The organism is Streptomyces sp. CG 926, from assembly GCF_003148825.1.
In the GTDB taxonomy this organism is placed as follows: Bacteria; Actinomycetota; Actinomycetes; order Streptomycetales; family Streptomycetaceae; genus Streptomyces.
Window position 1 is genome coordinate 170,006 of sequence record NZ_QGGZ01000013.1, and the last position, 57,671, is coordinate 227,676.

The window sequence follows — 57,671 nt, forward strand, 5'->3', positions numbered from 1 at the left end:
GACGCCGCGGCGGAAGAGGAACATCCGTCTTCCTTTCGGTGGTCGGGTGGCGGAAGGGAGGGGATGGCGGAGGGGGCGGGTGGCGGCGGTTCAGCTGCCGGTGGTGAGGGGCAGGCCGGCATCGGTTGCGGCGGCGAAGGAGTCGTCGACGGCGACGACGTCGCGGCCTACGGCGTCGAGCAGGGAGGCGGCGATGCCCGCGCGCATCCCGCCCGCGCAGTGCACCCAAACCGTCCCGGCCGGTACCTCGGCCAGGCGGCGGTGCAGGTGGTGGATCGGGATGTGCACGGAGCCTTCGATCCAGCCTGTGGCGCGTTCGGAGTCCCGGCGCACGTCGAGGACCACGCCCGGACCGGGGTCCTGGGCGGCGAGGTCGGCGAAGGTGGCGCGGGGGAAGGAGCGCGGGGTGTGGCCTTCGGGTATCCAGTCACCGGGGGTGCCGGTGGCGGCTGCGGCCGGGCGGTCGATGCCGACTCGGACCAGTTCGCGCTGGGCCGCGGCGAGCTGGGCGGGTGACTCGGCGAGGAGGGTGACGGGCTTGCCCGAGGGGATCATCCAGGCGAGGTAGGTGGCGATCTTGCCGTCCGCCTCGAAGTTGAAGGATCCCGCTACGTGGCCTTCGGCGAAGGCGATCCGGTTGCGCAGGTCCACCACCCACTCCCCGGCGGCCAGGCGCTCGGCGATGTCGGCCGCGGTCGCGACCGGGGGTGCGGTCAGGTCCACGGGCGAGGGGCCGGCGGAGTTGATCGGGCCCATGCGGGCGTAGTAGGCGGGCACATCCTCCAGTCCGGCCAGCAGGACGGCGACGAAGGAGTCGACGTCCTTGACCAGGGCGTCGTTGCCGGCCTTCTCCTTGCCGATGGTCGTGGCGTCGCCCTCGGACCGGGAGGAGGAGCAGAAGCTTCCGAAGCCGTGGGTGGGCAGCACCGGCGTCTCGTCCGGAAGCTCGGCGGCGAGGCGGTGGGCGGAGGCGTGCTGGGCGCGGGCCAGTTGTTCGGTCAGCCGCGGTTCGACCAGGTCGGGGCGGCCCACCGAGCCGATCAGCAGCGAACCGCCGGTGAAGACCGCTGCCACCAGCCCGTGCTCTTCCAGGACGTAGGAGGTGTGGTGCGGTGTGTGTCCGGGGGTGGCCATCGCCCGCAGGGCGACCCCCTCGTCCACGGTGATCGTGTCGCCGTCGGCCACCGGCGTGCGGGCGAAGGCCACGCGGGCTCCGGCGGGCACCAGGTAGGTAGCGCCTGTCAGGCGGGCCAGGTCCGGGCCGCCGGTCACGTAGTCGTTGTGGACGTGGGTCTCCATCACATGTGAGATGCGCACTCCCCGCACGGCGGCCGCCGCGAGGACCCGGTCGACGTCGCGGGGCGGGTCCACGACCGACGCGGTGCGGGCGCCGCCCACCAGGTAGCTGCGGTTGCCGAGACCCTCGGTCTCGATGGTGTCGATGAAGAACACGCGGTTGCTCCTTTCGGCCGGGATTTACCCCCGGGGGTATATTTCGAGCGTAGCACGGGTACCCCGGGGGGTATTTGCGCGGAGCTTCGGACACCCATGAACAGCTGCGGTGGCCCCAGCCGCTCGGACGGGATGCGGCCGCCTCCCCGCGGGCAGCACCCGGCGATGGAGGAGGAATCGCCCGTGGGAACCATCTCGGGTCTCGCAGGGACGAAGCTCCCCGGCCCCCCCCCGGGTCCGAGCCTTGCCGCGGACGGTTCGGGACCTCGAAGCAGTCGGTGACGCGCGGACTTCCCCTCATCGGCACCGGTCGATCGGCAAGAGCACTCACACGTCGCCGGGCCGCCGACTCCGTGCCGATGGTGTCGCCCCCGGCCCAGGGCGCACCCCTGGCCGCGATGCGGTCTTCACGGCACCGCACCGGAAGGCTGGGCCGACGCGCGGATGCCGAAATGGCTGTGTACGTTGGCGGCAGGGGCGTGCCTGGGTGAGGAGCCACTGGTCGTGGGGCCGGAGATCGACTTCAGGGCGTTGTTCGCCGCGACACCGAGCCCGTATTTGGTGCTGGCGCCGGATCTGGTGATCGTGGCTGTCAACGATGCGTATCTGCGGGCGACCGGCCGCAGTCGGCAGGACCTGGTGGGTCGGCATGTGTTCGAGGCGTTCCCCGACAACCCCGCCGATCCGCACGCGGACGGGGTGAGCAACCTAGGGGCGTCGCTGGGGCGGGTGCTGGCCACGGGCCAGGCTGACACCATGCCGGTGCAGAAGTACGACATTCCCGTGGTCTCGCAGCCAGGGGTGTTCGAGGAGCGGTGGTGGTCCCCGGTGAACACACCCGTGAAGGGCCCGGACGGCCGGGTGGCGTGGATCATCCACCGGGTGGAGGACGTGACCGGATTCATGCGGTCCCGCCGCTTCGACCGCCAGGACGAGGGCGGGCAGCGGACCGAACGCAAGGAGGGGATGGAGGCCGAGCTGTACGCCCGGGCGCGGGAACTGCAGCGGCTGAACGAGGAGCTGCGGGCGGCGCACGCCCGGGAGCGGGAGGTTGCCCTCACGCTGCAGGAAGCGATGCTGCACTCCCCGGACCTGGCCCGCCACACCGACGTCGCGGTGCGCTACCTGCCCGCGACCGGTTCGCTGAACGTGTGCGGCGACTGGTACGACACCGTCGACCTGACCCAGGACAGGTACACCGTCACCGTGGGCGACGTGGTCGGCCACGGTCTGGAAGCCGCCACCGTCATGGGCATGCTCCGCAGCGCCCTGTCCGCCGCCAGCCGGGCGGTCGCCGGACCGGCCCAGGCCCTGGAGGTGCTTGGTATGTACGCCCGCTCCGTCGACGGGGCACTCGCGGCGACTGCGGTCACCGTACTCGTGGACACCCGCTCCAAGCTGCTCATCTACTCCAGCGCCGGGCATCCGCCGCCGGTACTGCTGCACACGGACAGCACCTGCGAGCTGCTGGACCAGGCCACCGACCCGCCGCTGGGAGCCAGGCCCGAGCACGTTCCCCGGCCCCAGTCCGGCACGGCCTTCCACCGCGGAGATACCCTCGTGCTCTACACGGACGGGCTGATCGAACGCCGCGATGAGGACATCGACGCCGGCCTGAACCGCCTCACCACGGCCCTCGGTGACCTCCCCGGCCTGGGCCCGGAGCGGCTCGCCGACGCGCTGCTGGCGCAGCTCGGCGTCGCCGGCGGCGCCCGCGACGACATCGCCCTCGTCGTCGTACGCCTCTGACACGAACTGGCCACAGGCGAGGTCATCCGGCCGCCGGCACGCCGCGTGCCTCGGCCGGCCGGTCCCCCTCCCCTCGGGCAGGGAGTCCGGCGCAGCCATCATCGTGGCGTCCCCCACAGCGATCAGATCGCGCGGCAGCAGGACCGTGGCCTGACGCACCGGGTCGGCCCTCAGCACCTGACCTGGCAGATGATCGTGTAGGTACTGATCAGCTTGACCGTGGTTCCGGAGGCTGATGGTCGCAACAGCCATGGCCCGCACCTGGTCGCGGTCGGCCGGCCGCCGAGCGACCGCAGTCGGCGGAAGGCGTGCGTCATGGGCAGGCGGTGGTGGGATCGTCGTGGACGAGCGCGCAGACCATCTGTGCGCCGCGCCGGTGGTCGGGGTAGGCCGCGAGGAGCTCGGCCTTGAAGTCGTTCCACTGGCGGCTGATCTCGTCGGCGGCTCCGGCCGTGGCGCGCCCGAAGTTGTCGTCCGTCTGCGAGCGGGCGGATACAGCGGTGTCCTTGTTCAGCACACGGTTGTGGGGGATGCGGCCGTCGCAGTCGGCGGGTTCGACGCCGGTGGAGTCGAAGTCGGTGTAGCAGCCGGTGGCGAGGTCCGTTGGGGTACGGGCGCGGGCTTCCCGGGTCCACTCGGCGTCCTCCATCGTGCTGTAGTGGCGGATGTCCAAGAAGGGTGCGACGTCCGTACGTGCCAGCCCGGGCGGGTTGTCGACCGAGATGGGGCCGGGGGCGCGGCGGTCGGCCCAGTTGGAGTGCGAGTAGAAGTCCTCGATCGTGTGCCAGCCGCGGCCGAGCTGTTCGAGGACGGCGCATTTGGATCGGTCGGGTTTCTCGTCCCACGTGCAGGGGGAGGACAGGTCGTTCTGGTCGGGGCGCACCGTGCCGTCGGCGTCGACGAGCCCGTCGGCCGCCCGGACCGCGTTCCCGAAGCGGCCGACGGAGGCGCGGATGCAGGCGAGGAGCTCGTTGGTGGCCTCGTCCCTGGTGCGGGTGTAGTCGGGGGCGTGACGGGGGGCGAGGTAGTCGGCGTTGTCGCAGTGCAGGGGGCCGATGTCGAAGTACGGAGGGCGGTCGTCGGCGTTGATCGCCCCGTCGCGGGCGTCGGCCATCAAGGTCAGCGTGACGGGCTCCCAGGGCAGTGCGGCCCGGGTGATCTTTTCGTGGTTGTCGCCGGTGAAGGCGTTGGCCTGACCGCCCGACAGGGTGGCCAGGGCGGTCACCAGGATGGCCGCGACGGCCACCGAGGCTGCTCGGGGTGTGCCGCGTTGTCGCCCGTGCACTTCGATGGGGGACCGGGTGCATGATCGCGGCGCAGTGCGTGCGAGCACCTGCGTTCGGCTCATCGTCGGCGGGAGGACAGCCATGACTCCATGCTGCGCGCCAGGCCCGGGCCCTGCATGCGCGTTGCCGGATCTCCCGTGCCCGCAGGAGGCTCTGCGATCCGGTTCAGCACGGTGTGGTCGAAAAGCGCACTTGGAAGGCAGGCCTGCTACTGGGGAAAGCGCCGGCTGCGGCCCGGCTCGTGCACTGCGCAGCCGGGCCCCGGAAAACGATCCCGAGAAAGAACGGGATACGGAATCCGCGCCGGGAGCTGGCGGGTACGAGACGCACGCGGGCGCGGGACCACACCCGTCCTACGGGCCTTCCCGGCAAACTCCGGCCGGGTACCCCACCAGCTTCCCGCCCCGGCTGCGGCGGGGTGAGGGGCCAACAGGGCCAGACAGCCACCCGAAGGACCGACGCCCGAGGCGGATGAATCGCCCACAGTGGCAGCAGCACATGGAAGGCGGAGGTACCGCCATGACACCACTGGTGTCCGCTTGGCGCTCGGCTGGTTCTGCCGGTCGGACGGAGTCGGGGTCGCAGGGTGCGAAGACGGAGGGTGGCGGAGCGGCGCCCCTCAGCCACCGGTGATGCGCACCATCGGGCGCAGGGACCGTGCCACCTCCACGTCGAAGGGCTCGGTGCTGGGGGTGAGCATCGCGGCGGCGGCTGTGGCCACTCCCGAGGCGCAGGCGCTGACGGGATCCTCTCCGGCGGCCAGCTCCATGGTGAGGGCGGCGACCATGCTGTCTCCTGCCCCGGCATCGCTCAACGGCGTGCCGGGCAGCGGCGGCGCGTGGAGTTCGGTGTGGCCGTGGGCGGTCGAGCACAGTGCGCCCAGCGCGCCGAGGGTGGTGACGGCGATCTCGGCGGCCCCGGTGGTGAGCAGGCGTTCGTTGAGGGCTCGTGCGTCGTCGAAGCCGGTAACGGGGCGGCCGGTCAGGCTCTCGGCTTCCGTCCGGTTGCACCTGAACAGGAACACGCCCTCCGCGAGCGCTGCCCGCAGTGCGGGCCCGGACGTGTCCAGGACGAGCCGGGATCCTGCTTCTTTGGCGTGGCGTGCGACGGTCGCGAAGTAGTGGTCAGGCAGGCCGCCGGGCAGGCTGCCGCTGGCCACGACGTACGGGGAACTGCCGGCGAACCGCCCCAGAACTTCCAGGCACCGCTGTCCCTCCCCTTCGTTCAGTCGAGGGCCAGGCGGCACGATGTGGTAACTGCGGTGCGTTCCGGCCTCGAACAGCACGAGTGCCTCGCGCGTGTCGTCGCCGATGTCGACGGCGACATGGTCGATGCCCTCCTCGTCCAGCAGCCGATTGAGACGCAGGCCGACCTCGCCTCCTGCGGTATGGACGGCAGTGGCCCTCCCCCCGAACCGCGCGATGTGGCGGGCGACGTTGATGCCCCCTCCGCCGACGGCCACCGACCTCACCCGTGCACGGTTCTTACCGATACCCGCCAGATGTTCGACCTCCCAGCAGAGGTCGATGGTCGGATTCATCGTCAGCGTGACTGTCGCCGGTCCGGCCGTGTTCTCCGGACCCGACTCGACCCGGGGGGTCTCGGCGGTGACGGGGTCCGTCGACGCAGCCGCGCTCATCGCGTTGCCCCGTGGGCGCCGAGGAACGGGCACATGCGACCACAGGACGCGACCGGCACCGCCGGCCCACCGATCTGGCCCCGCGACGGCCACGTCATCGTCTTACCTCCTCGGACAGTGACACAGCTGCCCTGATTTCCATACTCGAACAGCCTGACCCCGCATGCATGCCCGACGTGCAGCCGGCCGGCGGCAAGGCCCGACGCTCAGGGTTCGGTGTGCTCCTCCAGTCGGCAATGGACGTCGACGACGCCTTCGACGGAGTGGGCGAGACGCTCGGCCATGGGGATCAGGTCGTGGTCCCTGACCTGCCCGGTGAGAGTGGCGATACCGTGGGAGACGGTGACCTCGACGGCTTCATGGGAGAGCGGGAAGAGGCGCTCGACGACGTTCTGGCGGATGTCCGCGGTGAGTTCGTCATCAGAGCGGAGGAAGACCTTGAGGAGGTCGGCCCGGCTGACGATGCCCTTGAGGGTGCCGTTCGCGTCCACGACCGGGAGGCGCTTGATGTGCCGGTCGGCCATGAGATGGGCGGCTTGGGGGAGGGTGGCGTCAGGGCGGATCGTGACCGCAGGGGTGGTCATGAGGTTCTCGGCGCGGGTGGACCCTGCCTTGGCGGTGTCGCCGAGACGACGCATTTGCTCGATCAGGCCTGGACCGTGGTCGTGGAACTCCTCCTTGGGCAGGAGGTCGGCTTCCGAGACCACACCGACGACGCGGCCCTCCCCTTCGACGACGGGGAGGGCTGTCACCTTCCACCGCTCGATGGCGGCGGCGATGTCCTTGAAGCCGGTGTCCGGGGTGACGGCGACGACCTGAGTGGTCATGACGTCGGCGACGGTGTACGGGGTGGAGGTCATGAGGGAGTCCTCAGCGTGCGTGGGCGAGCGGGGCTCCGCTTGCCGTACGGGGCGAAAAGGTCGAGGAGTCGGGTGCGGGCGGAATCGTGCCGGTCGGCGATGACCGCGGCCACCGTTGTGGAGACGGCCCAGTGGCCTCGAATTCGAGGGCGCGTGCGTCCCGGAGGCGGTGGTTCCGAGGTGCCAGGTGTAGTCAGGGCGGGTGCCGGCTTGTGATGTCACCTGGTGGGCACGGGCGAGCGGGGCTTCGCGAGCTTCCGGAGCCGGTGCGTCGGGGACGCTGTGCATCGTGCTCATGGGGTGCCTCTCTTCCACCGGTGTCTCCACCTTCCCCGACCGCTCTCGTGAGCGGGAGGACCGTCCGGTGCAGGCCGCAGGGCCGACCGGCCCGGGTCAGCGGACCAGAACGGCCTCGCCCGACCTGGGGACGACCGCGGTCCAGCCCAGCTCGTCCGAGATCCGGTCTCGGAGGGTTTCGGCAGCGGTCTCCTCGCCGTGGACGAGGTAGGTGGTGTGCGGGGCCGGGGCGGCGCCCAGCCAGTCCAGAATCTGGTCCGCGTCGGCGTGTGCGGAGAAGTGCGGTACATCGGCCACCTCGGCGCGTACGGGTACGTACTCGCCGAACATCTTCAGGTTCCGCGCGCCGTCCACGAGGTCGCGGGATCGGGTTCCCGCTGCCGCGAACCCCACGATGACGACCGCGTTGCGCGGATCGGGCAGAATCCGGTGCAGGTGGTGGAGGACACGGCCACCGGTGGCCATGCCTGCGGACGAGACGATGATCGCCGGGCCCGCGGTGTTGTTGATGTCGATGGACTCCTGGACGGTGCGGGCGGCCAGGAATGGATCCGGGCTGATCACGGCCTCGCCGACGGCGAGGACCTCGGGGCGCAGTTCGGGGGAGTGCGACCGTATGGCGTCGCGGTAGACGTCGAGGGCGGCCAGGGCCATGGGGCTGTCGACGTAGACGGGTACGTGGCGAGGCAGGCTGCCGTCGCCGCGCATTGTCGCGAGTTCGTGCAGGACGACCTCGGTGCGGTCGATCGCGAACGCGGGGATGACGACCGTGCCACCGCGGGACAGTGTTCGGGTGATCACCGAGGCGAATTCGCGCTGTGCGCTCTCGTGGTCGTGGCGGCGGTTGCCGTAGGTGGATTCCACGAGCAGGACGTCGGCGCCGGTGAAGGGCTCGGGTGGCAGCAGGAGCGGGTGGCCGGGGCGGCCCAGATCGCCGCTGACAACGAGAGTGTGGCCGTCTTCCAGGGTCAGCCGGACCCAGGCGGAGCCGAGGATGTGGCCGCCGTGGTGCAGCCTGAGACCGGTGCCTGCCATGATCTCGATGTCGCTGCCCACGGGCACGGGGTCGAAGAACGACACCGTGTGGTCGACGTCGTCATCGTCGTAGAGCGGCTTGGCGGGTCGGTGCTTGGACCATCCGTGCCGGTTGGCGTGCTCGGCGGCCTCCATCTGGAGGCGGGCACTGTCTCGCAGGACGATCTCGGCGAGTCGGGCGGTGGCCGCGCCGGCCAGGATCGGGCCGCGGAATCCGTGCCGGACCAGACGTGGCAGGTAGCCGCAGTGATCCAGGTGGGCGTGGGTGATGACGACCGCATGGATGTCGCGGGCGTCGCAGGGCAGCTTGTCCCAGTTGCGACGGCGCAGGTCCGCGACACCCTGGAAGAGCCCGCAGTCGACGAGAATCCGGGCGTGGTCGCTCTCCACGAGGAACTTGCTCCCCGTGACGGTGCGCACGCCGCCGAGGAACCGGAGCAGGGCCGGGCGGGAGGCGGCGGACGGGGCCGGCTGGGACATGGCAACAGCCCTCCTTCCGGGACGGACGCCGGCCTCCACCGTCTCACTCTCCCGACCCGGTGGGAGGGACCCGACCGGTCCCCGGTAAGGGCCGACCGGCCCAAGCGCAGCCGACGGACGCGGGCACAGCCTGACGGTGACCCCTTCCGCACCACGCAGAGAGAAGGCCGGACGATGAAGGCACTCGTCTTCCACGGGCCCGGACAGACCAGCTGGCAGGACGTGCCCGATCCCTCGATCCAGGACGCCACCGACGCGATCGTACGAGTCGACGCCGTGACGATTTGTGGCACCGACCTGCACATCATCAAAGGTGACGTCCCCGAAGTGACGCCCGGCCGGATCCTGGGCCACGAAGCCGTGGGCACCGTGGTCGAGACCGGAGGCGACGTGCGCACCGTCCGCCCCGGTGACCGGGTCCTGATCTCCTGCATCTCCGCCTGCGGCCGCTGCCGCTTCTGCCGGGAAGCCCGCTACGGCCAATGCCGCGGGGGTGGCGGCTGGGTGCTCGGGCACCTCATCGACGGCACCCAGGCCGAGTACGTACGCGTTCCCTTCGCCGACCTGTCCGTCCATCCGCTGCCCAGCGCATTGGCGAGCCACGAGGCGGTCCTGCTCGCCGACATCTTCCCCACTTCGTACGAGGTGGGAGTCCTCAACGGCAACGTGCGCCCGGGCGACACGGTCGTCGTGGTCGGCGCCGGCCCCATCGGTCTGGCCGCCATCGCCACCGCAGGGCTCTACAGCCCCAGCCGGATCATCGCGGTCGACCTCGCGGCCTCCCGTCTCGCGGCAGCCCGCGACCTCGGCGCCGACGCCACGGCCGGCGCGCGGGAGCAGCCCGAACGACTGGTGGAGGACCTGACCGACGGGCTCGGCGCAGATGTGGCCATCGAGGCCGTGGGTGTGCCGGAGGCGTTCGAGATGTGCACGCGCATGGTCCGGCCGGGCGGCCGGGTGGCCAACATCGGCGTCCACGGCAAGCCGGCCGTACTCCACCTCGAAGACCTGTGGATCAAGGACGTCACCATCACCACCGGCCTCGTCGACACCCACTCCACCCCGATGCTGCTGCGCATGATGGCCGCCGGCCGGCTGCCGGGCGCCGCCATGGTCACCCACCGCTTCGAACTGGACCAGATGGAAGAGGCATACGACGTCTTCTCCCGCGCCGGCGACACCGGCGCTCTCAAGGTCGTGCTCGGCGGACCGCAGCACGACACGGTCGCCGTGCCGTCCCCAGGGACGTGATCAGCATGAACAGCATCCATCGCACCAAGCCGCAGCCGTCCGGCGGGACGGCCGGGCGGACCGACCTGGGCCGCCGTCTCGCCGCCCGTCGCGAGGCCCTCGGACTCACGCGGGAGGACCTGGGCCGACGGTGCGGAGCAGACGGTCATTACATCGCCTATCTGGAGGAGCACGCGGCTGCTCCAGCCATCGGAACCCTGGTACGCCTGGCCGATGTACTCGGCGTCACCGTCGACGACCTCACAGGAGCGAGCACCGGCCGAGTCCGAGGGCGCTCCAGCGCCCGTCTCGACACCGCGCTGACGCCCCTGGACGCGGACGAATGCCGGACGCTGCTGGGCACCCACGGTGTGGGACGCATCGCCGTGTTCACTCCCGAAGGCCCGGCCATCCTCCCGGTGAACTACGTGACCGCAGGATCTGACATCGCGTTCCGTACCGCAGCGGAAGCCCTCGCGGCCAGAGCCGCAGGCACAGAGGTCGCCTTCGAGATCGACAACATCGACGACGTCACGGCCGGCGGCTGGAGCGTGCTTGCCGTCGGTGAACTGGAAGCCGTCACGAACACGGACGAGGTCCAGCACCTGACGGCGACGGCCCGGTCCCAGCCGTGGGCCGGCGGCCCGCGTACCCATTGGATGAAACTCACCCCGCTCCGGCTCACCGGGCGTCGCGTGTCCCACGCGTCATGAGCGAAGTGGGCGCGGTCGTCTTCGACACCGACGGCGTACTCCTCGCCACGGCCGAGCGCCACGCTGCCGCATGGAAGGAGGCCTTCGACGGCTGTCTCGCCGACTGGGCCGTGCGCACCGGCGCGAGGCCACGCGTGTTCGACACCGTCCGCGACTATCGCGATCTGGTGGACGGCCGGTCCCGGATCGACGGCGCGAAGGCCTTCCTCACCGCACGCCGTATCGATCTGCCCGTCGGAACGCCCGAGGATCCACCTGGGTGCGGCACCGCGCACGCCGTCGCTGCTCGCAAGGAGCGGATCTTCGCCGAAATGCTGCGGGCCGAGGACGCCACGGTTTTCGACGACGTCCGGCCCGCGCTCCTACGGTTGCGCGAGATGCAGGTTCGGTGCGCCGCAGTTTCTGCCTCGCGACATGCTCGTTCGCTTCTTCGAGCCGCGAACCTCCTGGTTCTGTTCGAGGCCGTGGTGGACGGCCGCGACGCGGACACGCTCGCTCTGCCGGGCAAGCCCGCCCCCGACCTCTTCCTCGCGGCGACCGAACGGCTGGGAACCGGTCCGGACCGTACGGCCGTGGTGGAGGACGCGGTCGTCGGCGTCGAGGCTGGACGGCGCGGCCGCTTCCGGTTGGTCGTAGGGCTGGACCGCGACGCGGTGCCCCAAGTGGCTGACGCCCTGCGCGCGCACGGAGCTCACGCCGTTCTTCCCGACCTCGGCCCACTGCCCGCGTTGCTCGCCGCTCTCGAAAGCAGCAGACCGTGAACACGCTGTGGCGCTGGGAGTACCCTCGCTACGACCCCAAGAGCGAGCGGCTGGTCGAGGCCATGTGCACCTTGGGCAACGGCCGGTTCGCGACCCGAGGCGCGGCCCCCGAAACCGTGGCCGACGACATCCACTACCCGGCGACCTACCTGGCCGGCTGCTACGACCGTCTCACCTCCACGGTCGCCGGACGCGCCGTCTCCAACGAGGACATGGTCCGGCTGCCGGACTGGACCGCCCTGCGCTACCGCTGCCTCCCCGACGGCGCCCAGCCCGGAGCATGGCTCACCCCGGACCATCCCACCCAGCGGCACCACAGAGTCTCGCTCGACCTGCGCACCGGGACGCTCACCCGCCGCATGCTGTTCCATGACTCCGACGGCCGCCGACTGGGCGTCACGCACACTCGCCTGGTCCACATGGCCGATCCCCACCTGGCCGCCCAGCGCACGGTGCTCCGTGCGTACGGCTGGAAGGGCCGGATCGAGATCGCCTCCGTGCTCGACGGCGACGTGGTCAATGCGGGCGTGGACCGCTACCGCGACCTCGCGGGACGCCATCTCATCAACCACCGGGCCGGGGTGGAGGCCGAAGGCACGGCCTGGTTGTCCTGCACGACATCGACCTCGCACATCCGCATCGGCCTCGCGATACGAACCTCGGCCCTCTCTCTGGCGCCGGTCAGCAGTGCGTGCACCGACACCACCAGCACGCAGACCTCCGTCCTGCCGATCAAGCCGGGCAGGCCGGTCGTGTTCGTCAAGACCGCCGCCCTGTTCAGCTCCCTCGACCGTCCGGTCGCCGATCCCCTGGACCGGAGTATCAGGTACGCGGCAAACGCCCCGGATTTTTCGTCCCTGTGTGCCTCCCACCGAGCCGCCTGGCAACGGTTGTGGAGCGAAGGTGAATTGAGGGTGGCGGGCGAACCCGGCCGGATCCTGAGGCTGCACGCCTTCCACGTCCTGCAGACCCTCTCACCGCACACCGCCGAGCTCGACGCCGGCGTGCCCGCCAGAGGCCTGCACGGAGAGGCGTATCGGGGCCACGTCTTCTGGGACGAGCTGTTCGTGCTGCCCTACCTCTCCCTGCACTTCCCGGAAACCGCGCGTGCTCTGCTGATGTACCGGCACCGGCGGCTGCCCGCCGCTCGGGAAGCGGGGCGCCTGGCAGGCACCGGGGGCGCGATGTTCCCCTGGCAGAGTGGCAGTTCGGGCGCCGAGGAGACACAGCGGCTGCACCTGAATCCGCGGTCCGGTCGTTGGCTGCCCGACCACTCCCACCTCCAACACCACGTGAACTCGGCCATCGCCTGGAACGTATGGCAGTACGGCCTGGCCACCGGTGATGCCGGCTTCATGCACGGCCCCGGCGCCGAACTCCTCCTGCACATAGCCCGGTTCTGGTCCAGCGCCGCTACCTGGGACGCGGGCCTGGGCCGCTACCGGATCCGCGGGGTCGTCGGGCCGGACGAATATCACGACGCCTACCCGGGAGCCACCGCTCCTGGCATCGACGACAACGCGTACACCAACGTCGCGGCAGCCTGGGTACTTGCCCGCGCCCTCGACCTGTACGGGGACCTTTCAGCCGCTCGGCGTGCCGACCTCCTTGCGCAGCTCGACCTCGGGGCGAACGATCTCGGCGGCTGGGCGGACATCTCGCACCGGATCTACGTCCCCTTCCACGACGACGTCATCAGCCAGTTCCACGGCTACGGCGACCTCGTCGAGCTCGACTGGAACGAGTACCGCGCCCGCTACCACGACATCCGCCGCCTGGACCGCATCCTGGAGGCCGAAGGGGACACCCCCAACCTGTACCAGGCGTCCAAGCAGGCCGACACCCTCATGCTCGGGTACCTCTTCCGGCCCGCTGAGCTGACCCGACTGTTCGCGCGACTGGGATACGCATTCGACGACCGACTCTGGGCGAGGACGGTGGCGTACTACCTGGACCGGACGTGCCACGGTTCGACGCTCAGCAGCCTCGTCCACGGCTGGGTGCTCGCCCGACAGCACGGGGCCCAAGCCTGGCGCTACTGCCAGGAGGCACTCCTGAACGACATCACCGACGTCCAGGGCGGCACCACCGGCGAAGGTATCCATCTAGGTGCCATGGCAGGCACCCTCGACCTGGTGGAACGCGGCGTCGTGGGACTCGATCCCGGAACCGACGGCCTGCACGTCGACCCGGTACCACTCACCGAGATTCCCGGATCCGCGTTCTCCGTGTGCTACCTCGGGCACCGGAACCTCCGCATTTCGTTCCGACCGGGCCGGTTCGGCATCAGTGCTCCGCCGTCGCTCTGCGGCCCACTGCCCCTGGTGTTGCCGGGCGACCGGCACGTGCATGTCGCTCCGGGCCAGGAACGGTGGTTCCGTACGACCGGACCCCGACCACCGTCCGATCCCGTCTGAGCAGCACAAACGCCTCGGTCACGGTCTTCTCGCGTGGCGGTGAACACCCGCCGCGCACACGCTGTAGGTAGATGCTCGAAAGGGGTGAAGCGCATGGACACGCAGCAAGGGGCTCCGCGCATCGTGGTGGGAGTCGACGGGTCGCCTTCTTCCCGGGCCGCGCTGCGCTGGGCGGTCCGCTACGCGGGCCTCGTGGCCGGCCGGGTGGAGGCGGTGACGGCTTGGGAGATTCCCGGCGAAGCCTCGTGGTCGGCCCCCGCGGTGGACGCCACGTTCGACGAGGAGGACGCAGAGCGCCTGCTTGTCGAGGAAGTCAGTAGCGTGCTCGGCGATGACGGGGCGTCGCTGGTGCACGAGCGCCTGGTACACGGCCACCCCGTCGAGGTGCTCGTGGACACCGCCGAGGGCGCCGACATGCTGGTGGTCGGCAGCCGCGGGCGGGGTGGTTTCCGAAGGGCCATGCTCGGCTCGGTGAGCCAGCAGGTGGCGTTGCACGCGCCCTGCCCGGTGACCATCGTTCGGCCGGACGTGCCGGTCGACTGAGTCACGACCGCAGCGTTTCGACGCTTCGCTCCCGAGAGCCGGGCGATGCTTCTCTCACCTGCTCTTCGGGGTTCCAGTAGGGGGCGCGTGACCAGGGCGAACGAGTTCATGCGCGGGTGCCGGACACCATTCGAGGACGCGAACGTCCTCCGGGCCGACCGGCACCCGACCGACCGGACCACTCGGCCCTGGGAAGGTGGCCCCCTCGGCCCTGCGAAAGGCGGGGTGCGCGGAGTGATCGTGGAACCCGGACGCCAGGGCGGCGCCGCTCACCCGAGAGGTGACCACGATGCAGCGCATACAGATCCGACCCCGGCCGAAGCAGCCGCAGAGGCCCGCGCCCTTGGACCTGCGCACGCCGTCGGGCCGTCCCCTGCCGTACTGACATCTGCCGGCCGCTGCCTCGGGGAACGTCATGGAACCCAAGCGACGCGTCATTTCGCGTCGGCATCGACTCCCTCTCCGTGGCACCCGACAGCTTCGCCGCCGTCAAGCACCACGTCGCCGCCGCCGAGGAGCGGCGATACGGGGAGGGCCGAATGGTCCCCGTCGGGAACCGTCCGACTCAAGCGGAGCCGCAGTCGGCCGCGTGACAGTGGCATCAGCCCCTACGGATGAGCCAAGGAAGTCCGCCATGACCACCAAGAAAGTCCTGGTCGCGTACGGCACCAAGCACGGAGCCACCGCAGGCATCGCCGAACAGATCGGCAACACCCTTCGTGAGGACGGCCTCGACGCGGTGGTTCTGCCGGCCGACCACATCGACGACGTTCGAGGCTACGACGCGGTAGTCCTCGGCGGTGCCGTCTACGCCGGACGTTGGAGCAGCAAGGCCCGGCGCTGTGCCGAACGCAACGCCGACTCGCTGCGGCACCGTCCCGTCTGGCTTTTCAGCAGCGGCCCGCTCGACCGCTCCGCCGAGGAGCACGACATTCCCCCCACCCCAGCTGTGGCCCGGCAGATGCAACTCATCGGCGCCCGTGAGCACCAGACGTTCGGAGGCAGTGTCACAGCCCGAACCTCAGGTCTTGTCGCCCGCTCGATACTCCGGCAGGGCAAGGGAGGGGACTACCGCAACCCCGAACGCATCCGGACCTGGGCGCACCACATCAGCGCCGAGCTGGCCGCTGCCTGAACGCGACGAGCGGCTCGGTCCGGCCGGCAGGGCAGAGCGGAGGTGACTCATGAACGGTGCAACCGGCGGACCGGAAGGCAACCCGCTCCGGCGCAGGGCCGACCGCACCCGCACCTTCCTGCGCGCCGCTTACGCCATCGCCTGCGTGATCGCCGTGGTCTTCGCCGTAGCCGTCGGCCGTACGGTCTGGGCGGACGGCAGCCGCGAGGCCGATACGATCGCGCGCCACCGGCACGCCGTTACGGCCACCACGGTCGGCGCGACCGCTTACCGGGCCGGAGACCGACAAGGTCAGAGAACAATCACCGTCGCTCCGGCCACGTGGCACTACCCGGCCCACCGCGCTCACACGGACGCGGTTCCCGTCCCAGCACAGACCCGCAAAGGTGACGACGTGCGGCTGTGGGTCGATGATCAGGGCAATGCCGCCACCGCGCCGCTGGGCGCAGCTGACATCGCCCTGGAGGCGTTCGCGTTCGGCACGACAGTGCTCACCGCGATCCTGCTGGTCTCGAGTGCTCTCGTCCGCGTCGGCCTGCGGATCGTGGACGCGCGTAGCGCCCGCGCGTGGGAAGCGGAGTGGGCGGACGTCGAACCCGTCTGGACCGGCCGTCTTCGCCCCGGTCAGGGAGCGGACGATGGCTGACCCTGCCTCCGGGCCGGACCTCGCGCCGGATGTCACGCCGGATCCGCTCGAGCCCCTCGCCCTGCTCCGTCGTGAGCTCCACACGGGTCCGCTGGGCCTGTCCAGCCGGGAGGCGGCCCGACGACTGGCGGTCTACGGGCCGAACGAGGTGCGCCGCACCGCGCGGCCGAGTGTCCTGCGGGACCTCCTGCGGCAGTTGCTGCATCCCCTTGCCCTCCTGCTGTGGGCGGCCGCCGCGCTCGCCTTCATCGCCGCCATCGACGTGCTCGGATGGGCGATCATCGCGGTCGTCCTGGTCAACGCGGGCTTCGCTCTCGTCCAGGAACGACAGGCGGAGAGGGCCGTCGAGACCTTGGCCGGCTACCTCCCCGCGCTGGCCAAGGTGATCCGCGACGGAAAGCCGCAACACCTGCCCGCCCGAGAGCTGGTCCCCGGCGACCTCATCATCCTCGAGGAAGGTGATCGGATCCCCGCGGACGCCCGGCTGAGCGAGGGAGGCATCGAAGCCGACCTGTCCATGTTGACCGGGGAGTCCACCCCCGTCGAGCGCTTGGCCGGCCCCGGTCTCGAGTCGGTGCCGGTGCTCCAGGAACCCAACCTCGTGTTCAGTGGTACCAGTGCCGTCGAGGGACAGGCCCAGGCCGTCGTGTTCGCCACCGGCGACCACACCGAGCTGGGCCGGATCGCTGCCCTCAGCCGGCGCACCCCCCGCGAGCCGAGTCCGCTGGAGAAGCAGGTCAAGAGAGTTGCCTGGCTGATCGCGGCGGTGGCTGTCGCCATGGGTGCGGTGTTCCTCGCGACCGGTGTGGCGGTGGGCCTGCCGGTAACGGACTCGCTGATGTTCGCGATCGGGCTGCTGGTCGCCAACGTTCCGGAAGGGCTTCTCCCTACGATCACCCTGGCGCTGGCGGTGGGCGTCCGTGTCCTCGCCAAGCAGGGCGCGGTGATCAAACGGCTGAGCGCGGTGGAGACCCTGGGTTCCACCAACGTGATCTGCACCGACAAGACAGGCACGCTCACCAGGAACGAGATGCGGCTGCACGGTCTGTGGACGCCTGAACAGCGCACCGAGTCAGGACCCCGCAGCGCGGAACTCATCCACGAGGCCGCCCTGTGCACGACCGTAGGCCGCGAGAGTGACGGCCGACTGCACGGCGACCCGACCGAACTCGCGCTCGTCGAGGGGGCGGCGGAGCACGCCGTGCCCATCGACCCGGGGGACCGGGACGCCTGCCGCCGAGCCTGCTTCCGTTTCGACCCCCGCCTGCGCCTGATGTCGGTTGTCCAGACTTCGGATCGTGCCCACCTCCGCGTCATCGTCAAGGGCGCCCCGGAGGCCGTCCTGTCCGTGCTGGGTGACGGGGAGCCGGTACGGCCGGCCCAGGAGGCGGCCGGTGCCTTGGCCGCCGACGGGATGCGGGTGCTGGCCGTCGCCGTCCGCGATCTGCCGGCGGGAGCCGCAGTTCCGGTGCGGCGACAGCAGGCCGAGCAGAACCTGCACCTTCTCGGACTGGTCGGCCTCTATGATCCTCCGCGTCCAGAAGTCGCGGCCGCGGTCGCACGGTGCCATGAGGCCGGCCTCACCGTGCACATCGTCACCGGCGACAACGGCGCCACGGCCGCCGCGGTGGCCCGGTCCGTAGGAATCGGCGTCCCCAACCTGTTGGTGGTCGACCAGTCCGAGGCCGTTGAGGACCACGAACTCGATCATCTCTTGCAGCAGCGTGAAACGGAGATCGTTTTCGCACGGTCCTCGCCCGAGACCAAGCTGAAGGTCGCAGATGCCCTGCGGGTCCACGGGCAGATCGTGGCCATGACGGGCGACGGGGTGAACGACGCCCCCGCCCTGCACCGCGCCCACATCGGCGTGGCCATGGGCCGCTCGGGCACCGACGTCGCCCGCGAGGCGTCCACGATGGTCCTGACCGACGACAATTTCGCCACCATCGTCACGGCCATCGAGTCCGGGCGCCGCGTCTACGACAACGTCCGCAAATTCATCGTCTACATCTTCGCCCACCTCACTCCCGAGGTGGTTCCCTTCCTCGTTTTCGCCCTCTCTGGCGGCGCGGTACCGCTACCCCTGACCGTGCTCCAGATCCTCGCCATCGACCTCGGCACCGAGACCCTCCCCGCCCTGGCCCTCGGCCGCGAACGCGCCGAACCGGGCGTGATGAGCCGGCCTCCCCGGCCCCGGACCCAGGGCGTGATCAACAAGGACATGCTGATCCGCAGCTGGGGCTGGCTCGGCACCGTTTCAGCGGTGCTCGTGATGACCGCGTACTTCTACGTCCTGTGGCGTGCCGGATGGGCCCCCGGCGATCCGACCGGGTCCGGCACCCCCCTGCACCACGCCTACCTGACCGCCACCACGGCCACCTTCGCCGGCATCGTCACCTGCCAGGTCGGAACCGCCATCGCCGCACGCACCGACCACGCCGCCCTGAGCAAGATCGGCTTCTTCACCAACCCGCTGCTCCTCGCAGGTATCGCCTTCGAACTCGTCTTCACCGCTGCACTCGTCTACGTGCCCCCGTTGCAGCAGCTCTTCGGCACCGAGGCACTCCCACTCGACGTCGTCCTCCTGATCGCGGCCTTCCCACCGCTGGTCTGGGGAACCGACGAAGCCCGCCGCTGGGCTCGTCGACGACGCCATTCCTGACTACCCCCTGGAGGAACGATGTGGAATCGGGGACGGTGGAATTGGTGATGGTGCGCCCCGTCAGCCGTACCAGGCTGTTGGTGGAGCGGACCGGGGCACTGGTCGTCGCCGTGTTGGTCCTGAACACGGCCGCGACGCTCACGGTCGCGGTGGAGGTGTCGCTGTCACCGGACATCCACCGCACCGTGCCGCTCAGCGGGATCTTCGCGGCAGGATTCATGGGTGTGGGATTCGCCTTCTGCCTGCTCGGCCTGGCCGTCGCGGTGTCGGCCGCCAGTCGGAGGCGTGCCCAGGTGATCGGCACGGTCATCGCGATCGGGGCGGTGGGCTTCGCCGTGAACTTTATCGCTCTGGCATGGGAACCGGCGGCGCCGCTTCGGTATCTCAGCCCGTTCCACTACTACGTCCCGGGCGACGCCTTGGCGGAGGGGCGCGTCCTGTGGCCTCAGCTTGCCGTCCTGATGGGTGTCGGACCGGTGGGCCTGCTGATCGCTCACGCCGTGCTCCACCGCAGGGACCTCGCACCTTGATCTCGCGACGGCCCCGGGCGCTGGAGGAGGCCCAGGAGTCACCTGATCTCCAGAACCTCCGTCACCGGCCGACGTGGCGTGGTGGGCCCCTGGGGCCCGTATCCGAGGCGGATGACCATCTGGACGTGCCCCATGGCCTCGGCCGGATCGCGGACCGTCCACCGCAGCTCCCGCCACTCCAGGGGCTGAGAGGTCATCGAGGTGGCGAGTCCGTCGGAGGTGGCCTGGAGCAGGACACGTTGCAGCGCCTGCCCGGCGCGCAGCCAGTCGGCCCGGGTGTCGCCCGTGGTGCCGAGCAGCGCCAACTGCGGCCTCTTCTCGAAGACGGCCCAGCCGCGGTCCGGCATGTGCTGGGAACGGCCGAAGTCGCGCACGGGGGAGGGCCCGCCGGAACTTCGTGGGCCGAAGGCGGCAGTGGGGATGCCGTCGTCGCGCTGACCGGCCGAACCACCGTGGGAGGGGGCGGTCCAGGCGGCGGTCTCGACCTGCACCAGAGGATCGATTTCCTCGCGGTGTTCGGCGTCCCGCACCAGCCCGAGTACGGTCTCGACGTGCCAGTCGCCCGGAACCACGAGCCGGCACCCTTCCAGGCGGGCTGCGGCCTTCAGACCGTCCAGCAGCGCCTCGGGCACCACTTCGTCGCTGAACGGGTATCGGCTGGTGTGTCGGCGCCCGAGAGCTTCGTACAGAACCTCCAGCTCCAACTCCGTACCGGTGGAGTCGTCGAGGGTGGCTGTGGCGAGCAGCCATGGTTCGGACGCGTCCGGCAGCAGGCGCACCCGAAGAGGACGATGGTGGCGGGCTGCGGAGACGCGCAGGTTGAACAGTGCCGCGGCGCATCCGAGGTGGAGCGATCGGTGGTCCGGATCCGTCCGCGTCATCGCCCGCTCCGGGTCCCCGTGCAGTTCTATGACGCTGTCCGTCGTTCGGAACACGAATTTCCATGGCTGCGCGTTGTGCATGGACGGAGCGCTGACGGCGTCGCCGACCAGCAGGGCGGTGACTTCTGGATCCAGGTGTGTGGCGCTCATGGAACTGTCCTGTCTCTAGGTCCTCAGCCGTGCGCCACAACGGCGACCGGTGAGGTGGTGTGGTGCGTCACGGCGTCAGTGATGGCGCCGATGCGAGTGCCGAGCGCCGACAGGATTCGGGCGGTGGCGCGGCGAAGGGTGCGTAACGCGGCCGATCGTCGACGTGAAGGAGCTGGAGGTCGGCACCGTGCAATGCGGCCTCCGCAGCCGCCCACCGGGCCGAGGCGCGGTCCCTCGGTGAGCCGTCCAGACCCACCGTGATGCGGTGTGACATCGTTTCCTCCTCCGGGCGTACGGGCTGCCCCGAGACGCCGCTGCGTCAGGTGGTCGGGTAGGACCGATCAGGTCCGCCCAGGACCGTTCGGCCCCCCTTTCCGACCCGGTGCGGTCCGCGCGTCCGTGAAACCGCCAGCCTGTTGTCGACGTCCACCACGCCGTCGACGCTCTGGCACAGCCGCATGATCATGGGCAGTGAAGCGTGGCGGGGCACCGTGCCGCTGAGCGTCACCAGTCCATCGCTCACCTCGACGGTGATCGACGATGGGGTGATGCGCAGTGTGTGGGTGAGGACGTCCTCCACGATCTCCTCCTGGATGGCTCGGTCGCGGCGCAGGAACAGTCGGACGAGGTCGCTCCGGCTGAGCACGCCGACCACTCGCCCGCCGGTGTCGACGACCGGCAGGCGCTTTACTCCGTGCCGTTGCATCACGCGCACGGCCCGGACCACGCTCCACTCAGGACGGGCCGTGACAGCGGGACTTGTCATGAGGTCCTCAGCGGTGGGCGCACGGCCGACCGCACGGCGGTGGAGCAGGTCGGCTTCGGACACGACCCCGACCGGGTGCCCGGCATCGTCCACGACGGGTACCGCGGTGATGTCGAACTCCTGCAGGAGCCGCGCGACTTCTCTGAACGCCGTGGCAGGTCGGACCGTGACGGCCGCCGGGGTCATCAGATCCGCGACACTGCGGTGCCTCATGATCGCTTTCCCCTCAGGCGGATACCGGGACAGGAAAGTCGGCCCTGACCTCCACGACACCTGGCACGCTGCAGGCAGCACGGACCACGACATCTTCCAGCGCGGGATCCGGAAGTGATCCGTGCAGGTAGGCGATGCCATTGGCGACGTGCACGTAGACCTCCGCGGAGCCGCGCGGTATCAGCTGATTCATGATCAGTTCACGGATCTCGGTGCCGATGTCCGCGTCCGGCCGCAGGTACACCTTGAGCAGGTCTCCGCGGCTGACGACGCCGACCAGGCGACCGTCGTCGTCGACGACGGGCAGTCGCTTGAGGTGCCCGCGCGCCATCAGGCGTGCCGCCGCTTCGATGGTGGCTCCCGGAGTGACCGCCACGGCCGGGACGGTCATCAGCTGCCCAGCTGTGGTCGGGCGGTCCGGAACGGTTGTCCGTGGATCCAGCAGCAGGTCGGCTTCGGAAACGACGCCGGTCACCCTTCCGTCCTCGGACAGGACAGGGAGGGCGCTGACGTTCCACATCCGCAGCGTTTCCACGATGTCCTTGAAGGCGGTGTCGCGGTCGACGGACACTGCGGCGTGCGTCATGACATCGTCGACGGTGCGCACGTGTTTCATGACTTCCCTCTCCGAGAATCTTGCATGTCCGGCGACTCCTCAGGAGTGGGCCACGACGGCCACAGGGGCTGCCGCGTGATGCAGGACCGCGTGGGCGACGGGGCCCAGGTGAACGCCGAGCGGCGAACGGCGCAGGTGGCGGCCCACGACGACCAGCCCGGCTTCCTGGGAGGCCTTGACGAGCTGCTCGCCCGCGGAACCCATGGCCACGTTCAACGTGACCTCCACTTCGGGGAACTCGTGCCGCCAGGGCGACAGCATGTCGTCGACCATGCGAGTGACGCTCCGGCCGATGTCCCGCTCGTTGTCCGGGTCGAAGAAGGGGGCGTACGCGTAGGCGGACGGCAGCTTCCAGCCGTGCACGGCCCGCAGCCGGCAGTTCCGCCGTCGGGCTTCTTCGAAGGCGAAGGTGAGGACACGATCGCCGGCCTGGTGGATATCCACGCCGACCAACACATCGGTCACCGCGGACGCATCGGCGTCCGGGCCGTCCGGTTCGTCGGCGACGCGGACGAGGACGACCGGGGTGTCGGTCGCGACAACGGTGGACATCGCCACCGAGCCGATGAGAAAGCCGAGCAGACCGCCCACGCCGCGCGACCCCAGAACCAGCAGTCCGGCGTCCACGGCCTCCGCGGCCAGGGCGGCGGCCGGGCGCCCCGTCGGGCAGCGGGTCGTGATCTCCAGATGCGGATGACGGCGATGCAGCTCTTGCGCCGTCTCGGTCAGGGCTTGGTCGGCCCATCGGTCCGCATCCTGCCTGCCGAGACCGGGCAGCACCGGATCCAGGGGCCAGTCCACGGCGTGGACGAGCAGCAGGGGTACCTCGCGCAGTGCGGCTTCCCGTGCGGCCCAGTGTGCCGCTGCCCGGCTCTCGGCGGAGCCGTCGACGCCGACGGTCACGTGCTCTCTCACGGCTGTTCCTCCCTTGCTGCGCACCGCGGTCTCACCATTGCATCGAGTGGCGCGGGTCGCCGATGTCGGAGCCGTCCATGTCGTCGATGCGGGCTGTCACATGCATGGCCACGGCGACCACGCCGTCGATTCCCTCGACGAGGTTGCGCAGGGCGAGCAACTGGCTTCGACGTTCCGTGCGACCGTCCAGCGAGACGATTCCGTCCACCACGTGCACCTCGACCTCGTCGGTGGATACGCTCAGAACGTCGGTCAGCACCTCTTCGACGACGCGACGGCGTATCTCGGCGTCCGGGCGCAGGAAGGTGCGGAGGAGGTCGCGGCGGGTGATGATGCCGACCAGGCGGTCCTCGACATCCACGACGGGCAGACGTTCGATGCCGCGACGGGTCATCAGTCGGGCGGCGCCGGCCGCGGTCTCCTCGGCGTGGACCGTGATCGCGGGCGCCGACATCAGATCGCCCGTTACGGGAATCCGGCCGGGCGCCCCGTTCGCCGGCTCCGTGCCAGGGGCGGATACCGAAGCGGCCAGCAGATCGGTCTGGGAGATGACACCGACCACGCGATCCTCGTCGTCCAGCACGGGGGCTCCGGACACGTCGTACTGGGCAAGGAGCTTCGCGACCTCTTTGAACGCGGTGTGTGGGGTCACGGTCGCGACTTCGTCCGTCATCAGGTCCGCCACCTTGATGTGTTTCATGAGGCCCTCCTGGTGCGCCGGTCGGACGGGGCGGACGCCTCCGCAGGCGTCTCATTCACCCTCCCTTGCTGCGGCTGTCGGATCGAGGGCCGAACGGGCCCGTCCCGGGGCCGGAGGGCCCACAGCCCCGGATGGCCGGGCCGCGTGCCGCTGATGGGGACCTTCGGCCCAGGCTGCGGTCCCGGGCGGCCCTCTTCCTGCGGTACCGCAGGTGTCAGCGTGGTGGGTGTCCCCCGTCGGATCTCGGTTGGGAGTTACCGTGGAAAGCACCATCCGTACCCCGGATGCCAGCTCGGTCACCGTCGGTGTGGACGGCTCGGAACAGGCACGAGCCGCCGCCCTGTGGGCCGGCGGCGAGGCTTCACGCCGTGGCCGTCCCCTGCACATCGTCTTCGGCGCCGACACCGACGGCAGGGCGCTGTACTTGTCGGCGGAAACCATCGAGCAGGTCCGTGCCGCGGGCCGGGAGCTCTTGGACGATACGGCCAAGGCCGTGCGCGCCGAATACCCCGGTCTGAACGTGACCACCGAGTTCAGCCGTGTGGACGCCGCCACCACCCTCCACCGGGCCGGCGGCCTGTACGGCACGGTCGTCGTCGGCAATCGCGGCCTCGGCGGCTTCACCTCGCTCATGCTCGGCTCGGTCGGCCTGGCCACCGCCGCCGCGGCAAGGACGCCCGTCATCGTGGTCCGCGGCATCGAGGGGACGGAGGAACGGGGAGTCGTTCTGGCGGCGGTCCGCGACGAGCACGACCTGGTGATCGCCCGGTACGCCGCTCGTGAGGCCGAGCTACGCAAAGCGTCCCTGCGAGTGCTGCACGTATGGAACATCATCCAGTCGGTGGGCGACGTCGTGCCCATGCTCGACGACATCGACGGGCTCACCAGGGAACACGTCGAGACCCTGAGGGCGGTCACGGACGTGATCCATGCGGAGTTCCCCGACCTGGCGGTCGAAAGCGACGCGGAGAAGAGCATGTCCGTGGCCGCCGTCCTCGTGGAGGCGTCCCGGCATGCCGACCTGCTGGTGACCGGCGGTCGACGGGCCACCCCGCTGGGGCTCGGCCGGAGCCTGGGCAGGGTGACGCACAGCCTGGTCCATCACGCCCACTGCCCTGTCCTGCTCATCCCGCGGTTCGGTGACGACCTCGGGAGCACGTCATGACCGGGCGGATCGACCCTCACGACATCGTGCTCGGTATCGACCCCGACCGGGACTGGCATGTGGCCTTGGCGTGGGCGGCCGACGAAGCCCATCGGCGTCGGCTACCGTTGCGCCTGCTGCTCGCCGTACCGCCACAGCACGACACCCAGCACCTGGACGACACCCCGCGGCAGCTGGCCCTGCGCCGGGCCGGAGCCGAACGGCTGGGCATGGCCCAGGACTGGGTGCGCGAACGACACCCGGAAGTCGGCGTCAGCACGGACCTGCTCGGCGGGTTCCCCGCCCACGTGCTCGGCACGGCTTCGCGGCACGCCAGGATGGTCGTCCTCGGCTCCCGACACCTGAGCCGCACCGCGGAGTTTCTCAGCGCCGGGTCGACCGTGGTCCCTGTGACGGCCCAGGCACACTGTCCAGTGGTCGTCGTCGCCGACGCCGAGCACATCACCCAGCAGCCGCCGTACATCGTCGTCGGCATCGATGGCAGCCCGTCCTCCACGGCCGCGCTCGCCTTCGCGTTCGACGAGGCGGACCTGCGCGGGGCGTCGCTGCGGGTGGTGTCCGTATGGCAGCCGCCGCTGCTCCTGCTGCACGACGAGGACGTCGCACTGCAGGAGCAACGTGCCCTGCTCGCGGAGGCCACCGCCGGCTTGGCCGGCAAGTACCCTGACGTAACCCTGACCCACGAGATTCCGATGGGTCATCCGGTCGAAGAACTGGCCCAGGCCGCCGAGCACGCCCTCGCCGTCGTCGTGGGCCGACGGGGCCGCGGGGGGTACACCGGGATGCGCCTCGGGTCCGTCGTCCACGGCCTGCTGCACCGGGCCCACTGCCCCGTGATCACCGTGGCCGGTGACTGACCGCCATGACCACCCCCGCCACGGAGAAGCCGCCCGTCCCGGAACGGGAGCCGACCGCGCCGGAACGGACCGGACTGACCCGTGCCGAAGCCGAACGCAGGCTGGTCCGCCACGGCCGCAACGAAGTCCCTCCTCCCCGGCCCACACCGCTGTACAGCAGGGTGCTGGCCCAGCTGCGCGATCCACTGATCATGGTGCTGCTCGGCGCAGTGCTGCTGACCATCGCGATCGGAGACCACCCCGACGCCGTCGTCATAGGCCTCGTCGTCGTCGTGAACACCACGGTGGGAGTCGCCCAGGAAGTCCGGGCGGACCGCGCGGTCGCCGCGCTCTCCGCGCTCTCCGCCCCGCAGGCCCGGGTGCTGCGTGACGGAGTTCCGCACGAGGTGCCCGCAGCGGTCGTCGTCCCCGGTGACACCCTGTTGCTGGGCGAAGGCGACATCGTGGCGGCGGACGCCGACCTCGTCGAGGCGTCCGCACTCCTGTTGGACGAGTCCATGCTCACGGGCGAGTCCGAACCGGTCGCCAAGGCGTCGGGTGGGTCCGTGAGCGCAGGCACCGTCGTCGTTCGGGGCCGCGGCACCGCCGCGGCCACTGCCACCGGTCCAGCCAGTGCCCTGGGCCGCATCGCGGCGCTCATGGACGAGGGCGGTCACGACCCCACTCCGCTGCAGCGTCGGCTCGCCTCGCTCGGGCGCGTCCTGGCGATCGTCATCGTCTCCTTGTGCGTCCTGTTCTTCGCGCTGGGCCTGGTGCGCGGCCTGGACATCGCCACCATGGCCGTCACGGCCATCAGCCTGGCCGTCGCCGCGGTCCCCGAGTCCCTGCCGGCCGTCGTCACCCTGGCCCTGGCCCTGGGCGCCCGCAGAATGGCGGCCCGCCACGCACTCGTCCGCCGCCTGCCCGCCGTGGAAACCCTCGGCTCGGTGAGCGTGCTGGCCACCGACAAGACCGGCACCCTCACCGAGGGCCGCATGGTCGTGCAGCATGTGTGGACCCCCGCCGGGACCGTGGACGTATCCGGTACCGGATACGAGCCCCACGGAGACCTCACACGCGACCGGCGCCCCGTTGCCGCCGAGGAAGCCCGCAGCGTGCGGGAGCTGCTCACCACGGCGGCCCTGTGCAACGACGCGAGCCTGCGGCCTCCCCGTAACGAATCCGAGGCATGGACAGCCGTCGGGGACCCCATGGAAGCCGCCCTGCTGGCAGCGGCGGCCCGTGTGGCCTGCCCCGACCCCGCCGAGCTGCGCCGACTCTGCCCTCGCTATGCAGAGGCCCCCTTCGACAGCGTGCGCAAGCGGATGACCACGCTCCACCACCTGCCCGACGGAAACGTGCTGGTCTGCCTCAAGGGGGCACCCGAGGCGGTCCTGGACCCGGCAGTACTTGCGGAGCCACCCGAGGCCTTGGCCCGTGCCCACCGGCACGCTGCCGACCTGGCCGCGCAGGGGTTCCGCGTACTGGCCGTGGCCGCCCTCGAGCGGCTCTGGCAGCCCTTGCCCGCCACCGACGCGGAGCACGGGCTGCGTCTGCTCGGCCTCGTCGCCATCAGCGACCCCCCGAAGGCATCCGCCGCGGCCACCCTGTCGGCCTGCCGTGCCGCCGGGATCACCCCCGTCCTGATCACCGGCGATCACCCGGCGACGGCCCGCGCCATCGCCGTGCGCACCGGTCTCGTCGAGGACGGTGAACCCGGCGAGGTCCTTACCGGTCCCGAGCTGGCCGCATCTCCGGACGCCGACGTGACCGGCGTACGGATCTTCGCCCGGACCGACCCGCAGCAGAAGGTGGACATCGTTCACGCCTGGCGTGCCCGCGGTGTCGTGACCGCCATGACCGGCGACGGGGTCAACGACGGCCCCGCGCTGCGCCAGGCCGACATCGGCGTCGCCATGGGGGCCCGCGGCACCGAGGTGGCCCGCCAGGCGGCCGACCTCGTCCTCACCGATGACGAGCTCGGCACCGTCGTGACCGCTGTGGAAGAGGGCCGGCGCGTCTACGACAACATCCGCCGATTCCTCGTCTACGCCATGGCCGGAGGGGCGGCCGAGATCCTCGTGATGCTGACCGGCCCGCTCCTCGGACTCCCGCTACCTCTGCGGGCAGGCCAGATCCTGTGGATCAACCTCCTCACCCACGGACTCACCGGCGTGGCCATGGGGGCCGAGCCCGTCTCTCCGGAGGCCATGCGTCGCCCGCCGCGGCCCCCCGGACAGCACATCCTCGCCGCAGGAGTGTGGCAGCGGCTCGTGGTCCTGGCCGCCGTGGTCACCATGCTCAGCCTGCTCGCCGGCACTGCCGCCCGGACCATGGACCTGCCCTGGCAGAGCGTCCTCTTCCTGGCGCTGCTGGCTGCTCAACTGGGCGTCGCCCTGGGCCTGCGGGCTCGCCTCCTGACCAGGGCCAACCTCTTCCTCCCCGCATCCGTGGCCGGATCCGCCGCACTGGCCATGGCCGCCCTGCACGTCCCCTTCCTGCAGTCGCTGCTGGACACCGAGCCGGTGGGCTGGAGCGGCGTCCAGCTCGCCGCGGCCGCGGCACTCGCCGCATTCATCGCAGCCCGGCTCCTGCGGGGCGCGTTCCGCAGAAAGGCACGATCATGAACACGTTCTCCCCTCCCCACACGCATGGCTTCCACGCCGAGGTCGGCGACCAGATCCTCGTCGGCGGCCCCTCCATAGGAAAGCCGGGACGGGACGGAGAGGTCATCGCCCTACACCACATGGACGGCACCCCGCCCTACGACGTCCGCTGGTCCGACACCGGTCGCACGTCGGTGTTCTTCCCCGGTCCGGACGCGCACGTCCACCACTTGCACGAACCCGCGCGCGACCGAGTGGACAAGCAGCGGCCATAAGGGCCAAGGGAACCCGTCCGGGCGGGATCCCACCTCCGGTCGGGGCTACGGTGGAGACGTGGTCTTCTCGCGGTTGCTGCCGGCCGGAGGTGGGACATGAGCGCGGACGGCCGGCCCGCCCGTAGCGGCGGCGTGCCGAGGTTGCGCCTGGACGAACTGCTCGACGAGCTGCAGGTACGCATCGACGAGGTCCGGGGCACACGGGACCGGCTGAACGGATTGCTGGAAGCCGTGATGTCGGTAGGTCGGGAACTCGACCTGCCCCAGGTACTGAACGGCATCGTCGAAGCCGCCGTGGTGCTGGTGGATGCCGAGTACGGGGCACTCGGCGTCATCGGTGACGCGGAGAAGCTCGCCGAATTCCTCCCCGTCGGGATCGACGACGAACTCCGCTCGCAGATCGGCGACCTGCCCTCCGGCCACGGCATCCTCGGTGAGCTGATCCGCCATCCGGAGCCCCTGCGCCTGTCGGAGCTGTCCGAGCACCCCGCCTCGTACGGATTCCCGCCCCACCACCCGCCGATGCACTCGTTCCTCGGTGTCCCCATCCGCGTTCGGGAGGCAGTGTTCGGGAACCTCTACCTCACCGAGAAGCGCGGCGGCGCCGACTTCGACGCCGAGGACGAAGCGGTCCTGTCCACCCTCGCCGTCGCCGCCGGCATCGCCATCGAGAACGCGCGCCTGTTCGCGGACGTCCGCCTCCGCGAGCGCTGGCTGGAAGCGAACTCCGACATCACCAGCGCCTTGCTTTCGGGCGCGCCCGACCACGAGGTCCTCGCGGGCATGCTGGAGAGGGCCGTGGACATCACGGGCGCGGACCTGGGTGTCTTCTACCTCCTGGGCTCCGGGGGCGAGCTCCGCGGGTCCCTGGCTCTGGGGGAGGGCGCGGAGGCTCACCGGGGCATCGTCCTGCCCACGACGCGTGGAACCCTGGCGGAAGCCGCTCTGGCACGAGACGGTCTCGTCACGGTGGCCGATGTGGAAAACGACGAACGGGTCACCGTTCAGCCCGAACGCTGGAAGGGGTTCGGCCCGGCGGTCGCGGTAACCGTGAGTACCAAGGAGAGACTGAACGGCGTGCTGATGCTGGCCCGACGGCGCGGACGCGTCGTGTTCGCCGCTGCGGAGGTCGCGGCGCTTCCCGGCTTCGCCGGGCAGGCCGCACTCGCGCTGGAGCTGGCAGACCGCCGCCGCGACGCGGAACAGATGAGCATGCTGGAGGACCACGACCGCATCGCCCGCGACCTGCACGATCTGGCGATCCAGCGCCTTTTCGCGACCGGAATGACCCTGCAGAGCGCCCAGCGTTTCGCCGAACACCCCGAAGTCTCCGAGAGGCTCGGCCGCGCGGTCGACGACCTCGACGCCACCATCAAGATCATCCGATCCACCATCTTCGGGTTGCGTGAGCGCGCATCTCCGGCGACCGGCTCCGAACTGCGTTCTCGTGCCGTCCAGACACTCGACCAGGCCTCAGCCGTCCTCGGGTTCGCCCCAGCACTGCGCATGGAAGGGCTGATCGACACCGACGTACCACCCGCCGTGGCCGACGAGGCCCTCGCCGTGCTGGGAGAAGCACTCACCAACATCGCCCGGCACGCCCGGGCCGCGCACGCGGAGGTCGCCGTCGTCGCGGCGGATGGCGCGCTGACCCTCACGGTGACCGATGACGGCGTGGGCATGCCCGACTGTGAACGGCGCAGCGGACTTCGCAACCTCGCCGAGCGTGCCGAGCGGCTCGGCGGCCGCATGTCGGTAGTTCGGCGGGCCGAAGAAGCGCACGGCACCAGACTGGAATGGGAGGTGCCCCTGGCACCACCGACGTGACCAGCACCCTCGGCGGTGACTGCGGCGCTCGTGAGTCGGCCGAATTTCGTCTGCGCTCTCGTTCAGGTTCGACATCGCCGTCGTGGCCTCGTACACGTCAGTGCCGGTCGCTTCGGACTCGTCTCGCGGCGGGCAGCGGTGTCCGCGCGCACCGGAAGGTGCGCTGGGGGTCTTCCTGTTCAGCAGCGGTCCGGTCGACAGCTCTGCGGAGCAGGGTGAGATTCCGCCGGTTCCGGCCGTCGCGCGTCAGACGGAACGCCTGCGAGCCCGCGAGCACGTCACCTTCGGTGGGAGTATCACGGAGAGCACGCCCGGACTCATGGCCAAGGCTTTGGCCCGTCACGGCAAGGGCGGTGACTTCCGCGACCCCGAGGGCATCCAGACCTGGGCCCACCACATCAGCAGTGAACTCGCCACGGCCGCCTGAACGGTTCACCCCGGCCCTGCTCTCCAGCCGCGGGTACGGCGTGAGTTCGGGGGCGAGATCGCCGGACGGCCAGGTTCACACGGCGTGCGTGCCGAAGCTGATCCTGACGTCCGGCACCGCCTCAGGAGTGGTGTTCGTGCTGCTCGTCGCACTCACCTGGTCGCTGTCGCGCCCTGCCGGCGGGAGCCGGCCTTCGTCGCGGTGGCGGTCGTGTCTGTACAGGTGGTCGCGTCCATCATCCGACGCCGGATCCGTGACGAGCATCCCCGAGAAGCCTGATGCCGAAGAGAGCTGACCGACCTCCCATCGTCAAGCGGTAGGCCTCTCAGGTCCCGCAGGAAGGTGCGGGCTTCCTTCGTGCGGTGGTACGTGCGGGCCCATCTCGTCCCGAGGTCCTGGGGGCTCCTCCAGGACGCTCCACGCGATGGGGCCGAGCAGATCGGCCACTCTGCGGAAGACGTCCATCAGCAGGTCGTCCACCGTCAGCACCCCCACGACACGCTGCCCGTCGAGGACGGGAAGGCGCCGCACGCCACCGCTGCGCAACCTCCGGTACGCGTCGTGGATGTCATCGGCGACATCGACCGTGAGAGCGGGTGCTGTCATGATTCCTGCCACCGGATCGTCGCCGTCGAGCCCCGCTGCCACCGCACGCAACGCAATGTCACGATCGGTGACGATGCCCAGCAGTGCTTCGCCCTCCGTCACGACGAGGCAGCCGACCCCGTAGGTGTCCATGCGCCGAGCTGCCTCGCCGATGGTCGTCGTGGCGTTTACGGACACCGCCGGGGCGGACATCGAAGCGGATACGTTCATCGCCGTGTTCCTTCCCCTTGAGCCGGTGGCATTCACCGTAGGCAGGAGTAGCGGCCCGGGGGAGGGCCGGGCAGACTCCAGGGCGGGTCCGCACGGCCCTGTTCTGCCCGAGCCGGGTGCGTCGGGCCCGTGAGGTGGGGGGACCGGACGAGCACCACGGGTCGATCGGTCTCCATGATGGTGCTCCGACCGACGGATCCCGCGAGGAAGCCTCGTACGCTGCCGAGCCCGCGCCGCGCCTCTTAGGACGGCCTCACGGCCGGCCCAGCGGGCGGCGGCGACGGATTCGGGCGACCCGACGGCCATCGGCATCGACCACCGGAAGGTGCTTGAAGTGTCCTTTCGTCATCAGTCGGGCGGCGCCCGCGATCGTGGCATCCCTGGGTACGGTCACCGGCGACGCGGTCATCAGCTGCCCCGCGGTCACGGCGTGGGATGCGTCGGCGCCTTCTGCCTCGGTCAACAGATCGGCTTCCGAAACGACGCCTACGACCTGGCCTTCTGTCGAAAGCACGGGCAGGGAGCTGAAGCCCCAGCGGCTCATGGATTCGGTGATGTCGTGAACCGATGCTCCGGGATCAATTGATACGGCGGCGTGCGTCATCACATCGTTCACGGTGCGCAAGTGCTTCACGATTCTTCCAGCCGCCGGCTCGTTTCGTGTCATCCGGCCCGGCTTCCGCCCGTGGTCGGGAGTAGGGCTCATCGTGACGATCGTGATGTCGTGGTGCTGCTTCCGTCCTCGTGCTCGTGGACCTGTGCAGCGATGACCGCGGCCTGGACCCGGCGCTCGACGCCCAGCTTTCCGAGCAGCCGTGAGATGTGGTTCTTGACGGTCTTCTCCGACAGATAGAGCCGCTTGGCGATCTGGCGGTTGGTGAGGCCGCCCCCGATGAGTTCGAGTACCGCTCGCTCGCGTTCGGACAAGGTGGCCAGGCGGGCATCTTCGGCCGCCTTGGCGGGAACCGGGTCACGCAGGGAGTGCATCAGCCGGGCGGTGGTGGCCGGGTCGAGCATCGATTGGCCGGTGGAAACCGTTCGTACGGCAGAGAGGAGGTCGGATCCCTTGATCTGCTTGAGTACGTATCCAGCGGCTCCCGCCATGATGGCGTCCAAGAGCGCGTCCTCGTCGTCGAACGACGTCAGCATCAGGCAGGCCAGATCGGGCATGCGTGAGCGGAGTTCGCGGCAGACGGTGATGCCGTCGCCGTCGGGCAAGCGCACGTCGAGCACCGCGACGTCCGGTCGCAGGGCGGGGCCGCGTGCCAGTGCCTGCTCCGCGGTGCCGGCCTCGCCCACGACGGTGATGTCCGGTTCGGCGTCCAGAAGGTCATGCAGGCCCCGGCGGACCACTTCGTGGTCGTCGAGAAGGAACACCTTGATCGGAGCCTCGGCGGAGGTACTCGCTACGTCGGACATGTTCGCCGCCTGATTCGAACCACGCTAGGGACGCTTTCTTTCGAATTGTCTCAGTAGCTCGCTCATGTGCACCTTCATCGTGTGGGTGGGTGTCGAGTCACGTGTTGGCCGCCACCGCCCCGTCGAGTGCCATCCTGACGTCCACGACCCCCTCGACCGCCCGGATGGCGCGGGCCAGGAGGGGGATCAGGGCGCGGTCACGCAGTGGCCCTCGGAGGGTGACGACACCGTCTTGCACGGAGAAGGTCAACGACAGTCCTGGGGCGAGTTCGCTCACGACGGCCTGACGGATTTCCTCTTCCAGCTCCTCATCCGGGCGCAGAAAGACTTTCAGCAGGTCTTTGCGGCTGACGACGCCCTCCAGCATGCCGAGGTCATTCACGACGGGCAGACGCTTCACCCGCTTGCGGGCCATGATGCGCGCCGCCTCGGCGATGGTCGCGTTCGGGTGCACGGTGACGGCCGGGGCTGACATCAGGTCCTCGGCCAGGACCCCGGCGGCCTTGGACGCCTCCTCCAGCTGGTCTGGGAGGTGGGGCTCCTCGCGTCGGAATTCCTCCTTGGGCAGGAGATCGGCCTCCGAGACGACCCCGACGACACGGCCCTCACCTTCGAGAACGGGTACCGCGCTCACCTTCCACTCGTGCATGAGTTCGATGATCTCCTTGTAGCCGGCTTCCCGCCCGATGGCGATCGCGGTATGCGTCATGACGTCACTGACGGTGTAGCGGGATGCGGACATGGTCGACTCCTTACCGTGGTCGGGTCGGACTCTCTACAGTCTCGGCACCGAGGCACCTGTGCCGGCAGGGTCCAGTGGGCCGATGTGGGGGCCGACCGGCCCCATGACCGGCGCCGCCCATGTGAGCTCAGCAGGGCCAGGACCAATCCGCGACCTCGGGCAGGTCGGTGCCGTGTCCGCGGATCCAGTCGTGGTGGCGGATGCGCTGGTCGGCCATGGCCTGACGCAGCCGGTCGGCGCGGCCCGTGAGGCCGGGGACGCGGTCGATGACGTCCATGACCAGCCGGTAACGGTCCATGTCGTTGCGCACGACCATGTCGAAGGGCGTGGTTGTGGTGCCGGACTCCTTGTATCCGCGCACGTGCAGCTGGGAGTGGCCGCTACGGCGGTAGGCGAGGCGGTGGATGAGCCACGGGTAGCCGTGGTAGGCGAAGATCACCGGCCGGTCCGTCGTGAACAGGGCGTCGTACTCGGGGTCCGTCATGCCGTGCGGGTGTTCCCCGCGGGGCATCAGGCGGGCGATGTCGACCACGTTGACGACGCGGACGGCCAGCGCGGGGAGGTGCTCGCGGAGCAGGGCGGCGGCGGCCAGCACTTCCATGGTGGGGACGTCTCCGGCGCAGGCGAGGACGACGTCGGGCTCGCGGGAGCCGTCGTCGGTGCCGGCCCACGCCCAGGTACCGGCACCGCGCGCCACGTGCGTGCGGGCCTCCTGGAGCGTGAGCCAGTCGAAGCAGGGCTGTTTCCCGGCGACGATCACGTTCACCTGGTCGCGGCTGTGCAGGGCGTGGTCGGTCACGGCGAGGAGGGAGTTGGCGTCCGGCGGGAGGTAGACCCGGACGACCTCGGGGCTCTTGTTGAGCACGTGGTCGACGAAGCCGGGGTCCTGGTGGGAGAAGCCGTTGTTGTCCTGGCGCCATACGTGTGAGGTGAGCAGATAGTTGAGGGAGGCGATGGGGGCGCGCCAGGGGAGTTCGCGCGAGGTCTTCAGCCATTTGATGTGCTGGCCGACCATGGAGTCGACGATGTGCGCGAAGGCCTCGTACGTGGAGAACAGGCCGTGGCGGCCGGTGAGGAGATAGCCCTCCAGCCAGCCCTGGCAGACGTGTTCGGACAGGATCTCCATGACCCGGCCGTCACGCGACAGGTTCCGGTCGGTGGCCTCGACGCTGCCCTGCCAGGCCTTCCCGGTGGCCTCGTACAGGTCGTCCAGCCGGTTGGAGGCGGTCTCGTCCGGTCCGACGACCCGGAAGTCCCTCCGTCCGGACGTGTCCCGCATGACCTGGGCGAGGAAGTGCCCCAGCACGCGGGTCGGCTCGTGCAGGGTGCGGCCCGGCTTGTCGACCGGGACGGAGTGTGCGTCGAGCGCGTGCAGCGGGAGCGGCCGCAGCAGGCGGCCCCCGTTCGCGTACGGCACTGCGCCCAGGCGCCGGTCGCCCTCCGGGACACCCGCCAGGACCTGCGCCACCGGACGGCCCTCGGCGTCGAAGAGCTCCTCGGGCCGGTACGAGCGCAGCCACTCCTCCAGCTGCTTCAGGTGAGCCGGGTTCTCGCGTACCCCGGCGAGCGGGACCTGGTGGGAGCGCCACGTTCCCTCGACCGGGTTTCCGTCGACGTTCGCGGGACCGGTCCAGCCCTTGGGGGTGCGCAGCACGATCATGGGCCAGCGGAAGTACTCCCGATCCGAGCCGGTCCCTGCTGTCCGGGCCCGCCGTTGGATGGCCGCGATGCGGTCCAAGGCGTGGTCCATCGCGCGGACCATGGCCTGGTGTACCAGGGCCGGCTCACTGCCGGTCACGTACAGGGGTTCGTGGCCGTAGCCGCGCAGCAGGGCGTCGAGCTCGGCCTCGGGGATCCGGGACAGCACCGTCGGGTTGGCGATCTTGTAGCCGTTGAGGTGCAGGATGGGCAGGACCGCGCCGTCGTTGACCGGGTCGAGAAACTTGTTCGAATGCCAGGACGCGGCCAGCGGTCCGGTCTCCGCCTCGCCGTCGCCGATGACGCAGGCGACCAGCAGGTCGGGGTGGTCGAACGCGGCTCCGTAGGCGTGGGACAGGGCGTAACCGAGTTCCCCACCCTCGTGGATGGACCCGGGTGTCTCCGGCGCCACGTGGCTGGGCACTCCGCCGGGGAAGGAGAACTGCCGGAACAGCTTGGCCATGCCGTCGGCGTCCCGCGTCACCTCCGGGTAGGTCTCGCTGTACGTCCCCTCCAGCCAGGAGTTGGCGAGGACGGCGGGTCCGCCGTGGCCAGGGCCCCAGACGCACAGGGCCCGCAGCGAACGCTCCTTGATCACGCGGTTCAGGTGGGTGTGCACCAGGTTCAGGCCGGGCGAGGTGCCCCAGTGGCCGAGCAGCCGCGGCTTGATGTGCTCCGGCCGCAGCGGCTGCGCCAGCAGGGGATTGGCCATGAGGTAGATCTGGCCGACTGCCAGGTAGTTCGCGGCGCGCCAGTGGGCGTCCAACTCCGAGATCGAATGCGCGGTCAACGCGGTCATGTCCGCTCCTGCGTGTGAGGGTCAGGGACGTTCGTCGACTGAGCCGATACCGACACACTGCGCGCCCGCCGGGCGCGCCCGGGAGGGGAGAACCGGCCCTCAGGGAGGGACCGTCGGCCCTTTCCCGCGGATGCCCGACCCGAGGAGGGTGAATCCCGGTGGCGCCCGGTCCTTCCCCCGGCCGGCGCCACCCGTTCCGGCCAACGACCCCGATGCCTCGCGCATCAGTACGGAGGACAGCACCGTGAAGCGCACCCTCGTCGTCGGCGTGGACGGCTCCACAGAGAGCCGGGCCGCGGCCGACTGGGCGGCCGAGGAAGCCGAGCGACGTGACATGCACGTGCACCTGGTACACGCCTGGCTGTGGCAGCCACTGGCCGTCCCGGTCGTCCAGGACCGCGGCGTCGAGGCCCGCCGTGCCCAGGAGATCCTGGAGGAGACGCAGGCGGAGCTGACCCGCCACCACCCGCGACTCTCCCTCACCGCGGAGGTGGTGCCGGACGTCCCCGTGCCGGCCCTGCTGCGCGCCGCCAAGGACGCGGAGATGCTGGTGCTCGGCACGCGCGGTCACAGCGCTCTCGCCGGCTTCCTGCTGGGCTCCTACGGACAGCAGCTGATCGCCTCCACCGAATGCCCCGTCGTCTCCGTCCGCGCCCGGCACGGCATCGCTGCGCCCGGGCCCGCCGAGGGCGAGGTGGTCGTCGGCCAACAGGGTGGCGTGGAGGAATCCGCCGACGTACTGCGCTTCGCCTTCGAGGCGGCCGCCGCACGAAGGTCGCCCCTGCGCGCCGTCCGGGCCTGGAGCATGCCGCCGGTCTACGGTTACAGCCCCGGATCGTTGTGGATCGCCGACCAGCTGGGCGGGCTGGAACCGTACGAGAAGGCGGCGCTGGAGCAGGCTCTGGAGCCGTGGCGGGTGAGGTATCCCGAGGTGGACGTCATCGCGCACGTGGAGCACGGCAGCGCGGGGCACGTGCTGCTGTCCGTCGCTTCGGACGCTCAACTGCTGGTCGTCGGCCGGCAGATCAGGGACTCGGCGCTCGGCACACGTACCGGATCGGTGGCCCATGCGGTCCTGCACCACTCGGCCTGTCCGGTCGCCGTCGTGCCGCACCACTGAACCGCCGACGGACGTATGGACCGGGCGCACCCCTCGGGACCGGCCCGGTCCGCTTCCGAGATGGCACCTACCGGGGGGCCGAGTGCCGGCCGGTCGGTGCCAGCGCGTGGCTGGCGATCACGGCGGCCTGGACGCGCCGCTCCACCCCGAGCTTGACGAACAGCCGCGAGATGATGTTCTTCACGGTCTTCTCGGCCAGGTAGAGGCGCTTGCCGATCTCCCGGTTGGTGAGGCCCTCGCTGACCATGAGAAGGATTTCCTTCTCGCGGTCCGTGAAGCCGGCGAGTCCCGGGACCCGTTCCTCCTGCGGCACTTTGCCGCGCATGCGGGCCATCAGCCGTGTGGTGGCACCGGGGTCGAGCATCGACTGTCCAGATGCGACCGTCCGTACGGCGGTCACCAGGTCGGTGCCGGTGATCTGCTTCAGGACGTATCCCGAGGCTCCCGCCATCACGGCATCCAGGAGGGCCTCCTCGTCGTCGAACGAGGTGAGCATGAGACATGCCAACTCGGGCATCTGTGAGCGCAGCTCACGGCACACGCTCACCCCATCGCCGTCCTGGAGCCGCACGTCCAGGATCGCCACCCGGGGACGCAGCGCCGGAATGCGGGCCAGTGCCTGTTGCGCCGTGCCGGCCTCACCGACCACGGTGAGGTCGGGCTCGGCGTCCAGCAGGTCGTGCACCCCCCGGCGGACGACCTCGTGGTCGTCGAGCAAGAAGACGGTGATGGGGTCCGTCGCGGGGGAGGGGGCACCGCTGCCGGTCATGAGCGACTCCTTCGACTGGGTCCGTCCTGGACACAGGAACACCGGCATCCTGCCCGCCTGAGGGCCGAACGGCCAGGGCCGATCGGCCCTCATCGACGGAGCCGTGCGGGGAATGCCAGATCCCGACGAGTCCCCCGGGAACGGGACCTTCGGCCCTGCCGAAGGGACCTGCCGGGCCTTTCGAGCGGCCCCGGCGCCGGTGGAGTGTTGTCGCACGAGGAACGGCAGCGGCTCGACGAAGTCGCGCGCAGCGCGGAGGACGCCATGACAACCGCCCTGATCAACTTGCAGACTGTGGCGCGCGACGACCGCGCTCTGAGAGTCGCCCTGGCCGGGGAGCTGGACTGCTACACCGCAGAACAGGTGGGGCCCCGTCTGCGTGAACTGGCTGAGTCCGACTGCAGGAACCTGGTCCTGGACCTGTGTCGCCTTTCCTTCTGTGACAGCGCGGGCATCGACCTTTTCGTACGTCTGGACCGCCGCTGCCGTGCTGCGGGCACGCGGCTCCTCCTCTGTGACGTACCGCCTCCGGTGGTCAAGTCCATCCGCGTGCTCGGCGCCGACCGAGACCTGAGGCTCGTCGTCTCGTGAGGACGCCCGCTGTCAGGACTCGAAGGCAGAGGGAAGGGGCTGTACGGCAGGGGCCCTTCGATTGATCGGCATGGACGCTGGAGAACCGTGAGGACAGATCGGGGCCGGACGAAGGAACGCGAGATGGATCAGGCAGGTAGGGAGCGAAGCGCCCGTCGGAGGAGCATGATGGCCGAACGGCACATGCGCGAACTGGACCGGGCCGAAGCCCTGGGACTGCTCGCATCGGTGTCGCTGGGACGTATCGTCTTCACACAGCACGCGCTGCCCGCCGTCCGGCCGGTGAACCACCTCGTCGACGGCGAGGACATCGTGATCCGGATCCACGAAGGCGGTGCTCTGGCCGCTCTCACGGCGCCTGGGGACGGTCCTGGGGTGGTGGTTGCCTACGAAGCGGATGCCATCGATCCCGTCACCCACCTGGGGTGGAGCGTCGTCGTCACCGGTTACGCTCGGCCGGTGGCCGAGGCCGAGGAAGCCGCACGGTACGCGGCCCTGCTGCACCCGTGGGTGAGGCAGCCGATGACCTGCGCCGTGCGGATCCGCCCTGATCTCGTGACCGGCTTCCGGCTGGACACCGCACCACCGTCGAGCGTCCCGGTGATCTGCGGCTGATTCCGTGCCCACGTCCTCAGCCGGTGCCCGGGATCGGTGCACGCCACACCAGCCGGCTGCCGCCCTCCTCGGGAGATTCGATGGTGAAGGTCCCGCCCACGTCCTGCGCCCGCTCGTCGAGGTTGCGCAGACCACTTCTGCGCCCCTGTTCGGGGATGCCCTTGCCGTTGTCCGAGACGGTCAGGACGAGCTCGCCGGGCCCAGCCTTGAGGGTCACCCCGACCCGGGTCGCCTGTGCGTGACGAGCCGCGTTACTGAGGAGTTCACCCAGTGCGGCGAGTACGTGATCGGCGATCTGAAGGGGAACGTCGGTGTCGAGGAGTCCCTCCATGCTCAGGCGCGGTGGATGGCCCAGGGCCGTGGCCGCGTCCCCGACCGCGCGGGCGGCGCGTGCGCGCAGCCCGGGTCCGGCCTCACGGTCCTTCGTGCGGAGACCGAAGATCGTGGAGCGGATGATCTTGATGGTCTCGTCCAGGTCGTCGACCGCCCGGCCGACCCGCTCGGCGGCCCCTTCGTGCTCCACGAGCCGGGCGGCGCTCTGCAAGGTCATACCGGTGGCGAAAAGCCGCTGGATGGCCAGGTCGTGGAGGTCACGAGCAATCCTGTCGCGCTCTTCGAGCAGGGCGATCTGCTCGGTGTCCCGACGCCGCTCCGCCAGCTCCAGAGCGATCGCGGCCTGCCCCGCGAAAGCGACGAGCGGTTCCAGTTCGCCCTCGCCGAACACCGGATCACCCGCCGAGCGTGAGAGCAGCAGCACGCCTCGGCTCTCCTCACCCGTAGTGCCCAGCGGAACCGCTACGGCAGGCCCCAGACCGTCCTGCCGCGGGACCTGAGACCCATCCGGGTACTGCCTGTGCCCGTCGTCCCCGGCCAGTATCGCTGTCATCGGTTTGCCTGTCCGATGCGCGGTCCCGCTGAGCGTGCCGTCGATGGGAATGACGAGGCCCTGCCACGCGTCTCCGTTCGCACCCGCCGCGAATTCCACGACCAAGCCATCGACGCCGTCCACCGGAACGGCGATGTGCGCGAGCCGTGCCGCGGTGATCTCCTGGGCGCGGCGGGCGATGAGCTCCAGCACCGCGGGGCGCGAACTGCCGGACAGAAGGCTCTCGGTGATCTCCGCGTTCGCCTTGAGCCATCGCTGCTGGCGCTGCGAGCCCTCGTAGAGCCTCGCGTTGTCGATCGCCACGCCCGCAGCGACCGAGAGGGTGGAGATCACGGTCTCGTCCTCGGTGTCGAAGTCGACCCCGCCCCGCTTGTCGGTCAGGTAGAGATTCCCGAACACCTCGTCACGGACCCGGATCGGCACGCCCAGAAACGTACGCATGGGTGGGTGCTGGGCCGGAAACCCGTGGGACGAGGAGTGCGCCCCGAGATCGGTCAGGCGCAACGGCTCCGGGTGGTGGATCACCTCACCGAGCAATCCGTGGCCGGCCGGCAGGGGGCCGATAGCGCCGATCTGCTCGTGGGTGAGCCCCACGGTCAAGAACTGCGCGAGCCTGCGCCCGTCGGGACCGATCACGCCGAGCGCCCCGTATTCGGCGTCCACCAGCAGCGCAGCCGCCTCGACGATCCGACGGAGCACCTGGGCGAGATCCAGCTCGCGTCCCACCGAGACGACGGCCTCCAGCAGGCTGTGCACCCGGTCCCGGGTACCGCGCACCTCGTCGATGCGGACCTGGAGTTCCTCCAGCAGCTCGTCCAGCCGCATGCGCGGCACCCGCGTCAAAGGATCCCCCACAGCCACGTGCTTCCCCTCCGATCGCCGGGGTGCTGTCCCGGCTGAGGCCAGCGTATCGATACGCCGTCCTGAAGGGTTGGGTTGCGCAAGGATGCCCGCGACGACAGATGCCATCAAGTGCGGCGTGACGCGAACGGGCATTCTCCGTCGGTGCCCTGATTCCAAGCAGTGTCTCCACCTCGGCCGATGGACGCCGACCGCCGCGCGTCGGAAATGATCGAGTCCGCCTCCGGTCTGCGGCGCCGCTCGGCCGGTCGGGAGGGGCCGACCGGCCCTCGTCGGAGCCCGACCGGCCCATGCCGGAAGAAGCCGGAGGGGCGACAGTGGGCACGAGAGGGCGATCGGGCACCGAGACCGTAGTGGGAAGGGACGGACACCTGCGATGCAGCGGTACGTGTACGACTTGACCGAGGACGGCCCGGACACGGCCGCATCGCTGGGGGACAAGGGGGCCGGTCTGGCCGAGATGACCCGCATGGGGCTTCCGGTACCCCCCGGTTTCACTGTCACCACCGAGGCGTGCCGCGTCTTCCTCGCGACGGGTGAGCCGCCGGTGGAACTGGCCGGCCAGATGGCGGAAAACCTGGCGGTGTTGGAGCAGCGAGTCGGCAAGCGCCTCGGGCAGGTGAACAATCCCCTGCTGCTCTCCGTCCGTCCGGGGGCCGGATCTTCGACGCCCGGGGGGATGGAGACGGTCCTCGACGTGGGCCTCAACGACCTCTCCGTCCTCGGGCTGGGTGTCGCACCAGGAAACGAGCGGTTCGCGTGGGACTCCTACAGACGCCTGGTACGGATGTTCGGCAGCACGGTCATGGGAGTCGACGACTCGCTCTTCGAGGAAGTCATCCTCCGTATCGAACGCCACCATGCGGTGGCTGACGAGGGTCGGCTCGACGCGGTCGACCTCATCAGACTCGTGGAGACGTTCAAGGACCTGATTGCGGAACGGACCGGAGGAGAGTTCCCGCAGGATCCGGCCGAGCAGCTCCGTCTGGCGGTCGTGGCCGCCTTCGCGTCGTGGAACGGAGAGCGTGCGCGGCTGCACCGCCGCCGTGGTCACCTCCTTGATCCGGGCATCGCGGTCAGCGTCCAGAGCATGGTCTTCGGCAATCTCGGCCCCGACTCCGGCAGTGGCGTCGCCTTTACCAGGGACCCGGCCACCGGCAGGCGGGGTGTGTACGGAAGGTATCTGCCCAACGCCCAGGGCGAGGACGTGGTGGACGGGATTCGGGACACCGTGCCGCTCGGGCGACTCGCGGAGCTCGCCCCCGGGGCCTACGCACGATTGCACGACTGCATGGAACGACTTGAGGACCGGTACGACGACCGGTGCGACATCGAGTTCACCGTCGAACGCGGAACGCTGTGGATGCTGCAGACCGATGTCGGTAAGCGGCGGCCGCAAGGTGCCTCGGCACCGCTGACCAGTCCGTCGACGGAGGCAAGTGCTTCGGCACAGGAAGGGCGATCGTCGGAGCCGGCAGGGCGCAAGCCTCCGCCGACGATCGGGCGTTGATGACCGGCGCCCTCAACCGGTAAGGCCGGTGCTTCCTGGCACCGTGTACGTATGGGGCACTGCGGACAGCACGGTGAGTTCGAAGGCTGCCCGCCCGACGGCCGAGGGAGTACTCGGCGCCTACCCGTTTCACCGGCCCCAACGGCTGGCCGAGCTGATTGTCCAGCACGTGAGGACGAACCGAGCCGGCTCCGCTACGGCGGCCGAGTTGCAGGGATCCGGCGTTCCGCACCCGCCCGAGGTGCCGTCGTGCTCTCATCGATCGGTGGACACCCTCTCAGTGCCCGGGTCGGAGCAGATCCCGCGGACGGTACGGGAAGACGCCGACGCTCCTGTTCGGTACGGAGCGTCGGCGGCTGGAGCGCCGACAGGACCTCAGTTCGAGAACCGGTCGAGCAGCCAGGTGAACAGGGCACGGGCGGCGCCGCCGACAGCGGCACCGAGTACGGTCGCCGCCCAGGGCCTCGGCTCGCGGCGAGGCGTACGGGGCCGGCTGGGTCGACGGGGCCGGCGGGTGCGGGACATCGTCATCGTTCTCCTTCGGGACGGACGTCGGATGGTGGCGTCGGCCGACGAAGAAGACGATCCGGGTCTTGGTGCCCGCAGCGCGGCAATTGGGACGCCTCAAAAATGCCAGGGGATCTGCCCTGGTCACACCAGGTGTGGATGTGGATCACCCGGGACGATCCGGGACGGGCCTCAGAGTGGGGAGAGCCGACATGGCGGCAATGGAAGACGCTCGGCGGAACTTTGCGGGAGCGCTTTCCGAGGTACGTAGAGATGCCGGGTCTCCCTCGCTCACCGTGCTGGCAAGGGCCAGCGGTGGGCGACTGACGAGGTCCACCATCGGCAGGGTGCTTCTGGGCCAGTTCGTGGAACCTCCGGAGTGGGAGTTCGTCGACTTCTTCCTCAAGGCCTGCAGGGCGTTCGCCGAAGAGACGAGGAGGTCGGTGGACGGATCGCTCTTCAAGGAGACCTCATGGCGACGACGCCATGCAGATCTGGTGATCAAGTGGGAGACGCACCGGAGGGATGAAGGGGCCGAGCTCCCTCCGGGAGTCCAGCGTTTTCCACTGAAGGAAGTGCGGCCGCCGGTTGCGGATCTAGGTGAGCAGCCGAGCCAGTTGCTGCTGGCCCGCCACGAGGTGGTGCCCTTCACCGGCCGTGCGGACGAGCTGACCACGTTGGAGCGCTGGCGGGACGGGAAAACGTCGGACGGACGGCCGATCGTGGCCTCGGTGGCGTTGCTGCACGGGCGAGGAGGGCAGGGGAAGACCCGACTGGCCACCGAACTGGCCCGCCGCACGGCCGCCGAAGGGGGATGGAAGGTGTGGCAGGCCGTCCGGACCGGCAAGGTCACGATGGACACTCCCCGCCCCAAGAAGTCGGCGCTGGGACGCAACGCGCTCGTGGTGGTCGACTACGCCGAACGCTGGCACGCGCAGGAGCTCGATTCCCTGATGGGGAAGCTCTCCGCCCGGCGCGGCGCACGGCTGCGAGTCCTGCTCATCGCCCGCTCGGAGAGTTGGTGGTCTTCCCTGGTCGACGATTTCCGCAAAATGGGCTACGCGGATGAAGCGATCCCGGTGAAGGCGCTGTCCGAGGGGGACACCGCCGCTCGGCTCGAGGCGTTCACGGTCGCCCGCGAGCGCTTCGCCGACGCCCTCGGGGTGCCGGAGAAGGAAGCCGAGACCATCGCGGAGCCAGGGAACCTGGACCACGAGGCCTACGGTTTGACGCTTACTGTGCACATGGCCGCGCTGGTGGCCGTGTACGCCCACATCTGCCGCGGCGAAGCACCACGCAATCCGGGCGCGCTGTCGGCGTACCTGCTGGACCGCGAATACAGCCACTGGGCGAAGCTGGCGCAGGCCAAGAACAACTGCGCCGCACCGGACGGCGTCATGGCGCAGGCCAAGAACAACTACGCCGTACCTGCGCACGTCATGGCGCAGACGGTGTACACCGCGACCCTCACGCGTCCCAGGCCGCTCCCGGCGGCGCTCGCCGCCCTGAAGGACGCCTTGGTGGGTGATCCGGCGTCCCATCTTCAGGTCTTGGAGGAACACGCCGCGTGCTACCCCGCCGGTGATGCGCAGACGTACCTGGAGCCGCTCTACCCCGACCGCCTCGGCGAGGACTTCGTAGGCCTCAGCACACCGGGTGCCCCGGCCGGCGGGCGCCTGCGGATGGGCTGGGCCGGGCGGGCCGCGGCGCGGCTGCTCGGAGTCAACGCCGACGTTCCCGCCGATGCCGACGCCGCCGGCGTTCGAACCGACGCCCCCGCTCCGGAGTGGCGCCGCGATGTCCTCACCAACCTGATCAACGCCGCCGCGCGCTGGCCCCACCTCGCCGCCGGCGAACTGGCCCCATTGGCCCACGAGCATCCCGACCTCATGCTCCACGCGGGCAATGCCGCCCTGGCCACCTTGGCCCGGATCGAGGAGATCCCCCTCGAAACGCTGGAAGCCATCGAGGCGGTCGCTCCCCGGACGGATCCAGACCTCGATGTGGGGATCGCCGAAGTCACCGATCGTTTTTCGTCCGCCGAACGGATCCGGTCCATCGCGGACCCCGCCGCCAAGACCGTCCTCTACGCGAAGAAGGCGTGGCGCCTGTCCAACTCGGGCCGGCACGACGACGCCCTGGAGGCGATGGAGAACGCGGTGGCACTCCACCGCGTCCTCGCGCGCGGCACCCAGGCGGAACAGTTGTCCGCCCTCGCGTGGGCGCTGAACAGCCTGAGCAACGAACTGCACTGGACCGGGCGCCACCGGGCCGCGCTGGAAGCGGCCGAGGAATCCGTGGCGATCCTCGTGGCGGTCGTGCGGAACCGTCCCGAGAAGATCGGCAGTCTTGCGGTCGCCTTCATGACCCTGTCCCTGCGGCTCGATCAGCAGGGGCAGACCGCCCGGGGTCTCGAACTCCTGGAGCACGCGGTCGACATCACCCGGCTCACGGCCGAGGCGAGTCCGGCGGATTTCCGTCCCGACCTGGCAGGAATGCTTCACAACCTGGGATCCCAACTCTCCCACGTCGGCCGGTACTCGGAGGCCTTGGCCGCGGAAACCGAAGCCGTGTCCATCTACCGGCAGCTGATGGAGCAGGAGCCCCGGGCCTACAGCGGCGACGTGGCCAACGCACTCGACGGCCTGGCGGTCGCACTGGGCGGTGAAGGCCGTCACCGGGAGGCCCTGATGTCCAGCGAGGAGGCGGTCGGTTTCCTTCGGGCCGGCGCCGAGGACAATCCCGGCGCCTACGGGCCGCTCCTCGCCAACGCCGTGCTGAACCTCGGTGTCGGGTTCGGCGAGTCGGGTTCCTTGCAGGAGGCCGTACGGTACTGCCGCGAAGCCGTCGGCATGTCCCGCGAGCTCGCGTTCGCAAGCCGGACGGCCCACCTGCCGCTCCTCGCCAGGTCGGTGATGAACCTCGGTATCTGGCTCGGCGAGTCGGGATTCCCCCGGGAGGCCGTCGGATTCTCCGAGGAGGCGGTTGCGCTGTTCCGCGAACTCGTCGGGCTCGACTCCGAGAGTCACCTCCCCGATCTTGCGGAGGCGCTGTTGAATCTCGGACCGCGCTTGGCGCACACCGACCGGCCCGCGGAGGGCCGGGACGCCTGCGCCGAAGCCGTCGAACTGTACCGTCGGCTGACTCCTGACAATCCCGTCGTGTATCGCCGCAAACTCGCCGTCGCGCTGATCAACATGGGGAACGGGCACTCCCGGCAACGGGATCCCGCCGGGGCCGTGGAGTGTTTCAGGGAGGCGGCCGACCTGGCCCGTGAGGTCGCGGAGGACAACCCTGGCGCGGGCCTGCCGATCCTGGCCGGCGTCCTGACCAACCTCGCGACCCAGTTGAGCAGGGCGGGACTGTCGGCGTCGTCCGTCACAGCGGCCCAGGAAGCCGTAGGCATCCGGGGGCCCCTGGCGGAGGCCGACCCCGGCACACACGAGCCCGGCCTGGCAGCAGCACGGGTGGTCCTCTGCGACGTGCTGAGCGGGGTGGGCCGTCATGAGGAGGCGGCCAAGGAGGGTGCGTCGGCGGTCGCCGTGCTGCAGAGGCTCGCCCACACCGCCCCGGAGGCCCATCGCCTGCACCTGGCGCTCTCGCTCAAGAGCCTCGGTCTGCCGCTGACGGAGTTGAACCGCCTGCACCAGGCCGGCGCGGTCGCAGAGCAGGAGGTCGAAGTCTGGCGCCACCTGGCGCAGGCCGACCCCGTCGGCCATGAGTTCGAGTTGGGCATGGCCCTGGACCGGCTCAGCGACAACCTTGCGCAAGTGGGGCGGCACGAAGAGGCGGTCATGGTCGGCGAGCAGGCAGTCGTACTCTGGCGGCGCCTCGACCACCCCGCCGCTGATCAGCTGCTGGCGCTCGCCCTCAGCAACCTTGGCGGCCCGCTGACGGAACTGAACCGGCACGAGGACGTCATCGCCGCCGGGGAAGAGGCGCTCCCCGTCTGGCGCCGGCTCGCCCGGGAGAACCCGAACACCTGTCGGCCCCAGCTCGCGCATCTGCTGCTTGTCCTGGTGATGGCGCGGATCAGCCAGAAGCACGGCCTGCGCGAGGCGCTGACCGAGGCGGAGGAGGCGGTGGAGGTCTTCGCCGCGCTGGCCGCACAGAACCCGCTGCTGTTCCGGCCCTTGCTGAACGAGGCACTGCGGCTACGCGCCCATCTGCGCGCCACCGGCCTCCCGTAGCGGGGCCGGCTCGACCTTCGACCTCCGGTCCCCTTCGAGCTGCACGACGTGGACGGCGAGGCGAAGGCCGGGCCCGCGAGCTTGCCGCCGCCCTGCACGCCGCCCTCTACGGCGCCGCCCCGGCTGGGTGATCGCGTCATGCCGTCGAGCGTCCCGAGGCGTGGGGCGTCCCGTCACGCCATGCCCCAGGGTCGAGCCCGCCGCCCCGCACCATGTGCAGGACGAAGGCGGCAGCGTTGCCCGCGGCGGTCCTCTGTGCCGCCCCGGTCTTCTGAGCGCACCAGTCGGAAACGCCTTTCACCAGGATCCACGGGGTGCCTTCGCGCGCGGCGGCCGCGTACAGGCCTCCGGCCTCCATTTCGGCGGCGAGTGCATCTGGTTCCTGCTTCAACAGGGCGTCCCGGTGGGGGGCGAAGTCGACGAGGGCCCCCGAGGACAGCACCAGCCCGGTGTGGACAGCGGGGCCGGCCCAGTCGACGCGCGCACTGCGGAGTCGATCGAGCAACAGAACGGATGTGGACACCTTGTCGCCCCGCAACGTCACGGTGATCTGTTCCGCGTCACCGCCCACCCGGCGGTGGTCCATCTCCCGTACCTGCTCGGCGACCACGATGTCACCCAGGACCTGGCGGCCTCGGGGAGAGGCTTCGCCGTCGAGGGCGAATCCGGGTTTCAGGCCACCGCAGATGCCGACCATGATCAGGAAGTCCGGCCTCAGCCGTGCCAGCAGGTTCGGCACCACCAGCGCCGAACCGGACGGCGCCAGCGAGGACTGCCCGCACCGGGCGACGTGGAGGGCCACCTCGCTGATGCACCCCTGCTCGAACACGGTCTGGTCACCGAGGAAGCGGGCTTTCGGGGTGACGCCGTTGACCGCCGCGACCGCCTCGAACACCGCATCCTGTTCGACATCGGTAGCCACGAGCAGCAAGAGCTTCGTTCGCTGGTCCATGGTCCTCCTGAGGGCGACGTGAGGCGCGCGCCGGGTACTTCGCGCCCTGGCCGACTGCCGGGTGGCGACAGCGCCTACGAGGACTCCGGTCACAGCCATCGCACTGACAAGCCATCCGAAAACGTACGACGTGAGCGTGTCGGGCGCCAGCCCCGGGGGGTCGTTGAGGAACAGCCGCTGGCTCAGCCATCGCAACGCCCGCGGATAGTCGGCCGGCCGCCCGGCGCAGTGCTCCGCACAGGCAGCGCGCTCCCAGCCGGCCACGAGCACGGGCCCGGCCAACAGTACGGCCACGACCGCTGTGGCGTACCAGAGTGCGAACGAGCCGGACACCACGCGCCGAGCCGCTGGATCGTCGCCTTCGACCTCCGGTAGCAGCACCAGCACATCGGTCGGACCGCCGGTCACGCGTTGGGCTCGGCTCCGGTGGTCCAGGCGTTCGCGCACCGCCGTCGTGGTGACTCCGCGAAGAGGCACCAGCAGTGTCTCGATCGCGCCGCCCCGCTGTACCCCGAAGCCGAGGTTCGCCGCCGCGGCCCTGGCTCGTCCGCCGACCAGCGCCCCCAGTCGCCCGGTGGCGCGCCGCAGCAGTTCGTCCGTACGCCGCAGATCTTCCAGGTGTACCAGCGCAAGGGTCCAGTACGCGCCGTCCGACGGCTGCGTGGCCGGGCCGGCCGACCGGGAGCGGCCGGTGTCGCTGCGCCACAGCGTCCGCGCAGCGGTCACACAGACCCCGGTCGTCCACACGGCGGTGTACAGCACCGTCGCGAGTACCAGTACGAGGACGGCCGTCCGGGCCGAGGCGAAGGGCAGCAGGACCGCAATGACGGCGTAGGCCACGGCGAGCGGGACGATGAAGACCAGTCGTTCCCAGTGCCGGTCGGCGAGCCTCAGCAGGGCGTGGCCCGCCGACAGTGCCGGGGTGGGGTGGACGGATGCCGCCGGCGGCTCCAACAGGGCGAAGCCGTGCGGGTCCAGCCAGACGAGCCTCGCGTCGCGGGCCGCTGCACACAGCATCACCGCCAAAGGGGCGCGCGACCTCGTCAGGCCCGAGCTTCCGCGCTCCCGCAATGCCGCGATCGAGGCGGGACCGTGCTCCGCCGCGCGCACCGCCCGGGCGGCGTAGAGGCACTGGGCGAAGGAAGGCGACACCGCCACCGAGGCATCGGCCATCGAGCACCTTTCCCCTCTTCAGCTCCGGGCCGTCGCCGAACGGCCTGTCGAGGTTCGCCGAACCGAGTGATCTACGCCACAGTAGCGGCTACTGTGGCGGTGCGTCATACGGCCCAGAGGACAGGGGAGTTCTCTGCCGGAGCGACCACCGCCGTGCCGTTGTCCACACGTCGCACGGCCGTGCTGCCGGATGACTGTTCGGTCGAGCGGCGGCGCCCTGAGCGTCGCAGGGGAGTGGTGCATGAGCGCTGAGGCATCTGACGGCAGGGAGCGGGCCTTCCCGTTCTACGTGGTGTGCGACGTCTCGCAGTCGATGTGGAAGGAGGGCGTCTACAAACCCTCGGGGGACGCGGGGCGGCTTGCGGGGCGCACCCCGTACGACGCGCTCTGCGAGGCCGTGCCGGACCTGCTGTGGAAACTGCAGCTGGACGCTACGGCCTGTGACGCCGCGCACATCAGCGTCGTCACCTTCGCCGAGAGCCCGCGCACGGTGGTACCCCTGGCACGGCCGGACACCGTGAACCACATCGACTCGCTGCCGAAAGGGAGTCAGACCGACTACGCCAAAGTCCTGGCCCATCTGGCGCGCCAGGTCGACCAGGACTGCCGGGAGCTGGAGCGGGAGTACGCCCTCAAGCGCCCGACCGTCTTCTTCCTCACCGACGGCGATCCGTACGTGGGCTCCGCACGTCAGCCGGACGACGCCTGGCTGCCGTACCGCGCGCAACTGGTCGGCCTGAAATGGGCACCCCAGGTGGCTGCTTTCGGCTTCGGGAACGTTCGCCCTGCGACCTTGGTCCGCCTGGCCACCCCGGCGATGGGCGACGGTCGTCAGTCGCGACCGATGGCGTTCCGGTCCACTGCGCAGGTGTCGGTCAGTGATCTGCTGGAAGCGCTGATCGACACCCTCTTCATCAGTATCAGCGCCTCCGTTTCGGAGGACAAGCTCGACCTGCGTGTTCCGGAGGGCATGCAATGGCTGGCTTGATCATTGCTCTACTGGCCGTCGTCAGTGCGGCGCTCCTGTTCTTCGTGGCCGCGAGCATTGCCACCGGTGTGCGTCGGCGGGGCGTACCGTCATCCCGGTTTCGGGGAGTGCTGACCGGTATCCCCCTGCTCGGTGCCCGCTGGCGTCGTGCCCGGCGCCGGCGCCGCACCGGCGGAGGCGGGAGTACGCCTTCCGCCCCGCTGCCGTGCTTGTCGGGTACGGCAGAGGAACACGGCCACCGCCCCGCGACCGACCTCCGGACGGGGAAGGAGTCGCCGCCGGAGCGGCACGAGGTGAACGGACCCAGGACAGCCCACATGGCACGACCGGCCGTGCTTCCCCTGACGTCCGCCTGCCACTCTTCGCCATCGGCCGGGGTGTCACCCGACCGGGAACACCAGGCATCGACGTCAGCCGTCGACCAACCTGCCGACGGTGAGGCGGACCGACCGGGTGAGGCGGACCGTCCGGCTGTTGTGGGCCCCGGCGGCGGGAACCGCCATTGTGTCGAACCGGGGGTACCGGGCCGAGGGTCGTCCGGCAGACACCGCAAGGGCGCCGACGGCGCCTCTCCCGGCCCGGCCGTCGACACCGTCGGGGCAGAAGCGCCCTCCGACCCGCCGCCGCTGGTGGCGGGACGTCCACCCCGCCCCGTACCGGTACGGCTGTCAGCCACGGCCACGCACGCCCGTGCGGCCATGGCGGTCGACGGTGGCTCGGTGCACGGGCTCACCGTCCGCACCGCGACCGTCCGAGGTCGTAGCCACATGCAGACCGGCGAGGAGCGCCACGACGCCTACGTGGTCCGCACGGACCCCGCCCTACCCTGGATCGTCGCGGTCGTGGCGGACGGCGTCAGTTCCTCCATGAACGCCGGCGAGGCAGCCGCCGAGGCTGTTGCCCACGCCGGCCAGCTCGTCCTCGACCGGCTCCGTTCCGAAGGTCCCCCCGACGGCCCCCACTGGTGGACCGGGGTGTTCGAGCGGACCGCGATCGCCATCGCCGCACACACCGAAGGGCTTCCTCGGCGCGAACCGCCGGCTGCACGTCGCCGCATGATGGAGCCCAGCCCTGCGGCCACCACCCTCGCCGTGTTGGTGGCACCCGCCGAACCGACGCGCGACCTCCGGCTCTTCTCCGCCGTCGTGGGAGACAGCCGGATCCTGCGACTGCACGACGGCGCTTGGAGTGCTTTGCTCGACGCACGGGACTCGACGACGGGATCCGACCGGGTGCAGACCCTGCCCCGTCACCCCGAGGCGATGTGTGCCACCGAGTCCGTGTGGCGGCAGGACGAAGTCTTGGTGCTCGCGACCGACGGGTTCGCCGACGCCATCGGCCCCGCGTCGCCTTTGGCACTGGCTCTCGCGGACCGGTGGAGGCGGCCGCCATCGCTCCCCGGATTCCTGAGGGACGTCGATTTCCGCAAGGCCACCTACAACGATGACCGGACCGTGATTGCCCTGTGGCAGGGAAATGCGGACTCCGCGGTCGCTTGACACCCCGGTTCACCGCCATCCGGCGCGACCGCCCGCCATCGACGGACCAAGGAAGGAGGTGCCGACGTGTTAGGCCCGCTCACCGTCGCAGTCACAGAACTCCAGTTGGGGCCCACCGCCTTCCGCGGTGCCGGACAGGCCAGGTCGTTGGACCTCTGCCAGGCACCCGGCCACCCCATGGTGCTCATCAAGTGGTATACCGCCGACGCCCGCAACGAGCTCAACCGGCATGCCCTGGACGCGCTCGTGGCATGGCGGTCAGGGCTGGAACCCTCCGACCGCGCTGAGCTGGACCGGCGTTGCGCCTGGCCGCGGGCCACCGTGACCGACGACGACGGCGTGTGCGGCGTCCTGATCGCACCCGCGGGCGAGGATTTCGGCGACACCCTGCGCCGAGGCGGCCGTTCTGTCGCACGCCCCCGGGCGATCGACGACCTGGCCCGTACCCGCGAAGCAGCCGCCCGCGTCCAACTGCCCTACTACGAGGCGCCGCTGAAGCTGGCTGTGCTGGCCCGTCTCGTCGAGACCACCCAGTGGCTGCACTCCCACGGCTTCGCGGTCGGAGACCTGCAGCCCAAGAACGCCCTCTTCGCGACGGAAGGGGGTATCCGGGTTCACCTCATCGACTGTGACTCGTGTGTCTTCCTGGACGGTGCCCCGGTGTTCCCGCCGGCCGACCCGGAAAGCTGGAAACTGCCGGGAGCACGCGGGTTCAGCGAGGTCACCGACTACGGCAAGCTCGCGTGGTCGGTCGTGCGCAGCGTTCAGGAGAACCTTGAGGCCACCACCATCGACGAGGCCGGACTGAGAGCCGTGATCGACTCCCGGACCCTGGAAACCATCGTGGCCTGCAGCCGCGGCGAGGTCCTCCCGGAGACCCCCGGAGTGTGGGCGTCCCGGGCCAGGACATGGCCGCGTCTGGTCACCCCGTCGGGGTTGTACGTCACGGTGGACGGCAGCCTGCTGCGCCGCTGGGACCCCTTGCCCCGCGATCCGGACCCCGCCGACTTCTCCCCACCGGCTCCAGGCCCCGCTGACGACTACGTGCCCCCACCGCCGGACGCCCCGGACGTGGCTCAAGGCCCTGCCCCGGATCCGGTGCAGATGCCGGACCCTGCATCGGCGACCCCCGCGTCCGTCTCGTCCGAGGCCGGACGAGCGGTCGCGGGCAACCGCCGCACCCCTCCCCCCAGACACAGGGACCGGCTCGTGTACGCCGTGGTCGCCGTACTGGCCCTGGTGGCTCTCGCCCTCGCCGGATACGGCGTACACGCGGCCGTGACCTGGCTCGAGGGCCTCTTCTAGTCCACGGAGCGAAGGCGGCTCACGCCGACAAGGGGCGGGAAGCGGTCGCCACCCGCCCCCGCCCCCGCAGGTCTTACCCGCCCATGTCTTGGCCCACTTGGAGGCAGACCCCATGACCCGCTCGGCGAATCCGCTGGTGATCGGAGTGGACGGCCGCTACATCACACTGGACCCGGGCCGCTCGTACCGGATCGGTACAGCGCCACACTGCGAAATCCGGCTCCCAGGGCCCGGTCCGGCGGCCGAGATGGGAACGCTCCTGCACCGTTTGCACTGGACCCTCGGTGGTCTGCCTTCCGACTCCCGCGTATGGCTGGGCGACACCGAGATCGTCGGCCGCGTCGTCCACCTGCGGATGGTCCCCGACGGCACACCCCTGCTCGTCCGCACCCCGAGTGGGGAGGCGAGGATCGGTATCGGACGAACCGGAGCCACGCGTCCGACGCCCGATTCAGCCGTCCCCTCGGCCCGCACGGCCCGGTCCCCTTCCGCGGATCAGGGCACGGGGTCCGGCCGCACGGACGGCGTCGCTGACGGCGCGGCGACCCGGCGGTTGCACCGCATCGGGCCCACCACTGTCATCGGCCGCGCGGACGGCCGGGGATCGGATGACGCTCCCGGACGCATCGCCGTCCCGGGCCTGGGTGTCGCCGCCCGTCACGCGACACTTACCCGCCGGGCCCCGGGGGAGTACCACGTGGCCGACCACGGACGCGGAAGCGGTACTTTCACCGGTGGCCGCGCGGTGCTGTGGGCGCGCATCACCCCCGGAGCCACCTTCTCCGTCGGTCGCAGCCGGTTCACACTGGTTCAGGACGGCGTACTGGAAGAAGTACGGTACGGAACGTCCGCCGGGCTGGCAGTCGAAGGACTCCGGGCCGTTCATGGCAACGACACCGCGCTGGACGATCTCACCTTCACGCTGGAAGCGGGCCAGGTGCTCGCTGTCCTCGGCCCCTCGGGTGCGGGTAAGACCACGCTGTTCCGGGCGCTGCTCGGCGAGGTGACGGTGACGGGCGGCCGGGCCGTCCTGCAAGGGCTCGACAGCCGCACCGACGCGGCCCAGGTCCGGCTGCTCCTCGGCTTGGTCCCTCAGGACGACGACCTCCACCGCACCATCACCGTGCGCCAAGTGCTCGACTACGCGGCCCGGCTCAGGATGGCGTCGGACGTCACGGCCGCCGACCGCGGAGCGCGCGTGGAGGCGGTCTGCGGCGGACTGAACATCGCCGACCGCATGGACACCCAGGTCAATGACCTCTCCGGCGGTGAACGGAAAAGGGTGTCCATCGCCTTGGAGATCCTCGGCGACCCCTCGCTGCTGATGCTCGACGAACCGACGTCCGGACTCGACCCCGGGGCTGCCAGAGAGGTGATGCGGCTCCTGCGGAGCGCGGCCGACCGAGGTTGCACCGTCATCCTCGTCACCCACTCGACCGACCAGCTCCACGGCGTCGACCAGCTTCTGCTGCTCGCACCCGGTGGGCGGTCCCTGTACTTCGGTCCGCCCGGGGACGTCCTCGGCTCCATGGACGCGCCCGACTACCCGACCCTGATGGACCGCTCCCGCGCCGCCGGGCCCGACCCGTCCGCCCGGCCCGGCCGGTTCGCCCGGTTCATCCGGTTCGTCCGGTCCGGCCGATCCGGATCCGCCGGACCGGGCGGCGCCGCGAGGCCCGGGGCCGCCGGCCGCCGTCACCGGAGTGAGGAGACCGCCCGGCGGACCGCCGCAACACGCCACCGCCCCAGGAGCCACCGCCCGGCCCGCCAGACGGTGATCCTCACCCGCAGGGAGCTGTCGTTGTTGGCCGCCCGAGGGCCGGCCGGCCTGCTGGGACTCGTCGGCCTCGCGATGGTCTGCGGCGCCTTCGCAGCCCTGGTCGCCTCAGACCGGGGCCTCGGCGGCGGCCCGGGGGGCAACCCCGAGGCCCTCCAGGTGGTGAACCTGCTGATCATCGGTGCCGTCCTCTGCGGTCAGGCCCTCTCCTACGGGAACGTGGTCGCCGACTTCCCGATCGTGCGCCGCGAGTTCCGCACCGGGGTGTCACCCGGGCCCGTGGTGGCCGCCAAAGCCCTCGTGTACGCGGGGGTCGGCACCATTCAGGCGGTGGCCTCCGCATCGGTGTACCTGGTCTTCAGGCCTGGGCCCGCCGCAGCGTTCGGCCTCCCCTCGGTGATGCTCCTCGTGCTGCCGCTGATCGGCACCGTTGTCTGTTCGATGGCGCTCGGCCTGCTCGTGTCCGTCTGCGCCGACCGGCTGGAACGCGCGGTGACCCTGGTGACGTTCGCCTCCGTCTGCCAGGTAGCCCTCAACGGGGTGCCTTTCAAACTGACCTCCGGGCCCCTGCACCTGGCTTCACTGGTCGTGCCCGCCCGCTGGGGGCAGGCTGCGCTGGGATCCCTGACCGATGTGGGGCGTCTGGTCCCGGGGGCGCCCCACGACCCCCTGTGGGCGCACCGGATCGGCCGAGCCGCGCTGGACAACGCCATGCTCGCCCTGCTGACAGCACTCTTCCTCACCGCCGCTTGGCTGGTGCTGCGCCACCGGCTCCGGCCGATCTGAACTGCCTGTATGCCCGCAGCGGCCGAAGGGAAGGGATACCACGGCCGCCCAGGTACGCGGCCAACACGTACTGAATCGCCACGAACTGACGCAGCGACGGAAGTAGGGGGTGGGGACATGCCGGAACCCGGTGCCATATCCACGGAGCAACTGCTGCTCCTCGAATACGAGCGGCTCAAGGACGAGCAGCGGGCCCGCATCGGCTTCCGGGACAACCTGCTGTACGCGACCCTGGCCTCCGTCGCGGGCATCCTCGTCCTGCATGTCCAGTCCAAAACCCCTGGAACACTCCTCCTCCTACCGCCGGTCACTGTTCTGCTGGGCTGGACCTACCTCGTCAACGACGAGAAGATCTCGGCCATCGGCCGATATGTGCGCACCCGCATCGCACCTCATTTCACAACCGAGAGTGAGAACGGCCAGGAGGTGTTCGGCTGGGAGGCCGCCCACCGCGACGACCCTCGGCGACGGTCGCGCAAGCGGTTGCAACTGGCGGTGGACCTTCTGTGTTTCTGCGGACCACCGATCGGGGCTGTCGCCGTCTACTGGTCCGCAGGTCACACCGCGCCGGCCCTGGTTGCCGTGTCCGTCGCCGAGGTGCTGGCCACCGTGCTGCTCGCCTGGCAGATCGTGGCCTACGCAGACCTTGCCGCCACCAGCTGACGACCGATACCGGAGCAGCTGATACAGGGCGACTGACTTCGCCGCCGGGTACGCGGAGACCTGGATTCGGGGAGGGGCCGAGGAGGCCGCGCCAGGGCACCTGCGTGGCGGCCCGAGGAGTGCTCGCCGTAGCGGGAGACCAGGGGTCCCCGACGAACTGACCGAGTACGTCAAGGCCCGCCACACATCGAGAAGCTGCGGGCCCTGCGCGACCTCGGCGTCGACCGCTTCGCCGTCCACGCCATGCCCGACGCGCGGGAGGCCACGATCGACGCATACGGCTTCGGGGTCATTCCGCTGGTCGGCTGAGCCCGGGAGTGCGTGCGGGGCCGTCCGGCCCGGCACGCCTCCCCGGCGCCTACCGGGGAGGCAGTCCGGCCTGCGTGGCCTGCGTCGGTACCCGTACCGTGAGCAGGTCGGCGACCCCGGCGACCTCGCGCAACGACTTCGAGAGCGACGTCAGCACCTGGCGCACGGACTCGATCTCCGCCCGCAATTCGGCAGCACGCTCCCACTGCCGGTCGTGCGTGACCGGATCGACGTTCTCGGGCCGCTTCGCCTCGTGCGCGGTCAGCAGCGGATGCCACCGGCTGAGCAGCGGCCGGATGGAGAGGTTGAGTACATTCACCGCCAGCACCCCGAAGGTCACCTGCCCCGGTGCGACGTGCGGTGCGACGGCGGGTCCGTACCGCCGCAGGATCTCCCGGGTGGTCCCGAACATCGTGTAGAGGGAGGACAGCGCCTCGCGCAGCAGCCCTTCGTCCTCGCCGAGTTCGATGACCGATACCCGCGTGGCGAGCTCGACGTACAGCTCCCAAGCAGCCTGCCTTTCGACGTCGTCCGGCTGCCACGTCCCGCTGATCTCTCCGATGAGTGGGAACCCGAGCTTGACGTTGATCTCCTGCGCCTTGAACCGGCCGCCCCGGCGCCTGCGCCCGAAGAGTCGTCCTAAGCCCATCGCGTGAACCTCCTCCCGCCGCCAATCGCAGCTCCGTGCATATGAGTTACCCGAGCCTACACAGGCAAACCCGGTCGCACGGGGACTCGGCCCGCGACCGCAAGAAGCGGAACTCGCCCGATCGGCTGCGCCGGACGATGGCCGATTGTTACTGTCTGCGGCAGTCGACGCCGCCGGGGGGCGCGGACGTGCGGAGCCGCGAACCGCCGCCGGCGTGCGCGCAGCAGCACGGGCC

The 57,671-nt window shown here is 70.3% G+C and carries 46 protein-coding genes and 2 pseudogenes (1 of these 48 cut by a window edge); 26 read left to right on the forward strand and 22 right to left on the reverse strand.

Annotation, left to right across the window (positions count from 1 at the left end; translation table 11 throughout):
- Nucleotides 1-24 carry the beginning of a rhodanese-like domain-containing protein gene (locus BCL76_RS31010; protein WP_109782671.1) on the reverse strand. The gene continues 336 nt to the left of window position 1, outside the view, so 24 of the gene's 360 nt are visible here — the first part of the coding sequence; the start codon lies at nt 22-24; its stop codon lies beyond the left edge, outside the window.
- Nucleotides 25-90: 66 nt separating this feature from the next.
- A complete protein-coding gene (locus BCL76_RS31015; RefSeq protein ID WP_109782672.1) occupies nt 91-1,452 on the reverse strand; it encodes an MBL fold metallo-hydrolase in 1,362 nt (453 codons plus the stop codon).
- Nucleotides 1,453-1,956: 504 nt separating this feature from the next.
- On the opposite strand from BCL76_RS31015, the gene BCL76_RS31020 reads away from it, so the two are divergent.
- Complete coding sequence (locus BCL76_RS31020) at nt 1,957-3,201, forward strand: PP2C family protein-serine/threonine phosphatase (RefSeq protein ID WP_109782673.1); 1,245 nt, start codon at nt 1,957-1,959, stop codon at nt 3,199-3,201.
- Between the two features lie 313 nt (nt 3,202-3,514).
- Here BCL76_RS31020 and BCL76_RS31025 read toward each other — a convergent pair whose 3' ends face one another.
- The 4 genes from BCL76_RS31025 to BCL76_RS31040 form a co-directional block, all read right to left on the reverse strand.
- Nucleotides 3,515-4,447, reverse strand: coding sequence for a hypothetical protein (locus tag BCL76_RS31025; RefSeq protein ID WP_109782674.1), 933 nt, complete (start codon nt 4,445-4,447; stop codon nt 3,515-3,517).
- A 659-nt stretch (nt 4,448-5,106) separates the two neighbouring features.
- Nucleotides 5,107-6,126, reverse strand: a complete 1,020-nt coding sequence (locus tag BCL76_RS31030) for a 1-phosphofructokinase family hexose kinase (RefSeq protein WP_109782675.1) — start codon at nt 6,124-6,126, stop codon at nt 5,107-5,109.
- A 206-nt stretch (nt 6,127-6,332) separates the two neighbouring features.
- The gene (locus BCL76_RS31035; RefSeq protein ID WP_109782676.1) at nt 6,333-6,986 is read right to left on the reverse strand and encodes a CBS domain-containing protein; all 654 of its coding nucleotides are present in this window, start codon (nt 6,984-6,986) and stop codon (nt 6,333-6,335) included.
- 393 nt (nt 6,987-7,379) lie between these two features.
- Complete coding sequence (locus BCL76_RS31040; protein WP_109782677.1) at nt 7,380-8,798, reverse strand: MBL fold metallo-hydrolase RNA specificity domain-containing protein; 1,419 nt, start codon at nt 8,796-8,798, stop codon at nt 7,380-7,382.
- 174 nt (nt 8,799-8,972) lie between these two features.
- Here BCL76_RS31040 and BCL76_RS31045 point away from each other — a divergent pair, with 174 nt between their 5' ends.
- The 9 genes from BCL76_RS31045 (at nt 8,973) to BCL76_RS31085 (ending at nt 19,435) form a co-directional block, all read left to right on the forward strand.
- A complete protein-coding gene (locus tag BCL76_RS31045) occupies nt 8,973-10,049 on the forward strand; it encodes a zinc-dependent alcohol dehydrogenase family protein (RefSeq protein ID WP_109782678.1) in 1,077 nt (358 codons plus the stop codon).
- 5 nt (nt 10,050-10,054) lie between these two features.
- Nucleotides 10,055-10,741, forward strand: coding sequence for a helix-turn-helix domain-containing protein (locus BCL76_RS31050; protein WP_109782747.1), 687 nt, complete (start codon nt 10,055-10,057; stop codon nt 10,739-10,741).
- Nucleotides 10,738-11,502 carry an HAD family hydrolase gene (locus BCL76_RS31055; protein ID WP_109782679.1) on the forward strand — a complete coding sequence of 255 codons (765 nt, stop codon included), beginning with the start codon at nt 10,738-10,740 and terminating at the stop codon, nt 11,500-11,502. Before BCL76_RS31050 ends, BCL76_RS31055 begins: the two co-directional genes overlap by 4 nt.
- Complete coding sequence (locus tag BCL76_RS31060; protein WP_109782680.1) at nt 11,499-13,919, forward strand: glycoside hydrolase family 65 protein; 2,421 nt, start codon at nt 11,499-11,501, stop codon at nt 13,917-13,919. The genes BCL76_RS31055 and BCL76_RS31060 overlap by 4 nt, the downstream gene beginning before the upstream one ends.
- A 93-nt stretch (nt 13,920-14,012) precedes the next feature.
- The gene (locus BCL76_RS31065; protein ID WP_181382797.1) at nt 14,013-14,462 is read left to right on the forward strand and encodes a universal stress protein; all 450 of its coding nucleotides are present in this window, start codon (nt 14,013-14,015) and stop codon (nt 14,460-14,462) included.
- 634 nt (nt 14,463-15,096) lie between these two features.
- Nucleotides 15,097-15,597 (forward strand): flavodoxin domain-containing protein, encoded by a 501-nt coding sequence (locus tag BCL76_RS31070; RefSeq protein WP_109782681.1) that lies wholly within the window; start codon nt 15,097-15,099, stop codon nt 15,595-15,597.
- Between the two features lie 49 nt (nt 15,598-15,646).
- Entirely contained in the window at nt 15,647-16,243 is a 597-nt protein-coding gene (locus BCL76_RS31075; protein ID WP_109782682.1) for an Rv1733c family protein, read from the forward strand.
- Nucleotides 16,236-18,905, forward strand: a complete 2,670-nt coding sequence (locus BCL76_RS31080; protein ID WP_109782683.1) for a cation-translocating P-type ATPase — start codon at nt 16,236-16,238, stop codon at nt 18,903-18,905. Before BCL76_RS31075 ends, BCL76_RS31080 begins: the two co-directional genes overlap by 8 nt.
- 20 nt (nt 18,906-18,925) lie before the next feature.
- The gene (locus tag BCL76_RS31085) at nt 18,926-19,435 is read left to right on the forward strand and encodes an ABC transporter permease subunit (protein ID WP_109782684.1); all 510 of its coding nucleotides are present in this window, start codon (nt 18,926-18,928) and stop codon (nt 19,433-19,435) included.
- A 38-nt stretch (nt 19,436-19,473) separates the two neighbouring features.
- On the opposite strand, the gene BCL76_RS31090 is transcribed toward BCL76_RS31085, so the two are convergent.
- The 6 genes from BCL76_RS31090 to BCL76_RS31115 all read right to left on the reverse strand — a co-directional run bounded on the left by BCL76_RS31090 (nt 19,474) and on the right by BCL76_RS31115 (nt 23,676).
- Entirely contained in the window at nt 19,474-20,466 is a 993-nt protein-coding gene (locus BCL76_RS31090; RefSeq protein WP_109782685.1) for an Acg family FMN-binding oxidoreductase, read from the reverse strand.
- 67 nt (nt 20,467-20,533) lie between these two features.
- The gene (locus BCL76_RS31095; protein WP_109782686.1) at nt 20,534-20,740 is read right to left on the reverse strand and encodes a universal stress protein; all 207 of its coding nucleotides are present in this window, start codon (nt 20,738-20,740) and stop codon (nt 20,534-20,536) included.
- 45 nt (nt 20,741-20,785) lie between these two features.
- Nucleotides 20,786-21,445, reverse strand: coding sequence for a CBS domain-containing protein (locus BCL76_RS31100; protein ID WP_109782687.1), 660 nt, complete (start codon nt 21,443-21,445; stop codon nt 20,786-20,788).
- 13 nt (nt 21,446-21,458) lie between these two features.
- Entirely contained in the window at nt 21,459-22,061 is a 603-nt protein-coding gene (locus BCL76_RS31105; RefSeq protein WP_109782688.1) for a CBS domain-containing protein, read from the reverse strand.
- Nucleotides 22,062-22,100: 39 nt separating this feature from the next.
- Nucleotides 22,101-22,976 (reverse strand): universal stress protein, encoded by an 876-nt coding sequence (locus tag BCL76_RS31110; RefSeq protein WP_181382798.1) that lies wholly within the window; start codon nt 22,974-22,976, stop codon nt 22,101-22,103.
- A gap of 31 nt (nt 22,977-23,007) precedes the next feature.
- Nucleotides 23,008-23,676 carry a CBS domain-containing protein gene (locus BCL76_RS31115; protein WP_109782690.1) on the reverse strand — a complete coding sequence of 223 codons (669 nt, stop codon included), beginning with the start codon at nt 23,674-23,676 and terminating at the stop codon, nt 23,008-23,010.
- Nucleotides 23,677-23,935: 259 nt separating this feature from the next.
- On the opposite strand from BCL76_RS31115, the gene BCL76_RS31120 reads away from it, so the two are divergent.
- The 5 genes from BCL76_RS31120 (at nt 23,936) to BCL76_RS31140 (ending at nt 30,385) form a co-directional block, all read left to right on the forward strand.
- Nucleotides 23,936-24,841: a universal stress protein gene (locus tag BCL76_RS31120; protein WP_109782691.1), complete on the forward strand. Its 906-nt coding sequence runs from the start codon at nt 23,936-23,938 to the stop codon at nt 24,839-24,841.
- Nucleotides 24,838-25,698: a universal stress protein gene (locus BCL76_RS31125; RefSeq protein ID WP_109782692.1), complete on the forward strand. Its 861-nt coding sequence runs from the start codon at nt 24,838-24,840 to the stop codon at nt 25,696-25,698. Before BCL76_RS31120 ends, BCL76_RS31125 begins: the two co-directional genes overlap by 4 nt.
- 5 nt (nt 25,699-25,703) lie before the next feature.
- On the forward strand, nt 25,704-28,304 hold the full coding sequence (locus BCL76_RS31130; protein ID WP_109782693.1) for a cation-translocating P-type ATPase: 2,601 nt from the start codon (nt 25,704-25,706) through the stop codon (nt 28,302-28,304).
- Nucleotides 28,301-28,558: a DUF1918 domain-containing protein gene (locus BCL76_RS31135; protein ID WP_109782694.1), complete on the forward strand. Its 258-nt coding sequence runs from the start codon at nt 28,301-28,303 to the stop codon at nt 28,556-28,558. The genes BCL76_RS31130 and BCL76_RS31135 overlap by 4 nt, the downstream gene beginning before the upstream one ends.
- Nucleotides 28,559-28,654: 96 nt before the next feature.
- Entirely contained in the window at nt 28,655-30,385 is a 1,731-nt protein-coding gene (locus BCL76_RS31140; protein WP_109782695.1) for a sensor histidine kinase, read from the forward strand.
- A 736-nt stretch (nt 30,386-31,121) separates the two neighbouring features.
- Here BCL76_RS31140 and BCL76_RS31155 read toward each other — a convergent pair.
- The 5 genes from BCL76_RS31155 to BCL76_RS31180 form a co-directional block, all read right to left on the reverse strand.
- Complete coding sequence (locus BCL76_RS31155; RefSeq protein WP_109782697.1) at nt 31,122-31,628, reverse strand: CBS domain-containing protein; 507 nt, start codon at nt 31,626-31,628, stop codon at nt 31,122-31,124.
- A gap of 253 nt (nt 31,629-31,881) precedes the next feature.
- Nucleotides 31,882-32,262, reverse strand: a complete 381-nt coding sequence (locus BCL76_RS31165; RefSeq protein ID WP_258309992.1) for a CBS domain-containing protein — start codon at nt 32,260-32,262, stop codon at nt 31,882-31,884.
- Between the two features lie 68 nt (nt 32,263-32,330).
- A complete protein-coding gene (locus tag BCL76_RS31170; protein ID WP_109782698.1) occupies nt 32,331-33,047 on the reverse strand; it encodes a response regulator in 717 nt (238 codons plus the stop codon).
- 97 nt (nt 33,048-33,144) lie between these two features.
- Complete coding sequence (locus tag BCL76_RS31175) at nt 33,145-33,789, reverse strand: CBS domain-containing protein (RefSeq protein ID WP_109782699.1); 645 nt, start codon at nt 33,787-33,789, stop codon at nt 33,145-33,147.
- 127 nt (nt 33,790-33,916) lie between these two features.
- Nucleotides 33,917-36,286: a phosphoketolase family protein gene (locus tag BCL76_RS31180; protein ID WP_109782700.1), complete on the reverse strand. Its 2,370-nt coding sequence runs from the start codon at nt 36,284-36,286 to the stop codon at nt 33,917-33,919.
- Nucleotides 36,287-36,530: 244 nt separating this feature from the next.
- On the opposite strand from BCL76_RS31180, the gene BCL76_RS31185 reads away from it, so the two are divergent.
- Nucleotides 36,531-37,406 carry a universal stress protein gene (locus BCL76_RS31185; RefSeq protein ID WP_109782750.1) on the forward strand — a complete coding sequence of 292 codons (876 nt, stop codon included), beginning with the start codon at nt 36,531-36,533 and terminating at the stop codon, nt 37,404-37,406.
- Nucleotides 37,407-37,473: 67 nt separating this feature from the next.
- Here BCL76_RS31185 and BCL76_RS31190 read toward each other — a convergent pair whose 3' ends face one another.
- Entirely contained in the window at nt 37,474-38,175 is a 702-nt protein-coding gene (locus BCL76_RS31190; protein ID WP_109782701.1) for a response regulator, read from the reverse strand.
- 207 nt (nt 38,176-38,382) lie between these two features.
- On the opposite strand from BCL76_RS31190, the gene BCL76_RS31195 reads away from it, so the two are divergent.
- Nucleotides 38,383-38,766 (forward strand): STAS domain-containing protein, encoded by a 384-nt coding sequence (locus BCL76_RS31195; protein WP_146228455.1) that lies wholly within the window; start codon nt 38,383-38,385, stop codon nt 38,764-38,766.
- Between the two features lie 165 nt (nt 38,767-38,931).
- Nucleotides 38,932-39,381 carry a pyridoxamine 5'-phosphate oxidase family protein gene (locus BCL76_RS31200; protein WP_375137984.1) on the forward strand — a complete coding sequence of 150 codons (450 nt, stop codon included), beginning with the start codon at nt 38,932-38,934 and terminating at the stop codon, nt 39,379-39,381.
- Between the two features lie 16 nt (nt 39,382-39,397).
- On the opposite strand, the gene BCL76_RS31205 is transcribed toward BCL76_RS31200, so the two are convergent.
- Nucleotides 39,398-41,092: a sensor histidine kinase gene (locus tag BCL76_RS31205; protein ID WP_109782704.1), complete on the reverse strand. Its 1,695-nt coding sequence runs from the start codon at nt 41,090-41,092 to the stop codon at nt 39,398-39,400.
- Between the two features lie 412 nt (nt 41,093-41,504).
- Here BCL76_RS31205 and BCL76_RS31210 point away from each other — a divergent pair.
- A pseudogene (locus BCL76_RS31210) lies at nt 41,505-42,587 on the forward strand (PEP/pyruvate-binding domain-containing protein); the annotation flags it as partial.
- A gap of 426 nt (nt 42,588-43,013) precedes the next feature.
- Here the strand turns inward: BCL76_RS31210 and BCL76_RS39205 are convergent.
- A complete protein-coding gene (locus tag BCL76_RS39205) occupies nt 43,014-43,163 on the reverse strand; it encodes a hypothetical protein (protein ID WP_181382799.1) in 150 nt (49 codons plus the stop codon).
- A gap of 329 nt (nt 43,164-43,492) precedes the next feature.
- On the opposite strand from BCL76_RS39205, the gene BCL76_RS31215 reads away from it, so the two are divergent.
- Nucleotides 43,493-47,335 carry a tetratricopeptide repeat protein gene (locus tag BCL76_RS31215; RefSeq protein WP_146228456.1) on the forward strand — a complete coding sequence of 1,281 codons (3,843 nt, stop codon included), beginning with the start codon at nt 43,493-43,495 and terminating at the stop codon, nt 47,333-47,335.
- Between the two features lie 136 nt (nt 47,336-47,471).
- Here BCL76_RS31215 and BCL76_RS31220 read toward each other — a convergent pair whose 3' ends face one another.
- Nucleotides 47,472-49,460 (reverse strand): 5'-methylthioadenosine/S-adenosylhomocysteine nucleosidase family protein, encoded by a 1,989-nt coding sequence (locus tag BCL76_RS31220; RefSeq protein ID WP_109782707.1) that lies wholly within the window; start codon nt 49,458-49,460, stop codon nt 47,472-47,474.
- Between the two features lie 241 nt (nt 49,461-49,701).
- Between BCL76_RS31220 and BCL76_RS31225 the strand changes: the two genes are divergently transcribed.
- The 6 genes and pseudogenes from BCL76_RS31225 to BCL76_RS40070 form a co-directional block, all read left to right on the forward strand.
- Nucleotides 49,702-50,448, forward strand: coding sequence for a vWA domain-containing protein (locus BCL76_RS31225; protein WP_181382800.1), 747 nt, complete (start codon nt 49,702-49,704; stop codon nt 50,446-50,448).
- 698 nt (nt 50,449-51,146) lie between these two features.
- A complete protein-coding gene (locus tag BCL76_RS39210) occupies nt 51,147-51,947 on the forward strand; it encodes a protein phosphatase 2C domain-containing protein (protein WP_181382801.1) in 801 nt (266 codons plus the stop codon).
- A 66-nt stretch (nt 51,948-52,013) separates the two neighbouring features.
- Nucleotides 52,014-53,252, forward strand: a complete 1,239-nt coding sequence (locus tag BCL76_RS31235; protein ID WP_146228457.1) for a hypothetical protein — start codon at nt 52,014-52,016, stop codon at nt 53,250-53,252.
- 355 nt (nt 53,253-53,607) lie between these two features.
- Entirely contained in the window at nt 53,608-55,815 is a 2,208-nt protein-coding gene (locus tag BCL76_RS31240; RefSeq protein ID WP_375137986.1) for an ATP-binding cassette domain-containing protein, read from the forward strand.
- A 117-nt stretch (nt 55,816-55,932) separates the two neighbouring features.
- Nucleotides 55,933-56,478, forward strand: coding sequence for a hypothetical protein (locus BCL76_RS31245; RefSeq protein WP_109782712.1), 546 nt, complete (start codon nt 55,933-55,935; stop codon nt 56,476-56,478).
- Between the two features lie 183 nt (nt 56,479-56,661).
- Nucleotides 56,662-56,787, forward strand: a pseudogene (locus tag BCL76_RS40070) (TIGR03842 family LLM class F420-dependent oxidoreductase); the annotation flags it as partial.
- Between the two features lie 49 nt (nt 56,788-56,836).
- Here the strand turns inward: BCL76_RS40070 and BCL76_RS31255 are convergent.
- Nucleotides 56,837-57,436: a hypothetical protein gene (locus BCL76_RS31255; RefSeq protein WP_109782713.1), complete on the reverse strand. Its 600-nt coding sequence runs from the start codon at nt 57,434-57,436 to the stop codon at nt 56,837-56,839.
- Between the last annotated feature and the right edge of the window lie 235 nt (nt 57,437-57,671).

Bases quoted from the DNA above. Each gene is read 5' to 3' on its own strand.
- BCL76_RS31125 (WP_109782692.1), top strand. From the start codon at position 24,838: ATGACCGGGCGGATCGACCCTCACGACATCGTGCTCGGTATCGACCCC.
- BCL76_RS31080 (WP_109782683.1), top strand. From the start codon at position 16,236: ATGGCTGACCCTGCCTCCGGGCCGGACCTCGCGCCGGATGTCACGCCG.
- BCL76_RS31090 (WP_109782685.1), bottom strand. From the start codon at position 20,466: ATGAGCGCCACACACCTGGATCCAGAAGTCACCGCCCTGCTGGTCGGC.
- BCL76_RS31200 (WP_375137984.1), top strand. From the start codon at position 38,932: ATGATGGCCGAACGGCACATGCGCGAACTGGACCGGGCCGAAGCCCTG.
- BCL76_RS31205 (WP_109782704.1), bottom strand. From the start codon at position 41,092: ATGCGGCTGGACGAGCTGCTGGAGGAACTCCAGGTCCGCATCGACGAG.
- BCL76_RS31135 (WP_109782694.1), top strand. From the start codon at position 28,301: ATGAACACGTTCTCCCCTCCCCACACGCATGGCTTCCACGCCGAGGTC.
- BCL76_RS31255 (WP_109782713.1), bottom strand. From the start codon at position 57,436: ATGGGCTTAGGACGACTCTTCGGGCGCAGGCGCCGGGGCGGCCGGTTC.
- BCL76_RS31045 (WP_109782678.1), top strand. From the start codon at position 8,973: ATGAAGGCACTCGTCTTCCACGGGCCCGGACAGACCAGCTGGCAGGAC.
- BCL76_RS31140 (WP_109782695.1), top strand. From the start codon at position 28,655: ATGAGCGCGGACGGCCGGCCCGCCCGTAGCGGCGGCGTGCCGAGGTTG.
- BCL76_RS31075 (WP_109782682.1), top strand. From the start codon at position 15,647: ATGAACGGTGCAACCGGCGGACCGGAAGGCAACCCGCTCCGGCGCAGG.
- BCL76_RS31240 (WP_375137986.1), top strand. From the start codon at position 53,608: ATGGTCCCCGACGGCACACCCCTGCTCGTCCGCACCCCGAGTGGGGAG.
- BCL76_RS31155 (WP_109782697.1), bottom strand. From the start codon at position 31,628: ATGAACGTATCCGCTTCGATGTCCGCCCCGGCGGTGTCCGTAAACGCC.
- BCL76_RS31220 (WP_109782707.1), bottom strand. From the start codon at position 49,460: ATGGCCGATGCCTCGGTGGCGGTGTCGCCTTCCTTCGCCCAGTGCCTC.
- BCL76_RS31245 (WP_109782712.1), top strand. From the start codon at position 55,933: ATGCCGGAACCCGGTGCCATATCCACGGAGCAACTGCTGCTCCTCGAA.
- BCL76_RS31070 (WP_109782681.1), top strand. From the start codon at position 15,097: ATGACCACCAAGAAAGTCCTGGTCGCGTACGGCACCAAGCACGGAGCC.
- BCL76_RS31040 (WP_109782677.1), bottom strand. From the start codon at position 8,798: ATGTCCCAGCCGGCCCCGTCCGCCGCCTCCCGCCCGGCCCTGCTCCGG.
- BCL76_RS31175 (WP_109782699.1), bottom strand. From the start codon at position 33,789: ATGTCCGCATCCCGCTACACCGTCAGTGACGTCATGACGCATACCGCG.
- BCL76_RS31065 (WP_181382797.1), top strand. From the start codon at position 14,013: ATGGACACGCAGCAAGGGGCTCCGCGCATCGTGGTGGGAGTCGACGGG.
- BCL76_RS31055 (WP_109782679.1), top strand. From the start codon at position 10,738: ATGAGCGAAGTGGGCGCGGTCGTCTTCGACACCGACGGCGTACTCCTC.
- BCL76_RS31225 (WP_181382800.1), top strand. From the start codon at position 49,702: ATGAGCGCTGAGGCATCTGACGGCAGGGAGCGGGCCTTCCCGTTCTAC.
- BCL76_RS31115 (WP_109782690.1), bottom strand. From the start codon at position 23,676: ATGAAACACATCAAGGTGGCGGACCTGATGACGGACGAAGTCGCGACC.
- BCL76_RS31050 (WP_109782747.1), top strand. From the start codon at position 10,055: ATGAACAGCATCCATCGCACCAAGCCGCAGCCGTCCGGCGGGACGGCC.
- BCL76_RS39210 (WP_181382801.1), top strand. From the start codon at position 51,147: ATGGCGGTCGACGGTGGCTCGGTGCACGGGCTCACCGTCCGCACCGCG.
- BCL76_RS31190 (WP_109782701.1), bottom strand. From the start codon at position 38,175: ATGACCGGCAGCGGTGCCCCCTCCCCCGCGACGGACCCCATCACCGTC.
- BCL76_RS31035 (WP_109782676.1), bottom strand. From the start codon at position 6,986: ATGACCTCCACCCCGTACACCGTCGCCGACGTCATGACCACTCAGGTC.
- BCL76_RS31095 (WP_109782686.1), bottom strand. From the start codon at position 20,740: ATGTCACACCGCATCACGGTGGGTCTGGACGGCTCACCGAGGGACCGC.
- BCL76_RS39205 (WP_181382799.1), bottom strand. From the start codon at position 43,163: ATGTCCCGCACCCGCCGGCCCCGTCGACCCAGCCGGCCCCGTACGCCT.
- BCL76_RS31180 (WP_109782700.1), bottom strand. From the start codon at position 36,286: ATGACCGCGTTGACCGCGCATTCGATCTCGGAGTTGGACGCCCACTGG.
- BCL76_RS31130 (WP_109782693.1), top strand. From the start codon at position 25,704: ATGACCACCCCCGCCACGGAGAAGCCGCCCGTCCCGGAACGGGAGCCG.
- BCL76_RS31030 (WP_109782675.1), bottom strand. From the start codon at position 6,126: ATGAGCGCGGCTGCGTCGACGGACCCCGTCACCGCCGAGACCCCCCGG.
- BCL76_RS31170 (WP_109782698.1), bottom strand. From the start codon at position 33,047: ATGTCCGACGTAGCGAGTACCTCCGCCGAGGCTCCGATCAAGGTGTTC.
- BCL76_RS31100 (WP_109782687.1), bottom strand. From the start codon at position 21,445: ATGAGGCACCGCAGTGTCGCGGATCTGATGACCCCGGCGGCCGTCACG.
- BCL76_RS31105 (WP_109782688.1), bottom strand. From the start codon at position 22,061: ATGAAACACGTGCGCACCGTCGACGATGTCATGACGCACGCCGCAGTG.